Origin of the sequence: Pseudarthrobacter sp. NKDBFgelt (assembly GCF_046097905.1) — a bacterium.
GTDB lineage: Bacteria > Actinomycetota > Actinomycetes > Actinomycetales > Micrococcaceae > Arthrobacter > Arthrobacter polychromogenes.
On the sequence record NZ_JBJURL010000032.1, the window covers coordinates 1 to 46,357 of the forward strand.

General features: G+C 65.9%; 45 protein-coding genes and 2 tRNA genes. 26 read left to right on the plus strand and 21 right to left on the minus strand.

Features of this window, described 5'->3' with window-relative positions:
- Together ACKAE7_RS10370 and ACKAE7_RS10375 are read right to left on the minus strand one after the other, a co-directional pair.
- Positions 1-753: ABC transporter ATP-binding protein (locus ACKAE7_RS10370; protein WP_408979102.1), on the minus strand; the 753-nt coding region annotated here is incomplete at its 3' end.
- Positions 754-882: 129 nt separating this feature from the next.
- On the minus strand, positions 883-1,866 hold the full coding sequence (locus ACKAE7_RS10375; RefSeq protein WP_191034746.1) for a 3-methyladenine DNA glycosylase: 984 nt from the start codon (positions 1,864-1,866) through the stop codon (positions 883-885).
- Between the two features lie 239 nt (positions 1,867-2,105).
- Between ACKAE7_RS10375 and ACKAE7_RS10380 the strand changes: the two genes are divergently transcribed.
- On the plus strand, positions 2,106-2,513 hold the full coding sequence (locus ACKAE7_RS10380) for a VOC family protein (RefSeq protein WP_174176884.1): 408 nt from the start codon (positions 2,106-2,108) through the stop codon (positions 2,511-2,513).
- A 2-nt stretch (positions 2,514-2,515) separates the two neighbouring features.
- Here ACKAE7_RS10380 and ACKAE7_RS10385 read toward each other — a convergent pair whose 3' ends face one another.
- On the minus strand, positions 2,516-3,703 hold the full coding sequence (locus tag ACKAE7_RS10385; RefSeq protein ID WP_408979103.1) for an SLC13 family permease: 1,188 nt from the start codon (positions 3,701-3,703) through the stop codon (positions 2,516-2,518).
- 123 nt (positions 3,704-3,826) lie between these two features.
- Here ACKAE7_RS10385 and ACKAE7_RS10390 point away from each other — a divergent pair, with 123 nt between their 5' ends.
- A complete protein-coding gene (locus ACKAE7_RS10390; protein WP_191034745.1) occupies positions 3,827-5,212 on the plus strand; it encodes a cystathionine beta-synthase in 1,386 nt (461 codons plus the stop codon).
- A 43-nt stretch (positions 5,213-5,255) separates the two neighbouring features.
- Entirely contained in the window at positions 5,256-6,419 is a 1,164-nt protein-coding gene (locus ACKAE7_RS10395) for a cystathionine gamma-synthase (protein WP_191034744.1), read from the plus strand.
- An 87-nt stretch (positions 6,420-6,506) separates the two neighbouring features.
- On the opposite strand, the gene ACKAE7_RS10400 is transcribed toward ACKAE7_RS10395, so the two are convergent.
- The 3 genes from ACKAE7_RS10400 to ACKAE7_RS10410 are packed head-to-tail and all read right to left on the minus strand — an operon-like array spanning position 6,507 to position 9,723.
- Positions 6,507-7,424 (minus strand): carbohydrate ABC transporter permease, encoded by a 918-nt coding sequence (locus ACKAE7_RS10400; RefSeq protein ID WP_188809554.1) that lies wholly within the window; start codon positions 7,422-7,424, stop codon positions 6,507-6,509.
- Positions 7,421-8,386 (minus strand): carbohydrate ABC transporter permease, encoded by a 966-nt coding sequence (locus ACKAE7_RS10405; RefSeq protein ID WP_190609522.1) that lies wholly within the window; start codon positions 8,384-8,386, stop codon positions 7,421-7,423. Before ACKAE7_RS10405 ends, ACKAE7_RS10400 begins: the two co-directional genes overlap by 4 nt.
- A complete protein-coding gene (locus ACKAE7_RS10410; protein ID WP_190609524.1) occupies positions 8,383-9,723 on the minus strand; it encodes an extracellular solute-binding protein in 1,341 nt (446 codons plus the stop codon). The genes ACKAE7_RS10405 and ACKAE7_RS10410 overlap by 4 nt, the downstream gene beginning before the upstream one ends.
- A gap of 146 nt (positions 9,724-9,869) precedes the next feature.
- Between ACKAE7_RS10410 and ACKAE7_RS10415 the strand changes: the two genes are divergently transcribed.
- Positions 9,870-10,532: a TetR/AcrR family transcriptional regulator gene (locus tag ACKAE7_RS10415; RefSeq protein ID WP_191034743.1), complete on the plus strand. Its 663-nt coding sequence runs from the start codon at positions 9,870-9,872 to the stop codon at positions 10,530-10,532.
- 4 nt (positions 10,533-10,536) lie between these two features.
- Entirely contained in the window at positions 10,537-11,304 is a 768-nt protein-coding gene (locus ACKAE7_RS10420) for an SDR family oxidoreductase (protein ID WP_191034742.1), read from the plus strand.
- An 81-nt stretch (positions 11,305-11,385) separates the two neighbouring features.
- Here ACKAE7_RS10420 and ACKAE7_RS10425 read toward each other — a convergent pair whose 3' ends face one another.
- From ACKAE7_RS10425 to ACKAE7_RS10440, 4 genes are read right to left on the minus strand one after another with little or no spacing between them, the layout of a single operon-like run.
- A complete protein-coding gene (locus ACKAE7_RS10425) occupies positions 11,386-12,561 on the minus strand; it encodes an acyl-CoA dehydrogenase family protein (RefSeq protein ID WP_408979104.1) in 1,176 nt (391 codons plus the stop codon).
- Entirely contained in the window at positions 12,558-14,063 is a 1,506-nt protein-coding gene (locus tag ACKAE7_RS10430) for an APC family permease (protein ID WP_190609530.1), read from the minus strand. The genes ACKAE7_RS10425 and ACKAE7_RS10430 overlap by 4 nt, the downstream gene beginning before the upstream one ends.
- A gap of 13 nt (positions 14,064-14,076) precedes the next feature.
- Positions 14,077-15,288 (minus strand): glutathionylspermidine synthase family protein, encoded by a 1,212-nt coding sequence (locus ACKAE7_RS10435; protein WP_190609534.1) that lies wholly within the window; start codon positions 15,286-15,288, stop codon positions 14,077-14,079.
- A 2-nt stretch (positions 15,289-15,290) separates the two neighbouring features.
- Positions 15,291-15,908, minus strand: a complete 618-nt coding sequence (locus tag ACKAE7_RS10440; RefSeq protein ID WP_408979105.1) for a Tat pathway signal protein — start codon at positions 15,906-15,908, stop codon at positions 15,291-15,293.
- Positions 15,909-16,088: 180 nt separating this feature from the next.
- Here ACKAE7_RS10440 and ACKAE7_RS10445 point away from each other — a divergent pair, with 180 nt between their 5' ends.
- The 8 genes from ACKAE7_RS10445 to ACKAE7_RS10480 all read left to right on the plus strand — a co-directional run bounded on the left by ACKAE7_RS10445 (position 16,089) and on the right by ACKAE7_RS10480 (position 23,733).
- Positions 16,089-16,745 (plus strand): MOSC domain-containing protein, encoded by a 657-nt coding sequence (locus ACKAE7_RS10445; protein ID WP_408979106.1) that lies wholly within the window; start codon positions 16,089-16,091, stop codon positions 16,743-16,745.
- 404 nt (positions 16,746-17,149) lie between these two features.
- On the plus strand, positions 17,150-19,306 hold the full coding sequence (locus tag ACKAE7_RS10450; RefSeq protein WP_408979107.1) for a DEAD/DEAH box helicase: 2,157 nt from the start codon (positions 17,150-17,152) through the stop codon (positions 19,304-19,306).
- 428 nt (positions 19,307-19,734) lie between these two features.
- Positions 19,735-19,806, plus strand: a tRNA-Thr gene (locus ACKAE7_RS10455).
- A 61-nt stretch (positions 19,807-19,867) separates the two neighbouring features.
- A tRNA-Met gene (locus tag ACKAE7_RS10460) sits at positions 19,868-19,941 on the plus strand.
- Between the two features lie 194 nt (positions 19,942-20,135).
- On the plus strand, positions 20,136-21,458 hold the full coding sequence (locus ACKAE7_RS10465) for a YjiH family protein (RefSeq protein ID WP_408979108.1): 1,323 nt from the start codon (positions 20,136-20,138) through the stop codon (positions 21,456-21,458).
- Positions 21,459-21,586: 128 nt separating this feature from the next.
- A complete protein-coding gene (yidC, locus tag ACKAE7_RS10470) occupies positions 21,587-22,393 on the plus strand; it encodes a membrane protein insertase YidC (RefSeq protein ID WP_408979109.1) in 807 nt (268 codons plus the stop codon).
- A 62-nt stretch (positions 22,394-22,455) separates the two neighbouring features.
- Positions 22,456-23,013 (plus strand): dihydrofolate reductase family protein, encoded by a 558-nt coding sequence (locus ACKAE7_RS10475; RefSeq protein WP_408979110.1) that lies wholly within the window; start codon positions 22,456-22,458, stop codon positions 23,011-23,013.
- A gap of 63 nt (positions 23,014-23,076) precedes the next feature.
- On the plus strand, positions 23,077-23,733 hold the full coding sequence (locus tag ACKAE7_RS10480; protein WP_408979111.1) for an SDR family oxidoreductase: 657 nt from the start codon (positions 23,077-23,079) through the stop codon (positions 23,731-23,733).
- A 12-nt stretch (positions 23,734-23,745) separates the two neighbouring features.
- Here the strand turns inward: ACKAE7_RS10480 and ACKAE7_RS10485 are convergent, their stop codons facing one another.
- Positions 23,746-24,972, minus strand: a complete 1,227-nt coding sequence (locus ACKAE7_RS10485; protein WP_408979112.1) for an ROK family protein — start codon at positions 24,970-24,972, stop codon at positions 23,746-23,748.
- A 221-nt stretch (positions 24,973-25,193) separates the two neighbouring features.
- Between ACKAE7_RS10485 and ACKAE7_RS10490 the strand changes: the two genes are divergently transcribed.
- The 9 genes from ACKAE7_RS10490 (at position 25,194) to ACKAE7_RS10530 (ending at position 35,118) form a co-directional block, all read left to right on the plus strand.
- Positions 25,194-26,465, plus strand: a complete 1,272-nt coding sequence (locus ACKAE7_RS10490) for an ABC transporter substrate-binding protein (protein ID WP_408979113.1) — start codon at positions 25,194-25,196, stop codon at positions 26,463-26,465.
- Positions 26,466-26,488: 23 nt separating this feature from the next.
- On the plus strand, positions 26,489-27,400 hold the full coding sequence (locus ACKAE7_RS10495) for a carbohydrate ABC transporter permease (RefSeq protein WP_174176814.1): 912 nt from the start codon (positions 26,489-26,491) through the stop codon (positions 27,398-27,400).
- Complete coding sequence (locus tag ACKAE7_RS10500) at positions 27,400-28,311, plus strand: carbohydrate ABC transporter permease (protein ID WP_408979114.1); 912 nt, start codon at positions 27,400-27,402, stop codon at positions 28,309-28,311. Before ACKAE7_RS10495 ends, ACKAE7_RS10500 begins: the two co-directional genes overlap by 1 nt.
- 50 nt (positions 28,312-28,361) lie before the next feature.
- Positions 28,362-30,041, plus strand: a complete 1,680-nt coding sequence (locus ACKAE7_RS10505) for a glycoside hydrolase family 13 protein (RefSeq protein ID WP_408979115.1) — start codon at positions 28,362-28,364, stop codon at positions 30,039-30,041.
- A gap of 101 nt (positions 30,042-30,142) precedes the next feature.
- The gene (locus ACKAE7_RS10510; RefSeq protein WP_190609575.1) at positions 30,143-31,855 is read left to right on the plus strand and encodes an alpha-amylase family glycosyl hydrolase; all 1,713 of its coding nucleotides are present in this window, start codon (positions 30,143-30,145) and stop codon (positions 31,853-31,855) included.
- 106 nt (positions 31,856-31,961) lie between these two features.
- Positions 31,962-32,831 (plus strand): aldo/keto reductase family oxidoreductase, encoded by an 870-nt coding sequence (locus tag ACKAE7_RS10515; RefSeq protein WP_408979116.1) that lies wholly within the window; start codon positions 31,962-31,964, stop codon positions 32,829-32,831.
- A gap of 167 nt (positions 32,832-32,998) precedes the next feature.
- Positions 32,999-33,862 (plus strand): CoA ester lyase, encoded by an 864-nt coding sequence (locus ACKAE7_RS10520; protein WP_066278004.1) that lies wholly within the window; start codon positions 32,999-33,001, stop codon positions 33,860-33,862.
- Between the two features lie 28 nt (positions 33,863-33,890).
- Complete coding sequence (locus ACKAE7_RS10525) at positions 33,891-34,835, plus strand: DUF2797 domain-containing protein (protein ID WP_408979117.1); 945 nt, start codon at positions 33,891-33,893, stop codon at positions 34,833-34,835.
- Positions 34,836-34,893: 58 nt separating this feature from the next.
- Complete coding sequence (locus ACKAE7_RS10530) at positions 34,894-35,118, plus strand: DUF3188 domain-containing protein (protein ID WP_174176805.1); 225 nt, start codon at positions 34,894-34,896, stop codon at positions 35,116-35,118.
- On the opposite strand, the gene ACKAE7_RS10535 is transcribed toward ACKAE7_RS10530, so the two are convergent.
- Together ACKAE7_RS10535 and ACKAE7_RS10540 are read right to left on the minus strand one after the other, a co-directional pair.
- Positions 35,106-36,779 (minus strand): SulP family inorganic anion transporter, encoded by a 1,674-nt coding sequence (locus ACKAE7_RS10535; protein WP_408979118.1) that lies wholly within the window; start codon positions 36,777-36,779, stop codon positions 35,106-35,108. The genes ACKAE7_RS10530 and ACKAE7_RS10535 overlap by 13 nt on opposite strands.
- Entirely contained in the window at positions 36,776-37,156 is a 381-nt protein-coding gene (locus ACKAE7_RS10540) for an ArsR/SmtB family transcription factor (protein ID WP_408979119.1), read from the minus strand. The genes ACKAE7_RS10535 and ACKAE7_RS10540 overlap by 4 nt, the downstream gene beginning before the upstream one ends.
- A 125-nt stretch (positions 37,157-37,281) precedes the next feature.
- Here ACKAE7_RS10540 and ACKAE7_RS10545 point away from each other — a divergent pair, with 125 nt between their 5' ends.
- Genes ACKAE7_RS10545 through ACKAE7_RS10555 form a run of 3 tightly spaced genes read left to right on the plus strand, consistent with a single transcriptional unit; the run spans position 37,282 to position 39,290 of the window.
- Positions 37,282-37,743 (plus strand): MaoC family dehydratase N-terminal domain-containing protein, encoded by a 462-nt coding sequence (locus ACKAE7_RS10545; RefSeq protein WP_408979120.1) that lies wholly within the window; start codon positions 37,282-37,284, stop codon positions 37,741-37,743.
- A gap of 2 nt (positions 37,744-37,745) precedes the next feature.
- Positions 37,746-38,183, plus strand: coding sequence for a MaoC family dehydratase (locus ACKAE7_RS10550; RefSeq protein WP_188727387.1), 438 nt, complete (start codon positions 37,746-37,748; stop codon positions 38,181-38,183).
- Positions 38,184-38,222: 39 nt separating this feature from the next.
- Positions 38,223-39,290, plus strand: coding sequence for a UDP-N-acetylmuramate dehydrogenase (locus ACKAE7_RS10555; protein WP_188809579.1), 1,068 nt, complete (start codon positions 38,223-38,225; stop codon positions 39,288-39,290).
- On the opposite strand, the gene ACKAE7_RS10560 is transcribed toward ACKAE7_RS10555, so the two are convergent.
- The gene (locus ACKAE7_RS10560) at positions 39,271-39,768 is read right to left on the minus strand and encodes a hypothetical protein (protein ID WP_408979121.1); all 498 of its coding nucleotides are present in this window, start codon (positions 39,766-39,768) and stop codon (positions 39,271-39,273) included. The two genes, ACKAE7_RS10555 and ACKAE7_RS10560, sit on opposite strands and share 20 nt — an antisense overlap.
- 56 nt (positions 39,769-39,824) lie before the next feature.
- Between ACKAE7_RS10560 and ACKAE7_RS10565 the strand changes: the two genes are divergently transcribed.
- Positions 39,825-40,934: a winged helix DNA-binding domain-containing protein gene (locus ACKAE7_RS10565; protein WP_408979122.1), complete on the plus strand. Its 1,110-nt coding sequence runs from the start codon at positions 39,825-39,827 to the stop codon at positions 40,932-40,934.
- A gap of 198 nt (positions 40,935-41,132) precedes the next feature.
- Here ACKAE7_RS10565 and asd read toward each other — a convergent pair whose 3' ends face one another.
- The 7 genes from asd to ACKAE7_RS10600 form a co-directional block, all read right to left on the minus strand.
- A complete protein-coding gene (gene asd / locus ACKAE7_RS10570; RefSeq protein WP_188809582.1) occupies positions 41,133-42,275 on the minus strand; it encodes an aspartate-semialdehyde dehydrogenase in 1,143 nt (380 codons plus the stop codon).
- A gap of 95 nt (positions 42,276-42,370) precedes the next feature.
- Positions 42,371-42,787: a hypothetical protein gene (locus ACKAE7_RS10575; RefSeq protein WP_190609629.1), complete on the minus strand. Its 417-nt coding sequence runs from the start codon at positions 42,785-42,787 to the stop codon at positions 42,371-42,373.
- 1 nt (position 42,788) lies between these two features.
- Positions 42,789-43,430: a hypothetical protein gene (locus ACKAE7_RS10580; protein ID WP_408979123.1), complete on the minus strand. Its 642-nt coding sequence runs from the start codon at positions 43,428-43,430 to the stop codon at positions 42,789-42,791.
- A 23-nt stretch (positions 43,431-43,453) separates the two neighbouring features.
- Positions 43,454-44,443, minus strand: coding sequence for a hypothetical protein (locus ACKAE7_RS10585; RefSeq protein ID WP_321201316.1), 990 nt, complete (start codon positions 44,441-44,443; stop codon positions 43,454-43,456).
- 103 nt (positions 44,444-44,546) lie between these two features.
- Positions 44,547-44,765: an NF038396 family protein gene (locus ACKAE7_RS10590; protein WP_104184361.1), complete on the minus strand. Its 219-nt coding sequence runs from the start codon at positions 44,763-44,765 to the stop codon at positions 44,547-44,549.
- A gap of 2 nt (positions 44,766-44,767) precedes the next feature.
- A complete protein-coding gene (locus ACKAE7_RS10595) occupies positions 44,768-45,352 on the minus strand; it encodes a dihydrofolate reductase (protein WP_104184360.1) in 585 nt (194 codons plus the stop codon).
- Positions 45,349-46,152 (minus strand): thymidylate synthase, encoded by an 804-nt coding sequence (locus ACKAE7_RS10600; RefSeq protein WP_408979124.1) that lies wholly within the window; start codon positions 46,150-46,152, stop codon positions 45,349-45,351. The genes ACKAE7_RS10595 and ACKAE7_RS10600 overlap by 4 nt, the downstream gene beginning before the upstream one ends.
- Between the last annotated feature and the right edge of the window lie 205 nt (positions 46,153-46,357).

Genomic DNA, 46,357 nt, shown 5'->3' on the forward strand with positions numbered 1-46,357 from the left:
GCGCCCCAGCAGCCCCCGCACCCCGGCCGCGGAGGCCGCCGCCACTTCGACTGCCAGCAGGTCGCCCGCGAGGTTCGCCTTCAGCCGCGCGGCGGTGTCATCGGCGATGATCGTGCCGTGGTCGATGATGATGACCCGCTCGGACATGGAATCGGCCTCGTCCATGTAGTGCGTGGTCAGCACAATGGTGGTGCCGTGTTCCTCGCGCATCCGCATGATGTGCTCCCACAGGTTGGCCCGGTTTTGCGGGTCCATCCCGGTGGACGGCTCGTCCAGGAAGAGCAGCCGCGGCGAGTGCATCAGCCCCAGTGCCACGTCCATCCTTCGCCGCTGCCCGCCGGAAAGCTTGATGACCGTCCGCTTGGCGAGGTCCGCGAGGTCCAGGGATTGGAGGAGCTCCCGGGCCCGGGCAAGGGCGTCCGCGGAGTTCATGCCGTAGAAGCGGCCCTGCATCACCAGCTCATCGATCACCCGGAAACTGTGGCCGCCGCCGTTGCCCTGGCCGATGTAGCCAATCCTTGCCCGTACTCCCGCAGGATCCGCGGTGACGTCCACGCCGGCCACCCTGGCCGTCCCCGAGCTGGGCGTCAGCAGGGTGGTGAGCATCCGCAAGGTGGTGGACTTGCCTGCCCCGTTCGGGCCAAGGAAGGCCACGAGCTCGCCGGGTGCGACGTCGATGTCGACGCCCTTGACGGCTTCCACGGTTTCTTTCTTGACCGTGAACGTCTTTGCCAGTTTGTCCGTGTGGATCATGCGTGACTCCAGAGGATGCGGCGTGCCGGAGCTCTGGAACGGGCTCCCTGGCGCCACGCTATACCCATCCCCGGCACGAGTCCACGGGAAATCGTGCGCGTGCGTTGGGGGCCGTGTGCCCGGCGGGCGTCAGTGCCGGCGGTGGTCCTGGATGGTCATCCGCGGGCCGAACGTGGGTTTGCGGAAGCCGCTGCTTTGGATCATCCGCACCACCCGCTGGCGGTGTCCCGTCCAGGGTTCCAGCAGCCGGAGCATGCCGGCGTCATCAGTCCGCCGGCCGGTCAGCGCAGCACCGACGTACGCGGCCAGGTGGTAATCGCCCACCGATATCGAGTCAGGGCAGCCGTGCGTTCGCTGCACCACTTCCGCGGCCGTCCAGATGCCGATGCCGGGGATGGTCTGCATTTTTGCGGCAGCCTCCAGCGCCGGCAGCTCCGCCAACCGTTCAAGCGCGACGGCGGAACGCAGCGCCCGCATCACCGTTGCGGAGCGCTGCGGGCCCACTCCGGCCTTGTGCCACTCCCAGCTGGGAACCTGCAGCCACTGCGCCGCGGTGGGCGGCAGCACCAGGCCGGCGGGAGCCAGGGATCCAGCCATCGGTGCTGGTAAACCGTAGCGGTGCAGGAGGTACCGGTAGCCGCGGCGGGCTTCGATGACCGTGACTTTCTGTTCCAGGATAATGGGCACGAGCTGGTCCACCATGCGGCCGCTGGAGGGAAGCCGGACGGCCAGGCTGCGCCGCCGCGCTTCCCTGACCATGCGGGGGAGCGTGGCATGGAACACCGGCTCGTCGAAGGCCGACCAATCGTCGTGCGCACCCAGGAGGCGCGGCACTGCCGCTGCCGCCGCCGCGGCGCCCGGACCCCAGGCCTGGACGTCCACCCGGTGCTCCACCTCCGCGCTGCCTGCCGGGCTGAGCCGGATGGTGGCGGGACCCTCGGCTGTAGTGAAGGCGTTCCAGATGACGCCGCCGTCCACCGCGAAGGACGGATCACTGTTGCCGCGCAGGAGCGGGCGGAGGGTCCGCGCCAGGTCGTAGGGGCCGCCCGGATACCACCGGAGGGAGGCGTCCGCAGCGGCCGCCAGCCGCGCGGGAACCTCTGCGATCGTCATGGAACCATCGTCCCACGGTGCCCCGACAGTTTGCCCGCCAGCTCCGCCGTGCCGGTTCCGGGGCCGGAGTTTTTGTCCAGATATGCAGGGTTGCGCGCCCCGGAACCCTGCATAAGTGGACAAAAACTCGGCTTGTTCCCGGCCCTTATCGGGGAGCGGAAGGAAGACTAGAATCCCAGGTGTGGCGCGGGGCGTCCGTGCCCTTTCCTTCGAGATTCCAGAGATTCCAGGTGAGCGCAATGGGTGGAGTAGTGCATTTCGAAATCCCCGCGGACGATCAGGAGCGGGCCAAGAAGTTTTACCAGCAGGCCCTGGGCTGGCGGATAGAACCCGTCCCTGGAATGGACTACAACATGGTGATCACCACCCCCATGGACGAGGCCACCGGCCAGCCCACAACCGCCGGTGCGATCAACGGCGGCATGATGGCCCGGGAAGAAAAGATCGCCAACCCCGTCATTACGGTGGACGTGCCGGACATCGATGCCACGCTGAAAACCGTCGAGGAGCTGGGCGGTTCTGTTGTTATGCCCAAGAACGAGATCCCCGGGATGGGCTACTTCGCCTACTTCAAGGATCCTGAGGACAACGTCATGGGCCTGTGGGAGAACCTGCCCGCCGACCAGCAGGCCCAGTCCGCCGGGTAGCGTCAGGGCATCCCCGAGGCCAGCCACAGGGCCACCACCGCAAGCGGGACCGTCAGGGCTGCCACCACCAGCCCGGCCAGGGCAAAGCCGCTCCACTTGATCCGGACGTTCAGCGCCCGCAGCCGCTCATGCCAGAGCAGGGTGGCCAGGGACGCCCACGGAGTGACCAGCGGCCCCAGGTTGACACCGATCAGCAGGGCGGCCACCCGGGCCGGAGACCCGGCCACCGGCTCAAGGGCCAGATAGGCGGGCAGGTTGTTGGCTGCATTGGCCGCACCGGCTCCCAGCGCGGCCAGGTGCAGGAGGGCGGGCAGGCTCTCGCCCTGGCCGGCCGTGCCGGCCAGGAGCGCCGTCAACCCGTTGGCATGCAGTGCTTCAACGACCATGAACAGTCCAACCGTGAGCATCAGCGGACGCCACGGAACCATGGACCACCGCAGCACGGAGGGCCGCCGCCGGAGGAAGACCATCAGCAGGAAGGCCGCCGCCACGATGGCCGGATACTGCACGGGTACGCCGGACACCAGGGCGGGCAGCAGGACCAGCAGGGTGGCCGCTGCAATGACCAGCAGCGGGCGGTCCCGCACGGCGGGGGACCGTTGCGGCCGGTACCGTCCCCGCAGGTCCTTGCGGAACGCCAGCCACAACAGGGCCAGCGGAACAACCACCCCCACCAGGGCGGGTGCCCAGACGGTCCCTGCAAAGCCCAGGGGGCTGAGCCCCAGCGCGTCCTGGGCCAGCAGGTTTGTCAGGTTTGACACAGGCAGCAGGAGGGAGGCGGTGTTGGCGAGCCAGATGGTGGTCAAAGCGAAGGGGAGCGGCTGGATGCCGGCATGGACTGCAAGGAGGACCACCACCGGTGTCACCAGCACGGCAGTGGTGTCGAGCGACAGGAAAACAGTTGTAACCGTGGCCAGCGCCACGACAAGGAGCCACAACAGGAACACGCGGCCCCGGCCCAGTCCTGCGAGCCGGTCTGTAACAACCTTGAAGAGCCCGGCTTCGTCCAGCAGTTCAGTCAGCAGGGACATCGCGAGCACAAACGCGAGGATGGGAACGGTGCGGCCCGCCAGTGCGTCGAAAGCGGGCAGGGGCAGTGCCCCGGAGACGAGGGAGGCAACACCGGCCAGGAGCATCGCTCCGGGAAGGAGGTAGCTCCGGACTTTCGTCAACCAGGCGAACTGCTGCACTGCCCCATGATCCCACCCGTGCCTGCGTGGAACCTGTTGGAAGCGGCTGCACCCGCGTGGCGTGCCGCCGGGGGCACAGTGCAGGGAAGGTGCCTGCGGCAGGGAAGCGGTAGCTTTGTATCCATGAAGTACGCCCAGTCCATCCTGGACCTCATCGGCAATACCCCGCTCATCAAGCTCAACCACGTGACGGAGGGCATCAAAGCCACCGTCCTGGTCAAACTGGAGTACTTGAACCCGGGCGGGTCCATCAAGGACCGCATTGCGGTGAAGATGATCGAGGACGCCGAGCGGGACGGCAAACTGCAGCCCGGCGGGACCATTGTTGAGCCCACGTCCGGCAACACCGGTGTGGGGCTGGCCCTGGTGGCCCAGCAAAAAGGCTACAAGTGCGTCTTTGTGGTCCCGGACAAGGTGGGTGAGGACAAGCGCGCCGTCCTGCAGGCGTACGGCGCTGAGGTGGTGGTGACGCCCACTGCCGTGCCGCCGGACAGCCCCCAAAGCTACTACGGCGTCTCGGACAGGATTGTCCGGGAGACCCCCGGTGCGTACAAGCCGGACCAGTTCTCCAACCCCGCGGCGCCCGGAAGCCACTACCAGACCACCGGCCCGGAGATCTGGCGCGATACGGAGGGCAAGATCACCCACTGCGTCATCGGCGCTGGAACCGGCGGAACCATCACCGGCACCGGCCGCTACCTGAAGGAAGCATCGGCGCACCGGCCGGAGTCCGACGGCGGCGTGGTCCGGATCATCGGCGCGGATCCGGAAGGCTCGGTCTACTCCGGCGGCACCGGCCGCCCCTACTTCGTGGAGGGCGTGGGGGAGGACATGTGGCCCGGGAACTACGACAAGTCCATCCCGGACCAGGTAATCGCCGTGAGCGACGCAGATTCCTTCGCCATGACCAGGCGCCTGGCCCGCGAGGAGGGCCTCCTGGTGGGCGGATCCTCGGGCATGGCCGTGGTGGCTGCGCTGAAGGCGGCGCGGGACCTCCCCGAGTCCGCCGTCGTCGTCGTGATCCTGCCGGACTCCGGCCGGGGGTACCTGGCGAAGATCTTCAACGATCAGTGGATGCGCTCCTACGGTTTCCTCTCCGGCGGCGAGGAAACCTCCGTGGGGGAGGTCATCAGCTCCAAGAACGGCGAACTGCCGGACCTGGTGCACATCCATCCCAACGAGTCCGTGCGCGATGTCATCAACATCATGAACGAGTTCGGCGTCAGCCACATCCCGGTCCTGTCCCAGGAGCCGCCGGTGGTGATGGGCGAGGTGCTCGGTGCCGTGGACGAACGCACCCTGACCGCCAAACTGTTCCGCGGCGAAGCCAAACTGACGGACAAGATCTCCGAGCACATGGGCCCCAAGCTGCCCGTCATCGGATCGCTGGAAACCATTTCCGCAGCCAGGGAACTGCTCTCGGACGTGGACACCGTGATGGTCACGTTCGTCGGCGCGCCGGTGGGCATCCTCACCCGGCACGACCTCCTGGCCTACCTCAGCAACTAAAACCGCTTCACCCTGATACTGCTTCACCCAGACAAGGAGCATCATGTCCGTTCCCGGAAACCAAGGTTTCAACACCCGCGCCGTCCACGCCGGCCAGGCCTTCGAGCCCCGCACCGGCGCTGTGGTTCCGCCCCTGCACTTCAGTTCCACGTACGCCCAGGACGGCATCGGCGGGCTCCGCGACGGCTACGAGTACGGCCGCGGCGGCAACCCCACCAGGGACGCCCTGCAGGAACAGCTCGCGGCGCTGGAAGGCGGCACCCACGCCTACAGCTTCAGCTCCGGGCTGGCCGCCGAGGATTCGCTCATCCGCGCCCTGACCCGCCCCGGCGACCACATCGTGCTGGGCAACGACGCCTACGGCGGCACCTACCGCCTCATCAGCCGGGTCCTGGGCGGCTGGGGGATCGGCAACACCCCGGTGGACATGGCAGACCTCGACGCCGTCCGGGCGGCAGTCGCCGCCAACAAGACCCGGTTCGTCTGGGTGGAGACGCCGTCCAACCCGCTGATGAAGATCACCGACATCGCGGCGCTCGCAGGAATAGCGCACGACGCCGGTGCCCTCCTCGTGGTGGACAACACCTTCGCTTCACCCTACCTGCAGAACCCGCTCGCCTTGGGTGCCGACGTCGTGGTCCACTCCACGACGAAGTACATCGGTGGGCATTCGGACGTGGTGGGTGGCGCCGTGGTGGTCAAGGATGCGGAGCTCGCGGAGAAGATCGGCTTTGTGCAGTTCGCCGTGGGCGCCGTCTCCGGTCCCATGGACGCTTTCCTTACCACCCGCGGGCTGAAGACCCTGGGGGTCCGCATGGACCGGCACAGCCTCAACGGCCAGGCCGTGGCGGAGTGGCTCCTGGAACGCCCCGAGGTGGAGGCCGTCCTGTATCCGGGCCTGCCGTCCCACCCGGGCCATGAGCTCGCCAGGAAGCAGATGCGGAGCTTCGGCGGCATGGTTTCGGTGCAGTTCAAGGGCGGCGAGGCGGCTGCCCGGAAGGTGGCGGAATCGACGTCCGTGTTCACCCTGGCGGAGTCCCTGGGCGGGATCGAATCGCTGATGAACTACCCGTCCGAAATGACGCACGCCTCGGTCAAAGGCACCGAGCTGGCGGTTCCGGTGAACCTCCTCCGCCTGTCCTGCGGCATCGAGGACGTGGAGGACCTGCTGGCGGACCTGGACCAGGCGTTCGCCGCCATCCCCTAGCCCGGCCGGTTGAACCCGGACGGCACGTCGCGGCAGTCTCTGGATTGAGGGGTTGCCGCGGCGTGCCGTCCCGCGATAGGCAGTTTCCTACTTGACGGAACCCTCGGTGAGGCCGCCGCGCCAGAAGCGCTGAAGGACCACCATGGCGATGCTGAGCGGGATGATCGAGAGCAGCACGCCGCCGGTGGTCAGCTCGTAGAACTCAGGCAGCCGGTCCACCTGGCTCAGCCAGTTGTTCAGGCCGAGCGTGATCGGGTACAGCCCGGAGTCGGACAGCATCACGAGCGGCAGGAAGTAGTTGTTCCAGATTCCCACCAGCTGGAAGAGGAACACGGTGACCAGGGCGGGGGTGAGGACGCGCAGCCCGATGGTGTGGAAGATCCTCAGTTCGCCCGCGCCGTCCAGCCGGGCCGCCTCGATGAGTGAGGTGTCCACCGTGGCCTGCGAATAGATCCGGCACAGGAACAGTCCAAACGGCGAGACGAGGGACGGCAGCAGCACGCTCCAGTACGTGTTGGCCAGGCCGAGCTGGCTGAAGAGCAGGAAGAGCGGCAGGGCTGTGGCCGTGCCGGGTACCAGTACTCCGCCCAGGATGGTTCCAAAGACCAGGTTCCGCCCGCGGAACTCGTATTTCGCCAGCGCGTAGCCGCCCGCCGCCGCAAAGTAGGTGGCCAGGAGGGCGCCGATGCCGGCGTACAGCACCGAGTTCAGGAACCACCGGATGAAGATGCCGTTGTCATAGCTGAGAACCTGCGCAAGGTTGTCCCACAGCGCAACGGTGGGGGCGAACCAGAACCCGTTGGTGGAGAACAGGTCCTCCGTGGACTTGGTGGCAGCGACCACCACCCAGTACACGGGAATGAGGAAGTACAGGGCCACCACCACCAGCACCGCTGTGACGATGATGGTGGACGGACGGCCCTTGCTGCCGGAACGCCTGGTCCCTGCAGCGGAGGTGCGGGCCGGGGAAGCCGATGTCGACGTCGGGGTCACGGTAGCGGTCATGATGACTTCCTGTTCGTGAATTTGAGGAAGGCGAAGGACAGGACGAAGGCGGCCACCGCGATCAGCACGGCCTGCGCAGCGGCCACGTTGTAGTCGTTGTAGGCGAACGCGGTGGTGTAGGCGCTGAGGTTGGGCGTGTACTGGCTGTCGATGGCGGGGGCGACCGTCTTCAGGACTTGGGCTTCGGCGAAGAGCTGCAGGGTGCCGATGATGGAGAAGACAGTTGTCAGGACGAGGGCGGGCCGGATCAGCGGAAGCTGGATGCTGAGGGCCACCCGCCAGGTGGAGGCGCCGTCCACCTTCGCGGCCTCATACAGCTCCCCGGGTATGGCCTTCAGTTGGGCCACGATGATCAGCATGTTGTAGCCGGTGTAGCTCCAGGTGACGATGTTCGCAATCGACCATAGAACGGTGTTGGCACCCAGGAAATCCGGAGTCAGTCCCACCAGGGCCGCGACGTCGAACAGCGGACTCAGCCCGGGGACGTAGAGGAACGACCAGAGGATGGTGGCAATGACACCCGGCACGCCGTAGGGGAGGAAATATGCGGCCCGGAAGAAACCCGGCCACTTGGCGGACGCTGATTCGAGCATGAGGGCAAGCACCGTGCAGAGGACGATCATCACCGGGACCTGCACCACGCCGAAGAGGAGCATGCGTCCGATCGACGCCACGAAGCTGCCGTCAGCCAGGGCCTGGGCGTAGTTGCTGAACCCGGCGAACTCACTCTTGACCCCGGCCTCGCCAAAGAGCCCGCTCCGGGTCACTTTGGTAAAGCTCGAGCCAACGGCAACGAAGATCGGAAGGACGAAGGTCAGGATGAACAACGCCAGGAAGGGCGCCAGCAGGAGCCAGGGCGCGCGGGACGCAGCGCCTGTCCGGTCGCCGCGTTTGCCCGGCCGGGCGGAAGGCTGCGCGGACGCAACCTGCCCCGTCCGCGCGGTGGGTGATGTCGCTGTCATGACGCTTCCTTTCGAATGCTGAGGCCCTTGTTCCTGAAGACGGTCATGATCTGCTGTTCCGACGCCGCCACCGAATCCACCAGGCTGGTTCCTGACGCCTTCTTCCGGAAGCCGTCGCTCAGGATGTTGAAGGACTGCTGTGTGACGGGCCACCAGGACCAGTCCTTGTTCTGCTGCTGGGCCGCCGGCACGAAGATTTCCTGGTGGTAGCTTTGGCCGCCAAAGAACTCCGACGGCGCCTGCCGCGGAGTGCCGATGAAGTCCGGCGACGGCGACCAGCCAATGCCGCTGTTGGTGATTTCGGCGTCGATGCCTTCCCTGGACGTGGTCATCCAGACCGCGAACTCGAGTGCTTCGCGGGGGTGTTTGCTGTTGGCCAGGACCGCTGCGGTGGAACCGCCAAGGTAGCTTGACCCGAATCCGCTCCCGCCCCAGGTGGGCATGGGTGCCACCCGCCATTTGCCGCTGCCGCCGCTGACGCCTTCAATGAGGGCGTCTCCCCAGCTGCCGGACACCACGGAGGCAATGGTTCCCTTGGCGGCTGCAGCGAACCAGCCGGGGGAGTAGGCGCCGAACGCCGTCTGCACAAGGTCCTCATCGATGGCCTGGTCGAAGAAGCGGGCAACCTTCATGGTGGCGTCGTCGGTCATGTTAATGACCCAGCCGTCCTCCTCAGGCCGGAGCCAGCTGGCACCGGCCTGCGCCGCGAAGGCTGTGAACACGGAGGCGTCGCCCAGCGGGAAGCAGTCCAGGTAGACATCCTTTTGGCGCAGTTCGCGTGCCAGGGCTGCCCATTCGTCCCACGTGCCGGGGTTTGTGCCGCCCACCTGGTCCAGGACTGCCGGCTGGTAGAACATGGCCATGGGGCCGGAGTCCTGGGGGATGCCGTACACGCCGCCGGAGAAGCTGACCTGGCCCCACAGGGTCTGGTCGTACAGGTGCGCGTAGTCCTGGGCGCCGTACCGGGCAACATCCACCAGGCCGTTGACCAGCATGAATTCGGGGAGGGACCGCATCTCCACCTGGGCAAGGTCGGGTCCGCCGCCGGCAGCCAGGGCCGAATAGAGCTTTTGGTACCCGCCGGCGTTGCCGCCGGGAATCCACACGACCTCCACCTGGACCAGCGGATGGGAGGCGTTCCAGATATCGGCCACTTTTTGGGCGTCCTTGAGCCAGCACCAGTACGTCAGGGTGATCTTTTCCCCGCTGGCGGCCGGAGCGAGCACCGGTGCTGTGTTGACGGAGCGTATGCCTGGCGTGGCACAGCCGGACAGGAGCCCCACCGCTGCGGTGCCCAGGCCCGCACTCAGGAGTTGTCTTCGCGTGAATTGGGACATTTGCCTTCACCTCATTGTGTCGGATATGTGCCTAAAAGTGTGAAGCATGGCACTTTTTGTTCGGTTCGAGAAAGGCTAACACGAAAACTCGAGTGGTCGCTCGAGTTTTGGTTTATCGGGCGTTACGGCGGGTACACTGGCTTGCCATGAGCACCAAGGAGGGGCCTCAAACTTCCCGCCGCGGACCCTACGCGAAGTCGGCGGAGCGGCGCCGGGCCATCCTGACCGCAGCCCACGCCGTCTTCGCCGCCCACGGGTATCGCGGCAGCTCGCTGCAGGACGTGGCCAACCACGCGGGCATGAGCCAGACGAGCCTCCTCCACTACTTCCCCTCCAAAAGCGATCTGCTCCTGGCAGTACTCAACTGGCGGGATTCCATCACGGGAGACGGTACCGCGCCGCCGGACCCGGAGGAATCACTTTCTGATGCCGTCCTCCGGCAGGCGCGCTTCAATGAAGATGTCCCGGGAGTCCTGGAGCTCTACACCGTCCTGTGCGGGGAAGCGGTCACGGAGGGGCATCCCGGGCGGGACTACTTTACGCAGCGCTTTGAGCGGCTGCGGCGGAGCTACGCGCGCCAGCTTGCGCAGCTGGCCGGGGAAGGCCGGCTGCGCCCTGGTGTGGATCCGGACACTGCCGCTGCCTCATTGATCGCTCTGTGGGACGGCATCCAGACGCAGTGGCTCCTGGCGCCCGGGAGTGTGGACATGGCCGGCTGTCTCCGCGCTTACCTGGACCTGGTCCTGGTGCCTGAGGAGAACCCGGAGCGTGCTTCAGCCGGGGCACTTCCATTGGCGCCGCTAGGCTGATCCCATGGATTCTTCCCCCGCAGCCGTCCGCCCCGCCGCCCTCATCACCGGGGCGGGCCGGCTCGCGGGCATCGGCGCCGGCATCGCCCGGCACCTCGCCGCCGAAGGCTGGGACCTGGTGCTGGCCTACTGGCAGGACTACGACGCCCGGATGCCGTGGGGGACTGAACCGGACGACGTCGTGCGTTTGACTGCCGAGCTCGAAGCCATCGGCGCCCAGGTCCACGTGCTGTCCGCGGACCTCCAGGACCCCGCCGTGCCCGACCGGCTGGTGGCGGAGTCCGTGCAGCTGGCGGGCCCGCTGCAGGGCATGGTCCTGAGCCATGCCGAGTCCGTGGACTCGGGGATCCTGGACACCAGCGTGGAATCGTTTGAGCGGCATTTTGCCGTGAATACGCGGGCCAGCTGGCAGCTGATTGCCGCGTTCGCGCGGCAGGCAACGGACGACGGCGGCGCAATCGTTGCGCTGACCAGTGACCACACAGCGTTCAACATTCCCTACGGTGCCTCGAAGGGCGCGCTGGACAGGATCGTTATTGCCGCCGCGCGGGAGCTTGGACCGCAGGGCATTTCGGCGAACGTGCTGAACCCGGGCCCAGTGGATACCGGCTGGATGGACGACGAGGTCCGGGCAGCGCTGACGGCCCAGCAGCCCACGGGACGGCTGGGAACACCCGCCGACGTTGCAGGAACCGTGGGGTTCCTGCTCTCGCCCGCCGGCCGCTGGGTCTCCGGCCAGCTCATCAAGTCCGACGGCGGCTTCTCGGCCTGACCCCAACTAGGTAGCGCTAAGTGTCGTATTGGGGCTCCAAAACGACACTTAGCGCTACCTAGTTGGGAGGGGAAGTCAGGGTCAGCGGAACGCGTTGATGCCGGTGATGTGCTGGCCAAGGACCAGGGTGTGGACTTCGTCGGTGCCCTCATAGGTGCGCACCGATTCGAGGTTGGCCGCATGGCGCAGTGGGGAGTAGTCCAGCGTGATGCCGTTTCCGCCGAGGATGGACCGTGCCTCCCGGGCCACCGTGAGGGCTTCCCTGACATTGTTCAGCTTGCCCAGTGAGATTTGCTCGGGCCGCAGGACGCCGGCGTCCTTGAGTCGTCCCAGGTGCAGCGCCAGCAGGGTCCCCTTCTGGATCTCCACCAGCATGTTGACCAGCTTCTCCTGGGTCAGCTGGTAGGCGGCCAGCGGCTTGCCGAACTGCAGCCGCTCCTGCGAGTAGGCCAGTGCTGACTGGTAGGAATCCCGGGCGGCTCCCATGGCGCCCCAGGCGATGCCGTACCGTGCCTCGTTCAAACAGGTAAACGGGCCCCGCAGGCCACGCGCCGCCGGCAACAGCGCCTCCGGACCCAGCCTGACGTCGTCGAACACCACATCGCACTGGATGGACGCGCGCATCGACAGTTTCTGCGTGATGGGGACGGCGGCGACGCCGGGGGTCCCCGCCGGCACCAGGAAGCCGTGCACGCCGTCGTCGGTCATGGCCCAGACCACCATCACCCCGGCCACCGAAGCGAGGCCGATCCAGCGTTTGGCGCCGTTCAGCACCCAGCCGGCGTTGTCCCCGGCACCGTCCCGCCGGGCGAGCGTGGCCATGGAGCAAGGATCGGAGCCGGCTGAAGGCTCGGTCAGCGCAAAGCACCCGATCACTTCCCCTGCGGCCATCCGGGGGAGCCACTCCTGTTTCTGGTCCTCGGAGCCCCACTTGTGGATGGCGGTCATGGCCAATGAGCCCTGCACCGAGACAAAGGTGCGGATCCCGGAATCGCCAGCCTCAAGTTCCATTGCGGCCAGGCCGTATTCGACGGCGGAGCGGCCCGGGCAGCCATAGCCCTCCAGGTGCATTCCCAGCACCCCCAGTTCGCCCAGTTCCGGCGCGAGCTCCAGGGGAAACACGGCGTCGTCGTACCACCGGGCGATGTTTGGCCTGATCCGCTGGGCCGTGAAGTCCCGGACTTTCTGCTGGATTTCCTGCTCGCCGGGGGTCAGCAGGGCATCCTGGGCAAGGACGTCCGAGGGGTCCGGGTTCACGGCTTCGCCAGGAAGTAACCGCGGGTGGCGGGCAGTAACCGGCACGCCACAGCCAGCACCACGCCCAGGGCCAGCAGCAGCACACCGCTGACGAAGGCCCCGCCGATCCCGAAGATCTGGGTGTCGCCGTAGGCCGGGTCCCACATCTGGACAGCCGAGATGAAGAAGGCGGCCGTCAACAGGAGCGCACCGACGAGCGGCAGGATGCCCCGGAACCACAGGTTGCGTGCCGAATGCCGCAGGGTGCCGCGGAAGTACCAGAAGCACGCGAAGCCGGTGAGTGCGTAGTAGAAGGCGATGAACAGGCTGATGGCGCTGATGGAATCGGAGAGCAGGTTCTCGCTCAGGAAACTCATGGCCACGTAGTAGGCGATGGCGGCCGCCCCCATGACCTGGGTGGAGAACCCCGGAGTCTGGTTCTTCGGGTGCACCTGGCCGAACCTGGCCGGCAGGGCGCCGTGGACGCCCATGGACAGGGTGCCGCGTGCCGTGGGGAGGATGGTGGTCTGGGTGGAGGACAGGACCGAGGCAAGCACGGCGACGACGATCAGCCAGCCCCAGGGGCCCAGCACCACGTCCCGCATGGCCAGGAAGACGTCGTCCTGGTTGGCCTCGTTGCCCAGCCCAATGCCCTCCGTGCCCACCGTGGCGTACATCATCACCAGGAGCGCCACGGAGACATAGATGGCCACGAGGATGAAGGCGGAGATCACTGCGCCGCGGCCGGGGGTGGTTGAAGGGTTCTCTGTTTCCTCATTGACCGCGAGGCAGGTGTCCCAGCCCCAATAGATGAACAGCGCCAGGAGCGCACCGTGCACCACGGCACCGGGATCCGCAAAGGCACCCACCGGGTTGAACCATTCAAGGTCGAAGGCCTGGATAGAGGTGTCTCCGGCGGCGGAACCCGCAACGATCCGCACCACGATGGCCAGGGCAAAGATGCCCAGGGAGATGTATTGCACATAGGTCAGCACCCGCTGGACGTGTTCGCCCAGCCGGATGCCCCGGTAGTTGACCAGCGTCATCACGGCGATGAACAGGACGCCCGTTGCGGTCACCACTGCCGTGTTGTCAGCCAGGGAGCCGTCGCCCACCAGGAGCCACAGGTACTGGCCCGCCACCTGTGCCAGGTTGGCCAGGACCACGATGCCGGCGAGCGCCACGCCCCAGCCGCCCAGCCAGCCCGCCCAGGGTCCGAACGCCCGCCGGGACCAGGTGAAGGTGGTGCCGCAGTCCGGAATGGCGCTGTTCAGTTCGCGGAACGCATACGCGATGAAGAGCACGGGGATGAAGCCGAGCAGCAGGATCAGGGGAGTGTAGTTGCCGTTTACGGCCACGATGAGGCCCAGTGTTGCGGCCAGCGAGTAGACGGGTGCCGTGGAGGCCAGCCCCAGCATCACAGAGTCGCCGAGGTCCAGGATCCCGGCGCGGAGCCCCTTGGCCGGGACGGTGGCGCCCGGTGCGCCGCCCGGGCCGCCCGTCGTCGTGGTTCCTGTGCTCATGCTGTCACCGGGTTCATAGTGCGATACCTGCTTTGTTGGAGGAGGCCTCGGCCGAAAGCGGCGCCGGCGCGTCAATGGTGTTGGGCACAAAACGGCAGAAGTAGTCAGTGACCGGCCCATCCGATTCCCGGATGCCGCAGCCTACGGACTCGCCGTCCACCACCCACAGGCCCAGGACGGGATGGTTGCCGCCGAAGTCGGGCAGTTCCTGGTACTGCTGGTAGCACCAGCCCTCGCGGCCGTAGCCGCCGGGCTGCTCAAGGCTGATGCCCTGGGCATGGATTCTGATGTTGTCCCCTTCGCGGCCGTGCAGGGGCTTGGCCACCCATTCCTTGAGGGGACCCGGCTCGTTAAGGTAGGCCGGCAGCAGGTTGGGGTGCTGCGGGTACAGATGCCAGAGGGCGGCCAGGAGCGCCTTGTTGGAGAGGAGCATTTTCCAGGCGGGTTCAACCCAGCGGGGATTGTGGGCGCGTTCCAGGAGACGGTGCCCGAAGGGTTCCTTCATCATCAGCTCCCAGGGGTAGAGCTTGAAGATGGTGCTGATCATGAAGTTGTCCAGGTCCACGAACCGGTTCAGGTTGGGGTCCCAGCCGATGTCCGACATGTTGATGCCGATGGTGGTCCAGCCTGCCTGGCTGGCCACGTCCCGCATGTAGGCAGCCGTCATCCAGTCCTCGCCGGATTCCTCCACCTCCGAGTGGGCAACGTGCAGGGTGCTCATGCCGGTGCGGTACTGGACCTTTTTCCACTGCCGGATCAGGGCCTCGTGGATGCCGTTCCACTGGTCTTTTTCCGGGAAGACGTCCTGCAGCCAGAACCACTGCGCCACTGCCGCCTCGATGAGCCCGGTGGGGGTGTCCGCGTTGTATTCGAGCATCTTGGCGGGCCCGCCCTGGCCGTCATAGATGAAGTCGAAGCGGCCGTAGACGTCTACGTCCCCGGCCTGCAGGGACTCTGCAGCCAGTTCCAAAGCCTGCGGGCCGATGCCGATATCGCCCATGGCGCCGGTGGCCAGGAACTTGGCCGCTTCCACGCACATCCTGTGCATGTCCTCGGCCGCCAGCTCGAGGTCCTCCACCTCGTCCGTGGTGAATTCGTAGTACGCGGACTCGTTCCAGTACTCGATCCGCCGCCCGTCGTCCATGGTGGTGGTGGAAAAGACCAGGCCCTGTTCCTGGATCTTCTGCTTCCAGTCGGGCCTGGGCTCAGACAACAGCCGCTTCACACTCAGCCCCCCACTTTGCTGCTGCCGCCGCTTGTGCCGCTCTTCGCGGTGGTACCGAAACCGCCGCGGCTGACGGTGCCGCCCTGGGTGCTGTACCCGGTGGAGGCCTTTGCGCCGCTGGGAACGGTCCTGGTGTAGGTGGGGGCGGTTGAGCGGTTCTGCCCGACGGCGGGAACGAACGCGCCGCGGGAGAAGAAGTACCAGGCGTAGATGCCGCCGCTTCGGCCGGCAGAGCTGTTGCAGTTGGTGTCCTCCACGCGCTCGCCGGTTTCGTCGTTGAAACACACCTGGGCGTACTCGGGATCATCCTGGTTGCTGGCCACCACAGCCGTGATGGTGCCGGCGAGCAGCGCCGTCACGCCCAGGCCCACCACCACGGTGCGCCGCTGCGAGCGTTTCTTCTTGGCCGCCGCCTCGTTGAGCTGCCTCTCCCGGTCGCGGGCAAACGGGTCCACGGGAGTAACAGGCTCGCTGAGCAGTTCAGGGCGGAGCTCCGGTTTGGGTACCTGCCAGGGCGGAGGCTTCGCGCCGGCCCGGCCGTCGTCGTGCCCGCCGGCCCGGCTGTCGTCAGGCTGGTTGCCGCTTGCCCGCCCGTGCTCCGGGTCTTTGTTCGGGTCCATGGCGTCCCCTTCAGTAGTCCACGTGAATTGGGCACAGCGCTGCACCCCCAATTGCAATCCTGAACTCAGCGTAGTCCCTGCCGGTGCCGGCTGCGAGTAGCACAGCGGATAGCGCATGGGGGAGAAGTCCCCATGCCGGCAGCTGCCGCCTGCAGGGGTCCCGGACCCTACACTGGTGCCATGGAAACCGCCTCCGTAGTTGCCGTCTGCCGCGTCCACCAGCTCCTGCCGGACGCATCCAACGTGGGCGTGACGGCCATCGACAAGCGTCCGGCCGAGGGGCCGGTCAAGGTTCACCGGCTGGGCCTCCAGGGCGACATCCAGGCGAACCGGGTACATCACGGCGGTCCGGACCAGGCCCTGTATGCCTATTCGCAAGAGGACGCGGACTACTGGGCCGGGGAGCTGCAGCGGGAACTGCCGCCTGGAATCTTCGGCGAAAACCTCCGGGTGGCGGGCATCGACGCCACGGGAGCGGTGATTGGCGAACGGTGGAAGATCGGCCTCAGCCTCGAGGTCGAAGTCACCTCGCCGCGAACGCCCTGCGCCACCTTCCAGCGCCGGATGCGGGAGCCGCACTTCGTCAAGAGGTTCACCGAGGAGGGCCGCGTGGGCACCTACCTGCGCGTTATCAGGACCGGCACCATCCAGGCCGGGGACCATATCCACCGGCTGTATGTTCCGAAGCACGGCGTTACCGTGGGCAGGTGGTTCAGCGAACCGGACGCAGAGTCGATGGAAGCGTTGCGCGACGCCGACGCCGACGGCGAGATCCGCCTGCAGCAGCCCGAGTTCAAACAAAAGTTCGAGGCGCTGGAACGGCAGCTGGGCCGGTAGCGACAGGCTGAAGCGGCTGGAAGGGAAGCGGTGTGCGCAAGCTCACCGCCGTCGTCGTACGTTCAATTTCCGCTGCGGCAGGTGCGTACCTTACACTTGAAACATCCCCCACTCCGGAAATCCCTTATTCCTGCCCAATTTTTGAGGCAGGACTGGCAAGTGTTGGGGCCCGCACAAGCGATGCGGGCATTTTCATAGGGAGAGCCGGCTAAAGAAAACGCTGTACAGACTGCTGGGATAGCAGCCAAGAGATGCAGCGGGAAGTCCTGCCACGGGATTGCGAAAGCGCCGGACTTCTGTGACCGGCCGGTCAATGTTTGCCCGGCATCCACGGCACACGTACTGCGGCTCCGCTCACCTCGGGTAGTGCCGCCTGGCCCCCTATGGATGAGGAATACTTCCCTATGCCCGAAAATCACAACGACGCCACCGCTGAAGCAGCAGCTGCCAGCATCGAATTCACTGAGCCCGCTGCCCCCGCAGCCGAGGCCGCACCGGCACCCGCCGAAGCCCCCGAAGAAGCTCCCGCCGCCAAGGCTGACGAAGCCCCGGCCGCTCCCGCCGCCAAGGCTGAGGAAGCTCCCGCAGCTCCCGCCGCCAAGGCTGAGGAAGACGAAGAAGAAGGCATCCGTTTCGCCGACCTCGGCATCGACGGCCGAGTCCTCGCCGCACTGCAGGACGTCGGCTACGAGAAGCCGTCCCCCATCCAGGCAGCAACCATTCCGCTGCTGCTTGAAGGCCGCGACGTCGTGGGCCTGGCCCAGACCGGCACCGGTAAGACTGCAGCATTCGCAGTACCGGCACTGTCCCGCCTGGCCGAGCTCCACGACCTCAACGGCCCGTCCCGCAAGACGCAAGCCCTGGTCCTCGCTCCGACCCGCGAGCTGGCGCTCCAGGTTGCCGAGGCATTCACCTCGTACGCCAAGCACATTGACGACTTCACGGTCCTCCCGGTTTACGGCGGCTCCGCCTACGGCCCCCAGCTCGCTGGCCTGCGCCGCGGTGCCCAGGTTGTCGTCGGTACCCCCGGCCGCGTGATCGACCACATCTCGAAGGGTTCCCTGGACCTGTCCGAACTCCAGTACCTGGTGCTGGACGAGGCCGACGAGATGCTGCGCATGGGCTTCGCTGAAGACGTGGAGCAGATCTTCCAGCAGACTCCGTCTGACCGCCAGGTTGCCCTGTTCTCGGCCACCATGCCGAGCCAGATCCGCCGCATGTCCAAGCAGTACCTGAACAACCCGGCCGAGATCTCCGTCAAGTCCAAGACCACCACCGGCGCCAACACCCGCCAGCGTTACCTGCAGGTCATGGGCCCGCACAAGCTCGATGCCCTGACCCGCATCCTTGAGGTTGAAGAGTTCGACGGCGTCATCGCGTTCGTGCGCACCAAGATGGCTACCGAGGACCTGGCTGACAAGCTGAAGTCCCGCGGTTTCCAGGCCGCCGCCATCAACGGCGACATCCCGCAGCAGCAGCGCGAGCGCACTGTGGACGCACTGAAGGAAGGCCGCATCGACATCCTCGTGGCCACCGACGTCGCGGCCCGCGGCCTTGACGTGGAGCGCATCAGCCACGTCATCAACTACGACATCCCGCACGACACCGAGTCCTACGTGCACCGCATCGGCCGCACCGGCCGTGCAGGCCGTTCGGGTGACGCCATCCTGTTCATGACGCCGCGCGAGAAGTACCTGTTGCGTTCCATCGAGAAGGCCACCCGCCAGCCGGTGGAGCAGATGCACCTGCCCACGGCCGAGAGCGTGAACACGCTGCGCCTGGGCAAGTTCGCCGAGCGCATCACGGAAACCCTCGCGTCCGAGGACGTTGCTCCTTTCCGCGACCTGATCGCCTCCTACGAGGAAGAGCACAACGTTCCCGCTGCGGAGATCGCTGCAGCCCTTGCCGTCATGGCACAGGGCGGCCAGCCGCTGCTGGTGAAGGAACTGCCCGCAGCTCCCGAGTTCCAGAAGCGCGAGCGCTCCAAGGACGGTTTCGGCTCGCGTGGACCGACCCGTACGCTCACCGAGGGCAACGCCACCTACCGGATCGCCGTGGGACGCCGCCAGCGCGTCATGCCGGGCTCCATCGTGGGCGCCATTGCCAACGAGGGCGGCATCTCCTCGGCCCAGATCGGCGGCATCGACATCCGCTCGGACCACTCCCTCGTGGAGCTCCCGGCGGACCTGAGCCCCGAGCAGCTGCGCGCCCTGTCCCGCACCCGGATCGGCGGCGAGCTGATCCACCTTGAGCTGGACAACGGCCGCAAGCCCTCCGGCGACCGCGGCTCCTACCAGGGCAACCGCGGCGGTGACCGTGGAGGCAACTTCAAGGGCAACGGCGGGTTCAAGAAGGAATTCCGGAAGTCCGACGGCGAGCGTTCCTCCGCTGACCGCGGCGGCCGCTCCTACAGCGAGCGTTCCTCCTTTGGTGCTGACAGCGGCGCCAGCCGCGGCCAGGCCAGCGACTCCCGTTTTGGCGGCCACGGCGACGGCTCCCGCAAGCCGCGCCACGGCAATGAAGGCGGCCAGCGCGACTTCAACCGCAAGGGCAAGTGGTAAATCCGTCAGCTAGCTGACAAGGCGCCTGTGGGCCGGCTTTCGAGCCGGCCCACAGGCGTTTAAGGCGTGCAGTAGTGAATGTCTGACGGCGGACCGCGGCGGGGAGTGTGAACCTCCGGCCGCCCCTTCTTCACCTGCCCCCTCCCGTGAGTTTTTGTCCAGATATGCAGACTCCGAGTGCGCCAAAGTCTGCATATCTGGACAAAAACTCGAGGGGGAGTGTGGGGATCGACACATTCTTGTTGCGGGCCCCCAGGAAAAGGCTCCGGCCCGGGCAGCCCGCGCTGGTTGCAGGGTTCCCGTTCCCCTGATTTTCCGGCATTTTTCGGCTGATAGGGCGCTCGTCAGACACCTGTTCCAGCCCCTTTCCGCCTGCCCGGACGCCGATTTGTTGGTGGGTAAATCTTCCGGTAGAGTATTTACTCGTTGCCCCCCTAGCTCAGTGGTAGAGCGCGTTCTTGGTAAGAACGAGGTCACCGGATCGATTCCGGTGGGGGGCTCTGGATGAGGGCCTGTGTCAAGGCGGTTTTGACCGGCTTGGCGCAGGTTTTTCTCATTCGTGGCGGTGTAGCTCAGTTGGTTAGAGCGCACGACTCATAATCGTGAGGTCGGGAGATCGAGCCTCCCCACCGCTACAGGCTAGGCCCCCCGGATTCGTTGGGAATCCAGGGGGCCTTTTTGGTTTAACCAAGGCCTCCTTGAGCCGAGTCTCCTATCCAAGACTGCTATGCCGTGCATTCCATTGTTCCTGCCCGGGATCTACGGTGCCATGGTTCTATACACAAAAATGCCGGCTCGGGGGGCCGCCACGTAGTCAGGAGATACACCGTTGGCCATCACCTCGGAAGCCCCGCGCACAGCGTCGCGGCACATGTGGAAGTTGTTTGTTTACAGCGGCATCGGCGCATTCATGTTTTTCGTGCCGGTGACGATAGCGGGCAAGAACACCATCATGCTGGACCACATCGTCTCGTTCCTCCAAGCGGGCATCGCCCCGGTCCTGCCCTTCTATGCGCTGGCCGTGATTATCGCCGGCGCCGCATACCCCTTCATCGCCGGAACCTGGAAAAGGTCCGCGGTTGAGGTGGTCTTCTCCCTGCTGAAAGTGGTGGGGATGGTGGTGGGCTTCATGATGGTCTTCAAGGTAGGGCCGGCGTGGCTGTTTGAACCGGGCATGGGACCGTTCCTGTTTGAAAAGCTCGTCATTCCCGTGGGGCTGCTTGTCCCCATCGGCGCGGTGTTCCTGGCGCTCCTGGTCAGCTATGGCCTGCTGGAATTCATCGGTGTCATGGTCCAGCGCGTGATGCGCCCCATCTGGCGAACCCCTGGTCGGTCCGCCATCGACGCCGTCGCCTCCTTTGTGGGCAGCTACTCCCTGGGCCTGCTCATCACCAACAGGGTCTACAAGGAAGGCAAATACACCGCCCGCGAGTCTGCCATCATTGCCACAGGGTTCTCGACCGTGTCCGCCACGTTCATGGTGATAGTGGCCAAGACGCTTGACCTGATGGGCCAGTGGGCCGCTTACTTCTGGGTCACGTTCCTGGTCACGTTCGTTGTCACCGCCATCACCGTCAGGATCTGGCCGTTGAACAGCATCCCCGACGAGTATCACCCGGAGGCCGTGCCGCAGCCGGAGGAGGACGTTACCGGGCGCCGGCTGTCGGTCGCCTGGCGTGAGGCCCGGCAGACAGTGGAAGCAGCGCCCTCGCTCGCAGTGAACGTGTGGACCAACGTCCGGGACGGCGTGCTGATGGCCATGGCCATTCTCCCCTCAATCCTTTCCATCGGCCTGCTGGGACTGGTCCTTGCCACCTACACTCCCGTGTTCGACTGGCTGGGCTTCCTCTTCTATCCCTTCACCTGGGCGCTGCAGCTGCCGGAACCCATGCTGGTGGCCAAAGCCAGCGCCGTGGGTGTTGCAGAGATGTTCCTTCCCGCGCTCCTCGCCGCCGAAGCGGTCCCGGTGGTCAAGTTTGTTGTGGGTGTTGTTTCCGTATCAGGGATCATCTTCTTCTCCGCGCTGGTCCCGTGCATCATGGCCACGGACATCCCGATTCCGGTCTGGAAGCTGGTGGTCATCTGGTTCCAGCGGGTTGTCTTGACGCTGATCCTTGTGACCCCCATAGCGTTCCTATTGTTTCCGTCCTAGAGCTCGGGGCTGGATTCAGCTGAAGGTCCTGGGCGGGGCCGGCGGCCTTGGCCGGCCCCGCCCTCACGTGCGTGACAACTTCCCCGTTTCGCCGTAGCTTTGCGGCGACTGAGGTTGGGGGAAAGTGCGTGGACATTCTTGACGAAATCATGGTTCCGTTCAGATGGCTCGTGTCCGTGGTTATGGTTGGCTTCCACGATGCCCTGGGTGCCATCGGAATGCCCCCAGAAGACGGCTGGACCTGGACGTTGTCCATTATTGGGCTGGTGCTGGTGATCCGGGCGGCACTGATCCCGGTGTTCCTGAAACAGCTCGATGCCCAGCGCCGGATGCGGCTACTGCAGCCGGACCTGAAGGAGCTTCAGGAAAAGTACAAGGGTAAAACCAACGCGTTATCCCGCCAGGCCATGGCCGAGGAGCAGATGGCGTTGTACGGGAAGCACGGCACCAACCCGTTCTCGGCCTGCCTTCCAATGCTGGTCCAGGTGCCGTTCTTCCTGGCCCTGTTCCAGGTCCTCTCCGGCATCAGCACGAGGGCCCGGCAGGAGCAGGGGATCGGCGCGATGTCCCATGCCCAGGTGCTGCAGTTCGATCAGTCCAGGATCTTCGACGCACCGCTGTCCGCGTCGGTGCTGCACGGAGGCGATGGCAACCAGACTGCCGTGGCTGTCCTGACCCTCCTGATGATCCTGGTGATGATCGCGGCCCAGTTCATCGCGCAAAAGCGGACCATGGCAAGAAGCGACGCCGCCGGCGCCCCGGAAAGCCCGTATATGAGGCAGCAAAAGCTGATCCTGTACATCCTGCCGGTTGTGTTTGGCCTGGGCGGCATCCTCTTTCCAATCGGGGTGCTCGTCTATTGGACGGTCACCAACCTCTGGACAATGGCCCAGCAGCTCCTCGTCCGTGACCGGCGGACATCCGGCACTGCCTAGCGCCGCCCGGAACCAGCGTGGCAGCTCTTACGCAATGCCGCAGGCGCAGGCAGAATGGGCCAATGGCTGACCTGATCTACACCGGAATCGCATCCCTGGACGGCTACCTGGCGGACAGCGACGGCAACTTCGACTGGAGCGCGCCCGATGAGGAAGTCCACGCCTTTGTCAACGATCTGGAGCGCGACGCCGGGACCTACCTTCTGGGGCGGCGCATGTACGGCGTCATGTCCGTGTGGGAAACGCTGGGAGGGCCGGACGACCCGCCTGTGATCCAGGACTACGGACGGATCTGGCGGGCGGCGGACAAGATTGTCTTCTCGAAAACCCTGGAGGAACCACCCGCTCCGCGGACGACAGTCCGGCGCTCCTTCGATCCCGCCATGGTCAGGGATTTGAAAGCGGATGCCAGCGGCAGTATCGGCGTGGGTGGCGCGACCCTTGCCGCCGCTGCGCTCCGGGCCGGGCTGGTGGACGAATGCCGGATCTTCCTCAACCCGGTGGCCGTAGGTGGCGGCCTGCGTTTCCTTCCGGACGGCCTAAACCTCCGGCTCGAACTCCTGGACGAGCGGCGGTTCGGGAACGGCGTCATGTACCTGCGCTACCGCATCGCGGGCTGACGCCGGCCGCCGCCGACGCGCCGGTGGCGTGGCATCGGCGGGCCGGGGGAGCAGAATAGGGCCATGACCCGAATCGCAATCATCGGCGGCCATGGCAAAGTGGCCCTGCACCTGTCCAGCCTCCTCACGGACGAGGGGCACAGTGTCACCTCGTTCATCCGCAACCCGGACCATGCCGGCGACGTTGCGCAAACCGGCGCAACGCCGTCGGTCCTTGACGTGGAAAATGCGACGACGGCGGAGATCGCCGTTGCGCTGAAAGGCCACGACGCCGTGGTCTGGTCCGCAGGCGCGGGTGGCGGGGACCCGGCGCGGACGTACGCGGTGGACCGTGACGCCGCGATCCGGTCGATGGATGCCGCAGCGGAGGCCGGGGTGGGGCGCTACGTGATGGTTTCCTACCTCGGAGCCGGCAGGAACCATGGCGTGCCGGAAAGCAACAGCTTCTATGCCTACGCCGAGGCCAAGGCCGCTGCCGACGATTACCTGCGCACCACGGGCCTGGCGTGGACCATCCTGGGCCCCGGAGCCTTGACGGACAAGCCGGGGAGCGGCCTGATCGACGTCGACCCGTCACCGGAGGGCAGCCGCGAAACCTCCCGCAGCAACACCGCAAGCGTCGCCGCGGCAGTCCTGGAAATGCCGGAGACCGCGGGCAGGACCATCGAGTTCTGTGACGGCAGCCTGCCTATCGCCGCCGCACTGCAGCCGCCCGCGTAAGGTGAGGCTCTTCTAGGAAACGGGCTGGGCGGGCTTCGGGAACGAAGCGGGATACAGGTCCAGTGCGTGCTCTTCGACGTAATCCAGGGCTAGGCGGATAGCTCCGATTGAAACGATGCCGTCTCCAAGGGAGGAGGCCTCCACCCGGGGCGGAGTGAAGGTAAACTTCGGCAGCTGCTCCTCGATGAAGGGAATGAGCGCGCGCGCAGAGGCTGCGACGCCTCCCGCGAGGACGACGAGCTCCGGGTTTGCCAGGGTGCTCACGGAACCGATGACACGGGCCATGCGCTGTGCCATCCGGTTGAGGACGTCCTGTGCGACGTGGTCGCCGTTCTTGGCTGCGGCAAAGACCATCTCGGCCGTGAGGCGGTCCGGGCCGTTGCCACACAGCTCACGCAGCTGCGTGTCGGCGCTTGAGGCGAGCGCTTCCTGGCCCCAAAGCGCTACATAGTGCGCGATGCCGAGGGTGTCGCCGACACCTTCGACATTGTCCAGGTATCCCAGCTCGCCAAAGCCGCCAAGCTGCCCGTGCAGCAGACGGCCTGATTCCAGGATGCCGGCGCCTAGACGGCCCCCGGTGAGCATAACGACGAGGTTGTCGACGCCCTGGGCCGTGCCCCGCCAGCGTTCAGCCAGTGCCGCCAGATTGGCATCGTTTTCCAGGAGCACGTGCCAGCCGTGCCTCTCGGAGACATGCCGGCGGACATCGAACGACTTCCAGAATTCCTGAACCGTGAGGACTTCGCCGTCGCGACTTACCGGGGCGGCGACTCCAACCGTTACAGCCAGGACAGAGTCCGCGGACACTGCCGCCTTCTCCAGGGCCTCCGCGGCAATCCGGTCCAGGACATCGGCGCGCTCGTCAGCGCTTACGTTGAAGGCCCGGAAGGGCGTGGTTACCCTGGCGAGGGCGTTTCCCCCCATGTCGGCGACGATGGTGGTGATCTTGTTGGCCCCAATATCGATGCCCAGGACGCTGGCCGCGCGGTCGTCGAAAACGAACCTGCGCGCCGGCCTGCCTTTGATATATCCCTCCGCGCCCCGTTGGGTTTCCATTTCCCGGAGCCAACCGAGCCGGACCAGCTCATCACAAATCGAGATCACCGTGGCCCGGGAAAGCCCGGTGGCCGCCATGAGGTCCGTGCCCGTCATGATGCCGGCCCCGCGCATTGCCTTGAGCATCGCACTGGCGTTGACCCTACGCACCAACTGCGTTGACGGTGCAGTCTCAGTCCTCATTGGGCGCTCCCATTCTGGCCTGCTCACAGGACGTGAAGGCGATTCTAAATTTAGGTCATAAATATAGCCGAGGAAACATTCGCCCCAGTGCTTGACGGTGTGGCCTACACCCGCGCATACTAACGATAGGAGCTAAATTTACGCCCTATATAAACTCTGCGGCGAAGTATCAGCCGTCCCCGCCGCCATGCGGCGTTCTGCCGCACCACGAAAGGACGAGGGTGTCTTTGAAATTGACGCGCACACTACGTACCGCAGTGCTGGGCCTATGCCTGGCACTGCTCGCCGGCCTCCTCTCAGGCTGCACGGGAGACTCCGGCAAGGAGACCATCCGGTTCACGTTCAGCAAGCGGGAAGCAATAGGCTTCATGACCAAGCTGGTGGCCGATTACAACGCCTCGCAGGACAGCACCGAGGTCATTCTGGACACTTCCGGGGTCGACGTCGTTTCAGCGAGCTTCGTCCGGGGCAACCCGCCGGACATCGCACTCGCGAACTACAACATGGAAACGGCCAGGTTCGTGCAGCGCGGTGCGCTGAGTGACCTGTCCGGAACCCAGGCTGCCACCCGGGTCCGGAAGGACCTGCAGCCACTGATGGACCAGTACGGTTCGTACCCGGACCGGACCAGCGCCCTGCCGTACTCGGTCATGGCGTCCTCCGTGATTTACAACAAGGAGATCTTCGCCGCCCACGGAATTGAGGTGCCAGAGACCTGGAGTGAGCTGCTCGCAGCGTGTGACGCGCTGAAAGCCGCGGGTGTGACGCCGTTCTACGCCACGTGGAAGGACGACTGGACGGTGGCCCAGGGATGGTTTGACTACTCTGTGGGCGGCCAGCTGGACACCCTCGACTTCTTTGACAAGCTTGCCGAAGCCGGCACGGACGTCGGACCCGACTCGCCGGCGTCATTTCAAAAAGACTTTGAACAGCCTGTCGAGAAGATGCTGAAACTGGCGGGCACCTACGTCAATAAGGACGCCGCGAGCCGCGGCTACGGCGACGGGAACCTCGCGTTTTCCCAGGGCAAAGCAGCCATGTACCTGCAGGGCCCGTGGGCGTTCAGCGAGATCGCGAAGACTGCGCCCGATCTCCAGCTCGGAACCTTTCCACTGCCGATGACGGAGAACCCCGAGGACCTGCGCGTGCGGGTCAACGTCGATCTCGCGGCGTGGATTCCGGAGGAATCCAAGCACAAGGAGGCTGCGCGCGCCTTCCTGGAGTATCTCTACCAGCCGGAAATCATCGAGGCGTACAACAAGTCGCAGCTGGGCTTCACGCCCACCACCGATGCGGACGCAGCCCCGGACCCGCGTATCGAGGGGATGGTGGAGTACTACGACAAGGGCTCTGTCTATCAGGGACCGTCGGTGCTGGTACCGCGCACCATCCCCATCATGAACTACACCCAGGCGCTCGTGTTGGGCGCAGATCCTGCAGCCACCTTCCGAACACTCGACGCAGACTGGGCGCGCCTGGCGTTTCGCCAGTAGCCCAGAACAAGGGAGCCAGACACATGTCCACCACCACAGCAACCAGACGCGGGCAGGGACGCCCCGAAAGCCGCAGCAGGCGGAGGGTCGAACCGATCTTCTACTTTTTCCTCCTGCCAAGCCTCGTTCTCTTTACGCTGGCGATCACGGTTCCAGGCCTCGTTGGCATCTTCTTCAGCTTCACGGATTCCATCGGAATCGGCGACTGGGAGTTCGCAGGCCTGACCAACTACATTGCAATTTTCAGCGATCCAGCCATTCTGCAGAGCTATCTGTTCACCTTCGGCTTCTCTATCGTCACCGTGCTTGTGGTGAACGTCATCGCCTTCCTCCTCGCCGTGGGGCTCACTTCGCAGATCCGCATGAAGACAGCCCTGCGAACCATCTTTGTTATCCCCATGGTGGTCTCCGGCATCATCATCGCCTACGTTTTCAATTTCCTGTTCTCAAATTCGCTGCCCTCTGCAGGTGCGGCGGCAGGAATCTCCTGGCTGGAGACGAGCCTCCTGGCAAACCCCGACCTTGCATGGATCGCCATTGTTGTGGTCACCGCCTGGCAGGCCGTGCCCGGGGCGCTGCTGATCTATATCGCCGGCCTCGTCTCAATCCCGGGGGACGTGTATGAGGCTGCGGAGATCGACGGCGCCAGCAAGTTCCAGCAGCTCCTGAAGATCACCGCTCCGCTCGTGGCCGGCTATGTGGTCATCAACATCATCCTCGGCTTCAAGGGCTTCCTCAACGCGTACGACATCATCGTCGGACTCACGAACGGCGGCCCGGGAACCTCAACAAGAAGCATCGCGATGACCGTCATCGCCGGCTTCAACGGCGGCGACTACGCCTACCAGATGGCCAACGCCACGATCTTCTTCGTCGTCGCTGTCCTCATCTCTCTCCTGCAGCTTTCGCTGACTCGCGGACGGAACACACTCTAATGACCACACCATCCACCCTCACCGCCGAGGAACTCCACCGCACCGAACCAGTCCCCGCCGGGAGCGGACGACGACGCCCAGGTATAAAGGTCGAGCGGGTGAACTGGCCGGGGACCATCATCCTGGTCCTTTGTGCCGTCACGGTTCTGCTCCCGCTCTACGTGACCGTGTCCATGGCTTTGAAAACCCAGGGGCAGGCTGTGGACGGCAACGCCTTCTCCTTCCCTGCACCGTTCAGCATCGACGGCTTTGTCCAGGCGTGGACTTTGACGAACTTCCCCGTCGGCGCCGCAATGTCGCTGCTGGTCACGGCCGGGACCGTCGCAGCGACGATCGTGCTGGCCGCATTCGCCTCGTATGCGATAGTGCGCAACTGGGAACGCAGGCTCTTCCGGTACTCCTTCTACTACCTGCTCGCAGCGATGTTCATCCCGTTTCCGGTCGTAGCCCTGCCGCAAATCCAGATGACCGGCCGCCTGGGCCTGGACAACCCGCTGGGCGTCATCCTGCTCGCCACTATGTTCCAGTTGAGCTTCAGCGTGTTGCTGTTCACGGCGTTCCTGCGGTCCATCCCCATGGAACTGGAAGAGAGCGCCCGCATTGACGGCGCCACCACCTGGCAGACCTTCTGGCAACTGATCTTCCCCCTGCTGGCGCCGATGAGCGCCACGGTCGGAATTTTTGCCTTCCTTTACGCCTGGAACGACTTCATGATGCCTTCCCTGATCATCTCCGACCCGGCACTGCAAACCCTTCCAGTCCGGCAGAACCTGTTCCAGACCCAGTTCAGCAACAACTACCACGTGTCCTTTGCGTCCTATCTGATGGCCATGGCACCGGCCATCGTGGCTTACCTCTTTACCCAGCGGTGGGTCATGGCCGGCGTCACACAGGGTGCCGTCAAGGGCTAATCGCAGCCAGACTGTAAGCCATCACTAAACCCCCGGAAAGGGGAAACCGCTTGTCCATCCTCGCCAGCCAGACGCACCATGCCGACAACGGACCCGCGGACGCCACCAACTGGTGGCGCCAGGCCGCGGTTTACCAGATCTATCCACGCAGCTTCGCCGACTCAAACGGAGACGGGATTGGGGACCTCAAGGGCATCACTGCGAAGGTGCCGTACTTGAAGGACCTGGGGATCGACGCCGTCTGGCTGAGCCCGTTTTATCCCTCGGCCCTGGCTGACGGCGGCTACGACGTTGATGACTACCGCGACGTCGATCCCAAGATCGGCAGCCTGGCAGATTTCGATGCAATGGCCGCGGCCCTGCACGCCGCCGGTATCAAAGTGATCGTGGACATTGTTCCGAACCACTCCTCCAACCGGCACGCCTGGTTCCTGGAAGCCCTGGCCGCGCCCAAGGGGTCACCGGCCCGGCAGCGGTACCACTTCAGGGACGGGAAGGGCGAGCACGGCGAACTGCCGCCGTCGGACTGGACAGCCGCTTTCGGCGGCCCGGCCTGGTCCCGGGTGGACGACGGCCAGTGGTACCTGCACACCTTCACTCCCGAGCAGCCGGACTGGAACTGGGACAACCCCGAGGTCCGTGCGGACTTCCTCACGACGTTGCGTTTCTGGGCTGACCGCGGCGTTGACGGCTTCCGCGTGGACGTGGCCAACCTTCTGGTCAAGGACCTCCCCGCCGAGCTTCCCAGCAAGCAGGAACTGGACGCGATGGACCGCGCCTCCGGGACGCACCCGCTCATGGACCGCGATGAAGTCCATGAGATCTACGCAGAATGGCGCAAGGTATTCAACGAGTATGACCCGCCGCGGTTTGCCGTGGCGGAGGCGTGGGTGGAAACCGCCGAGCGGCGCGCCAAGTACGCCTCCCCTGAAGGACTGGGCCAGGCTTTCAGCTTCGATCTGCTCCTGGCTGACTTCAACGCCGCCCAGTTCCGCACCATCATCACGGACAACCTCGACCAGGCACGTCTCACCGGGTCCACCACCACCTGGGTCTTTTCGAACCACGACGTCACCCGCCACGCCACCCGTTACGGTCTAGAACCGCTCAACGGGCGGCCGGGGAAGCCGGGGGTGGACTGGGTCAAAGCGGGTGGTCCCCGCGAAAAACTGGACGTGGAAGGGGGCCTCCGCCGCGCCAAGGCCGCCACGTTGCTGATGCTCGCCCTTCCCGGCTCCGCGTACCTCTACCAGGGGGAGGAACTGGGCCTGCACGAGGTGGCTGACATTCCCGCTGGCCGGCGCCAGGACCCGTCATTCTTCCGCGGCGCGGAGTACGACGGCCTGGGCCGGGACGGCTGCCGCGTGCCTTTGCCCTGGGAACCCTCGGGACCATCCTTCGGCTTCGGTGCCAACGGTGCCCACCTGCCCCAGCCGGACTGGTTCGCCGAATATGCAGCCAGCAGCCAGGAAGCCAGCGACACCTCAACCCTGAACTTCTACCGCCAGGCCTTGGCCCTGCGCCACGAACTCCAGGGTGCCGAGACCCTGGAATGGAGCGGCAGCGGAGATGAACAGGTGCTGCACTTCGTTCGCCCGGGCGGCTGGCACGTCGTGGCGAACTTCGGTACGGCCGCCGTCGAACTTCCTGACGGCAAGGTCCTGATCTCCAGCGGAGGGTTCCAAGGCGGCAAGCTCCCGGGAGAATCAACAGCCTGGCTCAGGGCCTGATGCGGCGTCCGGTTGGGGCAGCTAGCGGACTGTTGACCTTCCCCGCCCGGCCGGAACATACTGGTCACTAGAAAATTTAGATACTAAATAAAAGGAGTGTTGTGAGCACCACCGCCACCCTGGCAACCCTGTCCGATTCCGGCCACCTGTCCGATCCGAACTGGTGGCGGCAGGCAGCTGTCTACCAGATCTACCCGCGCAGTTTTGCCGATTCCAACGGAGACGGCATCGGCGACCTCAAGGGCATTACGTCCAAGGTGCCGTACCTGAAGTCCCTGGGTATCGACGCCGTGTGGCTGAGCCCGTTCTACCCCTCGGCGCTCGCAGACGGCGGCTACGACGTGGATGACTACCGCGACGTCGATCCCAAGCTGGGCACCCTGGATGACTTCGACGAGATGGCCAAAGCGCTGCACGGGGCCGGCATCAAGCTCATCGCGGACATCGTCCCCAACCACTCCTCAAACCGCCACGAGTGGTTCAAGGAAGCGCTGGCCTCGCCCAAGGGCTCGCCCGCCCGGGACCGATACATCTTCCGTGACGGCAAGGGCCCCAACGGCGAATTCCCGCCGTCGGACTGGGACTCCGTCTTCGGCGGCCCCGCCTGGGAGCGCATCACCGAACCCGACGGCAGCCCCGGCCAGTGGTACATGCACATCTTCGCCAAGGAGCAGCCGGACCTGAACTGGTCCAACCGCGAGGTCCGCGACGACTTCCTCAAGACCCTGCGCTTCTGGTCCGACCGCGGCGTGGACGGCTTCCGGGTGGACGTGGCGCACGCCCTCACCAAGGACCTCACCGAGCCGCTGCTGTCCAAGCTGGAACTGAGCGCCGCCAACACCGGTGTGGACGGTTTCCACGACGGGACGCACCCGTTCTGGGACCGCGACGAGGTCCACGAGGTGTACGCCGAGTGGCGTGAGGTCTTCAACGAGTACAACCCGCCGCGCACCGCCGTGGCCGAAGCCTGGGTGCATGCCACCCGCCGCGCCCGCTACGCCAGCCCGGAGGGGCTCGGCCAGGCCTTCAATTTCGACCTCCTGCAGGCCGATTTCGACGCCGACGAGTTCCGCGAGATCATCACCCGCAACCTGGCCGAGGCCGCCGCCACCGGCGCCTCCTCCACCTGGGTGTTCTCCAACCACGACGTTGTCCGGCACGCCACCCGCTACGGCCTGCCGCAGGTTTCCAAGAGCAAGGCGGGGGCCAAGGGCCAGGACGGCAAGGAGTGGCTGCTTGCCGGCGGCCCCAAGGAACAGCTGGACGTGGAGCTCGGTGAACGCCGGGCGCGCGCCGCAACGCTCCTGATGCTGGCGGTTCCGGGCTCCGCCTACCTGTATCAGGGTGAGGAACTGGGCCTGCAGGAAGTGGCGGAGATCCCCGAATCCGAACGCCAGGACCCCTCCTTCTTCCGGAACAGGGGAGTGGAGATTGGCCGGGACGGCTGCCGCGTGCCCCTGCCCTGGAAGGTGGAAGGCACCTCCTTCGGTTTTGGCGACGGCGGCGCGCACCTGCCGCAGCCGGACTGGTTCAGCAAGTACGCCGTGGAGGCGCAGGACGGCACCGAAGGCTCCACGTTGGAGCTGTACCGCACCGCCCTGAGGCTGCGCCACGAGCTCCAGGCGGATGAGGACCTGGAATGGGTGGAGAACGCCAACCCTGAGGTCCTGCACTTCCGCCGCCCGGGCGGCTGGCAGTCCGTGACCAACTTCGGGGACACCGCCGTCGACCTTCCCGAAGGGACCGTGCTTGTCAGCAGCGCACCGCTGGAAGACGGCAGGCTGCCCGGGAACACCACCGCATGGCTGCGCTGATGCCTGTACCCGTCCCGGAAGGGCGGCCTGCCTGATGCAGGAACTCATTTATGGCTGCATGGGCCTGGGCGGCAGCTAGTCCGACGAGCCGCATGGCACTGAACATGTGGACCAGGCTGCGGCCGCCGTCGGGGCCGCGCTTGATGCCGGGATCACCTTGTTCGACCATGCGGACATCTACCGCAGCGGCAAGTCGGAGGCCGTGTTTGGCGAGGTCCTGGCCGCTGAGCCGGGGCTGCGCGGCCGCATCAGGCTGCAGACCAAATGCGGCATCCGGCTGAACGAGCGCGGGCTGCAGACGCATTATGACCTCAGCCGGGATGCCATCCTGGAGCGGGTCAACGGAAGCCTGCATCGGCTGCGGACCGACTATGTGGACATCCTCCTGCTCCACCGGCCGGACCCGTTGACGGACCCGGCGGAGGTGGCCGCCGCCGTCGGGCAGCTGATGGCGGAGGGCAAGGTCCGGCAACTGGGCGTGTCCAACATGTCCGGGTCGCAGATCGAGGCGCTGCAGGACCGGCTGGAAACCCCGGTGGTGGCGAACCAGCTGGAGATGAGCCTGCTCAAGCGTGCCTGGCTGGAAAGCCAGGTGCTGGTCAACCACGCCGAGCACCTGGACTACAGCTTCCCGCACGGCACCCTTGAGTACTGCGTGCGCAACTCCATCACGCTGCAGGCCTACGGTTCGCTGGCGCGCGGCCTGTACACGGGGGCGGAACCGGAAAGCCCGGCATCGGCCGATGCCGCCACCGCCGAGCTCGTGGCACGGCTGGCGGGGGAGTACGGCAGCTCCGGGGAGTCCGTCCTGCTGGGATGGCTGATGAAGCATCCGGCGGGCATCGCGCCGGTGATCGGGACCGTCAATCCGGAACGGATCCGTGCGTGTGCTGACGCTGCCCGCGTGGCCCGGGAGATGACCCGGGTTGACTGGTACCGGCTCTGGGTGACGGCACGGGGCAGCAACATCCCCTGACCCATCCCAACTAAGTCGCAGCAGGTGTCGTTTTGAGCGCTCAAAACGACACCTGCTGCTACCTACTTTCCGGCAAGGTCCGGTCATATGGGGTTTAGTTCGTATTGATCCCCACAAGCAGGCCATTTTCTTCGGCGTCGGGGTTGCGGGGCGGATACGGTAGATACATGACGTCTACCATCGCCACCGAGACCGTAAGGCCGGAACGCAATATCCCAGCAGAAATCGCCCGTTCCTGGCTTCTGGTCAATGCCATGAAGACAGAGCTGTTCGATCAGTCCGCGGTGTCGCGTGCTGACTCGATCATCCTGGATATTGAAGATGCCGTGGACCCGTCGCAGAAGGACCACGCACGGAACAACGTGGTTGACTGGCTGACCGCCGGCGGCAAGGCCTGGGTCCGGATCAATGACGCCACCAGCCGTTTCTGGGCTGATGACCTGGCAGGCCTCCGCGGCACGCCGGGGCTCCTGGGTGTCATGCTGGCCAAGACCGAGTCCGCCGACCAGGTGACGGAGAGCTTCCACCGGATGGACGGCAAGACGCCGGTCATCCCGCTGGTGGAGTCTGCGCTGGGCATCGAGGAAGCAAACAACATCGCCAAGGCACAGGGCGCCTTCCGCCTGGCGTTCGGTTCCGGCGACTTCCGCCGCGACACGGGCATGGCAGCCACGCCCGAGGCCATGGCCTACCCCCGCGCCAAGCTCGTCGTCGCCAGCCGCGTGGGCAACCTTCCCGGCCCCATCGACGGGCCCACCGTGGGCACCAACCACCCCATCCTGCGCGAGCAGACGGGCATCACCGTGATGATGGGCATGACCGGCAAGCTCTGCCTGGCCATCGACCAGACCCCCGTCATCAACGAGGTCATCAGCCCCACGCCCTCGGACGTCGCCTGGGCCACGGACTTCATGGCGGACTTCGAGGCCAACGGCCGCGTTATCCGTGACGGCTCCGACCTGCCCCGCCTGGGCCGCGCCGAAAAGATCATGAAGCTCGCGGTAGCCTTTGGGGTGCAGCCGGCGCTGTAGTCCACACGCTTTCACTTCAGGAGACCCCGTGACCGATACCCGTTATCTGGTCCACGGGGTCTCTTGGCCTGCGCCTCCTGAGGCGGCAGCGGGCGGAAGTGCCGGTCCGAGCCCGTACCTCCGCCTCCAGGCGCCGGACGGCACCTTCCGCGAGGTAACGCTCGACGCCGGGACGCGACTGGGCTTCCGGCTCGCCGGCGAGGGGAAGCACTGCCTCGGCCACCATGTGGTGCACGGCCCCGCCCACCGGGACCACGTCCTCTGCGCCAGGCGGGCCTCCGCAGTCCGCGGACACCAGTGCGAGCGGTGTTTCGTGGTGGACGACTCCCGGCTCATCCACGACTTCCACCGGGGCGGCCGGGTCCCGCCCGGGCTGCGCAGCTACCTGATGCAGCCCCACTGGCTCTACGTTGCCACCTTCGCCAAGGGCGCCAGCAAGGTGGGCACTGCGGCGGAGCTCCGCAAATGGCAACGCCTCGCGGAGCAGGGAGCCGTGGCGGCGGGCTATGTTGCCCACGCCGCAGACGGCCGCGTGGTGCGGATCCTCGAGGACCTGGTCACGCGCGAGGCGGGGCTTCCGCAGCAGGTCCGGTCCGCAGCCAAGGCTGCGGCGCTGGCTTCCCCGGCCCCGGCAGGCTGGCTCAGAGGCCATAACGCGGCCCTCGCCGCTTCCGCCCGCGGAGTAGTCTCGCGGTCCGGCGCTGAAGGATTCCACGTGGTGGAGGAGGCCTGGAGCAGGCCGGACCTGGCCGGCCCGCTTTGTTCCGCGAGCCGCCGGCACCTGTATCCGCACGCCCTCGCGGCCGGCTCCCACGGCTTCACCATTACTTCACTGTGCGGCAGCTTCGCCCTGGCGACCATCGATGGCACCGGGCTGGAGTTCGTGGTGGATCTCGGCCAGCTCAAGGGCCGGAGCATCGAACTGGGCCAGTTCACTTCCGAGGTGCCTGCCGTCCAGGAGGCGCTGTTCTGAGCCTGCGTCCCGGCGACCAGCCTGCAGCTGCCCGTGCGGCCCCCGGTAGACTGGCAGGGTGCTGAACGAATTCTGGGCCACCGCGCCAACCCGCTACAAAGTCCTGGTTTTCAGTGCGATGGGCCTGATCGCCGTCGGAATTATCCTCAACCTGGTAGGCAACACCAGCGGCAACTCAGGACTCGCGACGGCGTCCCTTCCGGTAATCGGCCTGGGCCTGGTCCTGCACATCGCCGGGATTGTGGTCCGCGGCCAGGCGATCAGGAAAGGCTACAAGCGGTAGGCGGCGTTCCGGCGGACGTGGCTGCGGGCGTGTTCCACCGCGTCCCCGAGGTGCTCGAAGAGGTGCTTGTGGTGCCGCAGGGACCGGATCACTCCCACGTTCGTCACCAGCTGCAGGTGGTCCGGCCGGACACCCTTGAGTAGTACGGTGATGCCCCGGAGCTCGAGCGCGGAGACCACCTCCACCAGTGCATGCGCGCCCGTGGCGTCGAGCATCCGCAGCTGGGAAAGCCTGATGATGGCCACCTGGACGTCCTTAACCTGGCTGATCTCCTGCAGGATCCGTTCGGCGGCGCCGAAGAACATGGCCCCGTCCAGCCGGAGGACGGCTATGTGCTCGTCACCCTCGGCGCGCGGTCCGGGGATCTCCTCCCGCTGCACGCTGCTCAGCGAGGCGAACGTGCGCAGGGCAAAGAGGGCCGCCGCCGCGAGCCCTATCTGGATGGCAATGATCAGGTCGAACGCCACCGTGATGGCCGCCGTCAGGATGAAGACGGCGGCGTCGGACCTGGTGGAGCGGAGGATCGCCGCGACGGTCCGCCGGGACACCATCCGCACCGCAGTGACCATCAGGACCCCGCCGAGGGCTGCCAGCGGAATCCGGCTGACCATTCCTGAGGCGAGGTAGACAATCGCCAGCAGCACCACGGCGTGGACAGCGGCAGCCAGGCGGGTTTTTGCACCGGACCTGACGTTCACGGCTGTCCGTGCGATGGCCCCCGTGGCGGGCATGCCGCCGAAGAGGCCCGCAGCGATTGACGCCAGGCCCTGGCCTGTCAGCTCCCGGTCCGGGCTGTACGGTCCACTCGGTCTGCCGTCCGGCCCGGTCATTCCTGCCGCAACCCGGGCAGACAGCAACGACTCGATGGCCGCAAGGCAGGCGATCGCCACCGCGGGCATGGCCAGGCTGCCCAGCAGATCCGGGTCAAAGGCGGGAACCGCCGGAGCGGGCAGGGAATGCGGCAGGGGGCCGATCCTGGGGATGTCCAGCCGGAACAGCTCGGCGGCCGCCGTGGCGAGGAGCACCGCGATCAGGCTGGCCGGCAGGGCCCTGAGCAGCTTCTGCACCAGGACCATTACGACGGCGACTCCCGCCACCACCGCGAGTGTCAGCAGGGCGGTCGGAAGAGTTGCGGCTGACGCCGCTTCAACGGCGGCGACAAGGGTGTTGTGTCCCGGGACGCCGGACGTTCCGGTGGCGAGCGGAACCTGTTGCAGGAAGATAATGGCGGCGATCCCCAGGGTGAAGCCTTCCACCACGGGCCATGGGATGAAGGCGACCGCCCGGCCCAGGCCGCTGAATCCCAGGACACAGACCAGCAGCCCCGCCATCAGTGACAACGGGGCCACGCTGCCGGCGCCGTGGACTGCCACCACGGGCGCCAGCACCACAACCATGGCACCGGTGGGGCCGGAGACCTGGACGGGTGATCCGCCCATCACGGCTGCCACCAGGCCGGCGACGATCGCAGTGATGAGCCCGGCCTCCGCACCCACTCCCGAGCTGACGCCGAACGCGAGGGCCAGCGGCAGGGCCACAATGCCCACCGTGATGCCGGCCAGCAGGTCGGTCCGCCACGATGTTCCAAGTCCCGCGTAATCCAGTTTCGAGGGCAGAAACCGGTTGGGGTGCCGCCTGGCGGTGCTGACGCCCGGGTTCACGAGGCGGCCCCGCCGGCCAGGTGTTCTGCAGGCAGCTGCTGCGCCAGCCGGAGCTGTTCGTTTGAATCGGCAAGGGTGTCCAGGAGGAACGTCCGCGCGATGGCAAGGAGTTGGGAAATCCCGGGGTGCGCCAGCCGGTAGGTGACGGCGTTGGCGGTACGCACGGAGGTCACCACCTTGTGCTTGCGCAACGTGGCCAGGTGCTGGGAGAGGTGCGAGGCTTCCAGCCTGGTCTCCGCCAGGAGGTAGCTCACTGCTGCGGTTTCCTGTGGCGCCGCCGCCAGCAGCTCAAGGATGCGGATCCTTGCAGGATGCGCCAGCCCCTTGAAGAGGTTGGCCTTGATCTCGTACAGCGGAGCCTGGGCGGAAGGCAGCATGGGAAGCTCCTCAACGTGACAGTGAAGACCAATAGACTGGCGCCAGTGAATTGATGGATTGATAAATTCATCATATCAGTGCTAAGCAAGCCCCCTGCCGGGTGCGCAACGATAGGCTTGAGGCCATGACTATCAATCCGGACCTGCAGGGCCGAAGCTACCCTGCCGCAGAGGTGTACGACGTTGGCCGTGAGAAGATCCGCGAGTTCGCCCGCGCCGTGAAAGCCACCCACCCCGCACACTTCGACGTCGACGCCGCCAAGGCCCTGGGCCACGGCGACCTGGTGGCTCCGCCCACCTTCGCCATCATCATGGCCCAGCGTGCCGACGCCCAGCTCATCGAGGATCCGGAAGCCGGCATCGACTTCTCCCGCGTGGTCCACGCAGACCAGCGCTTCATCCACCACCGGCCGATTTTCGCCGGAGACCGCCTCGTCGCGGAGCTCCACGTGGACGGCGTCCGGGCCATGGGCGGTGGTGCGATGATCACCACCCGGTCGGAAATCTTCGCCCTCGGCGCGGATGACTCCCGCGAACCCGTCACCACCACGTCGTCGTCCATCCTGGTCCGCGGAGAGGGACAGTAACCATGAGCCTCAGCATCCACGAACTCAGCGCCGGCCAGGAGATCGGCAGCCGCACCATCGAGGTCACGCGCACCGACCTGGTCAAGTACGCCGGCGCCTCCGGCGACTTCAACCCCATCCACTGGAACGAGGCCTTTGCCACCAGTGTGGAACTGCCGGGCGTCATCGCCCACGGCATGTTCACCATGGGCTCCGCCGTCCAGCTGGTGACCGACTGGGCAGGCGACCCGGCCGCCGTCGTCGACTTCCAGACCAGGTTCACCAAGCCCGTCCTGGTCACCGACACCACGGGCACGTCCGACGCCGGCGCCACCATCGAGGTCAGCGGCATCATTGGAAAGCTCGACGCCGAGGCGAACACCGCTCGGGTGGACCTCACCGTCATGGCCGCCGGCCAGAAGGTCCTGATGAAGGCCCAGGCGGTCGTCAAACTGGCATAGCCCGGGGAGCCGGGAACACTTTCCCGATAGGGTGGACAGGTGACTTCCACCCTGCTCTCCCAGCTGACCACGGCCGCCGTCGGGGGCCCTGCCCACAAGTTCATCAAGGCCGGTACCGAAGCTGAGATCATCGACGCCGTCCGTGCGGCGGATGCCGCGGGGGAGCAGCTGCTGATCATCGCCGGCGGCTCCAACCTGCTGATTTCCGACGACGGGTTCCCCGGAACCGTGGTCCAGGTCGCCTCGCAGGGGTTCACCGTCAACGCGGAGGACTCCTGCGGCGGCGTGGCCGTGGTGGTGCAGGCCGGGCACAACTGGGACAAGCTGGTGGAGCACGCGGTCCGCCACGCTTGGTCCGGGGTGGAGGCCCTGGCCGGCATTCCCGGATCAACGGGTGCGACGCCGGTGCAGAACGTGGGTGCCTACGGTGCCGACGTTTCCCAGACCATCGCGGCAGTGCGCACGTGGGACCGGGAGCGGAACGCAGTAAAAACCTTCACGAACTCGGAGCTGAAGTTCGGCTACCGGGACTCCATCCTCAAGCAGACCACCGTCAACGGCTCACCCCGGTACGTGGTGCTGACCGTGGAGTTCCAGCTGCCCCTGGGCCGGATGAGTGCGCCGATCCGTTACGCGGAACTCGCCCGTGCCCTTGGCGTCGAGGTGGGCAAGCGCGCGTACTCGAACGATGTGCGCCGCGAGGTGCTCCGGCTGCGCGCCTCCAAGGGCATGGTGTGGGACCCGCAGGACCGGGACACGTACTCCACGGGATCCTTCTTCACCAACCCCATCGTTCCGGCCGAGGTGGCTGCGGCCCTGCCGGAGGGCGCACCCCGGTACCCTGCCGGCCAGGACGGGCTGGTGAAGCTGTCCGCCGCCTGGCTGATCGACCAGGCCGGCTTTGCCAAGGGTTTCGGGCTGGAACTAGGCAGCGTCAGCGGCGGGCGGGCCTCCCTGTCCACCAAGCACACACTCGCCATCACCAACCGCGGCTCAGCCACCGCCCAGGACGTGGTGGCCGTGGCACGCGAGGTGCGTGCCGGCGTCGAACAGCGCTTTGGCATCCAACTGCACCCGGAACCGCTGCTTATCGGCCTGGAGCTGTAGCACCGGCAGGATCGCCCGCCATGCTTGGGGCCTTGGCGCGGACCACAGCCGCCTGGCCCAGCAGGGCGGACGACCAGCCGGCGAGCACCAGGTAGATCCCCGTGAAAAGCCATACCAGCTGGCCCGGCAACAGCGGGTTTGCGAGGCCTGACAGGATGCAGGCCGCCAGTCCGCCGATAGCGACGGCGAGGGACAGGACCCAGAGGACCTTTGCCGCGGGAGGGTGGTGCCGCCAGTCCCGGTACAGCTTCACTCCCTGGCGGCTGACGCTGATGCCCGGGAAAAGCACCGCATAGCCGCCGCCGAGGCTCAGGACGAGCGAGGGGAGCAGCAGCAGGGGATCGGACCGGCCATCTCCGAGGAAGGTGGAGAACTGGAGCAGCCCCAGGCCGGATCCTGCCAGGACGCAGACCGTGCCGCCGGCCATCCACCACCTCGTTTTAAGCGCGAGCAACTGCCACAAACTCCCCAAAGTCATGGTTCTACCCTAGCGGTCTATGACCGGCGGGCAGTGGCGCGCCCTAAGATAGGGCCATGGCTGCTGGCATGGGCCGTCCCGACGGCAGGATCGTAGGCAGGCTGAGGCTTGCCTCCCAAAGGCTTGCGGGTGGAACGGACGGCGTCGGATCGGTTGCGGAAACTGTGCGCTGGATGACGGCGATGCAGGCCCAGGACCTGCAGGCCGCCATGTGGGCCGTGGGCGTGCGGGTGCCGGGATGCGGCCTCAGCGACGTCCGGTCCGCCCTGGACACCGGTGCCGTGGTCCGGTCGTGGCCCATGCGCGGCACGCTGCATCTCGTAGCCCCCGAGGACCTGCGCTGGATGCTGGACCTCACGGCTGAACGGCTCACCAAAAGCATCGCGGCCCGCCACCGGGAGCTGGGCATCACGTGGGCAGACGTTGAGAAGTGCCGGGATATTGCGCTGGAGCACATTGCCGCCGGCGGTCCCGTGAGCCGTGCCGGACTGTTCCAGGTGTTCGACGCCGCCGGGCAGCCGACGCAGGGACAGCGGGGCATCCACCTCCTGGGGACGCTGTGCCGGCACGCGTGGCTGGTGCAGGGGCCGCTGGCCAAAAACCAACAGCTGCTGGTGGCCTTCGATGACTGGATCCCGGTGTCGCGGAATATGGGGCGCCAGGAGGCCTTGGCCGAGTTCGCGCTGCGGTACTTCCGCAGCCACGGACCGGCAACCCTGGCGGATTTCGCGTGGTGGACCCAGCTCCCGCTGACGGAGGTGCGGGCCGCGTTCGAACCAGTCCGCGGGCTTCTTGTGGAACGCAGGTTCGGGGACGCCGTGCACTGGATGTCACCCGGGACCGCCGCCCTGCTGGATGCCGGGGTTCCGGGAGCCCGGTCAGTCCTGCTGCTGCCCGGGTTTGATGAGTTCCTGCTGGGATACAAGGACCGGACAGCCGTCCTGCCCCCGGAGCACTTTGACAGGATCGTGCCCGGCGGGAACGGCGTTTTCAAAAAGACCCTGGTGGCCGGGGGAGAGGTAATTGGCACCTGGGCCCGCGAAGGTACCAGCCGGGGTGCCGCCGTCGTGCCTGAAGTCTTTGACGACACCCGCCCCCTCGGCCCCGCCACGCAGGCCGCCTTCGCCCGGGCAGCCAAGCGCTACCTCAGCTTCCTGGACCGCTGACAGGGACGCTCTCTCACCTAATGCCGGTTTTTCACGATCGCTCTTTCACTTTCACTGCTCAAGTGAAAGAGCGTCTCGGTTTAATCCGCATTAAATGAGAGAGCGTCCGGGCCAACAGGAACGGCCCTGCCCCGCACGAACGGTGCTGGGCAGGACCGTTCATGCGGGGCAGGACCGCGGAAGCGCTGCCGAAACGGGTTACAGGTTCCCGGTGGCGATGTTGAGCATGCGGCGCAGCGGCTCGGCAGCGCCCCAAAGGAGCTGGTCGCCCACGGTGAAGGCGCTGATGTACTCCGGACCCATCTCCATCTTGCGGATGCGGCCCACGGGGATGTCCAGCGTGCCGGAGGCCGCCACCGGGGTCAGGTCCGCCATGGAGGCTTCCTTGGTGTTGGGAACCACCTTGGCCCACTGGTTGTCCTCGGCCAGGAGCTTCTCGATCTCGGCGACCGGGAGGTCCTCGCGCAGCTTGAGCGTCAGCGCCTGGGAGTGGGACCGCATGGCACCGATGCGCACGCACAAACCGTCCATGACCACGTGGTTCTCCTCGGAGGTGCCCAGGATCTTGTTGGTTTCGACGCCGGCCTTCCATTCCTCCTTCGACTGCCCGTTGCCCAGGTCCGCGTCGATCCAGGGGATCAGCGATCCGGCCAGCGGCACGCCGAACTGGGTGGCGTCGATGCCGGTGCGCTGGTGGGCCAGGACCTTGCGGTCGATGTCCAGGATGGCCGACGCCGGATCGTCCAGTTCCGTGCTGACCTCGGCGTTGAGCGTGCCGAACTGGCTGAGCAGCTCGCGCATGTGCCGTGCCCCGCCGCCGGAGGCCGCCTGGTAGGTCATGGAGGTGCCCCACTCCACGAGGTTGTTCTTGAACAGGCCGCCGAGGCCCATGAGCATGCATGAGACGGTGCAGTTGCCGCCGATGAAGTCCTTGGTCCCGTTGACCAGGCCCTTGTCAATGACGTCCCTGTTGATGGGGTCCAGCACGATGATGGAATCGTCGTTCATGCGCAGGGTGGAGGCGGCATCGATCCAGAGGCCGTCCCAGCCGCGGCTGCGGAGCCCGGTGTGCACGCGCTTGGTGTAGTCCCCGCCCTGGGCGGTGACGATAATGGGCAGCTTCGCCAGGGTATCGACGTCGAATGCGTCCTCGAGCTTGCCGGCGCTGCCTCCTGCTGTTCCAGCGAAAGACGGCGCGGCACCTCCAGCGTTGGAAGTGGAGAAAAACACCGGGTTGATGTTGGCGAAGTCGCCCTCATCCTGCATGCGCTGCATGAGGACGGAACCGACCATGCCGCGCCATCCGACCAGGCCGACGGAAGGGGTAGCTGCTGTAGTCATTCGTCCAGTTTAGACTTCCGTTCCGGCAGCGCGCAGTCGGTTACGTCACTGCCGGCTGGAGTACCTTCTCCGCACCCTTGGCCACAGACCCGTGGTCATTGGGACACATGGCCTGCACCCGGTTCCGGGGCGCCCCGCTGTTGACGCACCTGGGCGGCACGGTGCTCGTCACGGGCCAGCCCAAAGGTGTACCAGCCGCCCAGCCCCGCCAAGGCAGCAAGGATAAGTGCCGCCCAAAACGGCGGCTCACCCTGCGCCAAGGGCATGAGCAGGATCACCCAGGAGGCAAGGAACAAAAGCCCCAGAACGGCTGTAAGGATTCCCATGCCCCACCAGGACCTCACCTGGACCTGTCCGCGGCCGGGTGAAAAGCCTATTTCGTCGCTGGAGTAGCTGTGCAGCTCACCGGTATCCGTTTTTCTTAGGACGCGTTTTTCGCCCCGGGCGATGGCTGCCTTGTGTTCGGCATACACGTCGTCGTTGCGGCGTTCGCGGTCACGGTCGAATGTCATGTCAGTCCTGACGGATGGTGCGGATCTGGGCAAGGAGCGCGGCGTCATCGAGCCCCGTGGTTTCGGAGATGTCTTCCTGCCCGCGGCTGGAGGTGCCGACGGTCCACGATCCCTCACCCTTCTTTACATAGAGGGTTTGGCCGGTGGCGTCCTCGCGGCGGCGCAACGTGGCGCCGCCCTCGGGGTTCTCGCGCAGGTGCTGCTTGATGACCATCAGGTTGGCTTCGGCGGCGCTAACATCAGGGCGTTGGGCCATGGCCCACCATGTGAAATAAGCGCGGGGCTGGAAGAGCAGCTGGATGTCCGGGCTTTCGACTCCGATGACGCTGTCACCACCCTCCGCGGTGAGCAACGAAATTTCCATCCGGCGGGTGGCGGACGAGAGCGCCGTGGCAACGGCAGCAGTGGGACCTGCAACGGCGAGCTTCCCGTCGGGCTCGGCTGTTGCCAGGCCACGGGCCACGAGGGATGAGGCCCCGGCGCTGATCATGTCGGTGTTGTCCAGGTAGCTGTCCACACGCAGTGCCTCGGCGCTCAATGCGGAGGCATCCCCGCCCCGGAGGCTGGCAAGGGTGGCAATTTCAGCAAAGCCAAAACCAAGCGCGTCCGGTACGGCTGTTGTTTCCGTTGGGGTTTCAGTCATCGTCAATGCCTCTCGTTGTGTACTCAGAACCCAAAGAAGTCACCGACCTTGTCGGCCGCGTCGCTGGCGCCTTCCCAGGCTGCCTCGGCGCCGTCGGCGATGGATCCTCCGATGGCGTTCACTGTTTCCTTGACGACCGGAACATTGTCGTAAATGGCGAGGGCGCCCGAGGCCACCATGGCTGCCGTCCCCACCGGAGGCGGAGCGAAACTTGCCACGCCCAGTCCTGCCTTAATGCCGGAGTAAACGGCACCTCCGGCGTCCCCTTCGCTGATGTTGTTGACCGTGTCCAGCAGGTCAAGGCCAACGCCAACTCCTCCGAGGACTTTGCCACCCACCTCAAAGAACGTGGCGGCCTTGCCGCCGTCGACAAGGTTCAGGGCTGTATCCCACCTGCCGTCAAACAATTCCGAGGACGTGTTGAAGTACTGGCTCAGGAGGTTCGAATCCTGGAATGCCCTGGCGACCTCGCGGAAGTCCTTGGAGAAGAATTCGGCGACAGAGTCCGCTTTGCCGATGAAAGCGCCAAGATCGAACAGGCCAGCCCGGAGGTTGGGGAAGGCCTTGGTCAGGTTGTAGATGTCCCAGCCGTCGCGGAACGGGGAGTCCGGGTCCGCGAGCCAGTCCGGTCCCCACGGATTAGCTGCTCCCGGGCGGCCTGTGCCCTGGCCGCCGACGCTGCCCGGCACACCCGTGCCGGGTCCGCCCGGTCCCGGCACGCCGGTCCCGCCAGGCCCGGCGGTGCTGCTCGCCTTGTCCTGTTCCTCGGCGTTGGTGAGCAGGAGCTTTGATTCCTGCTTCAGGCGCGCCGCAGTCTTCTGCAGGAGTGCCCGGTGGCTGCCGTTCCAGTCCGAACGGAAGTGCTCGGCGTCCTGGCCCTTCCAGGCCGGGGTGTTGTTGATCTGGCCGCTCAGCTGCGTGGACTGCTGCAGCAGCAGGTCAGCCGTCTTGCTGAACTGCCGTGCCAGCGTGCGCAGTTGGTCAACATCGGCGCCCCACAAATTTCCTGCCACCAGGCATCCCCCAATCTTTTTGACAGCGGTCCCTGACGCTGCAGGCCCAGCCTAGTAACAAACCCGGGACGGGCGCGATGGGGTGGTCTCCCCATCGCAGGCGCTACCTGCGGTCGGAGTCCTCCAGCACGGCGGCCTTGCGCGCACGCAGCGCGAAGAAGGCGCCGAACGCGAACACCTGCGTGACCACCACCAGCACGATGGCTCCTGCGATCTTGTTGCCGCCCAGGATCATGGTGAGCCCAACAATTGCGGAAAGGAGGGCCAGGAGCGGGAGCAGCATGTAGCCCAGCACAAAGAGGGTTTCCGGTTTCTTCAACATTCCTAGCCCTCAGTCCTTGACCATTTGGTGAATCTGTAGCGCGTGCCGTTCCCTGCCGTCAGCCAGCCGTCCGGAGGGACGGAGGCGGCCGCCTCCCAACTGGTGCCAAGCTCGGGGGCGAACGTGTCGCCGTCGGCCTCCACATCGATGGTGGTGACCACCGCGACGTTTGCCAGCTCCGTTGACTGGCGGAAAATCTCGCCGCCGCCGAGGATCCAGACAGTGTCGCCGCCGTCCACGAACTGCGATTCCAGCAGGGCGTCGTCCAGGGAAGGAACCACGACGGCGCCCTCCGCCTCAGGCGTATCGGCCCAGCTTTTCTGGCGGGTAATGACGATATTGGTGCGCCCGGGGAGCGGACGGTACTTGTCGGGGAAGGACAGCCAGGTCTTCCGGCCCATGATGACCGGGTGCCCGGTGGTCAGCCGGGTGAAGTGCCTGAGGTCTTCGGGAAGGTGCCAGGGCATGTCCCCGTCCTTGCCGATGACGCCGTCCGGGGTCTGCGCCCAAATGAGGCCCACCCCGGTGATCGAGGCGGCAAGCTCTTCGGTGAAGGACTGTGGATCCGTGGAGTTTTCGGTGCTCATACTGCGATCGGCGCCTTGATGGTGGGGTGGTGCTTGTAATCCACCACGTCGAAGTCTTCCAGCGTGTAGTCGAAGATTGACTCGGGTTTCCGGATGATCTTCAGCTGCGGGTACTCGTAGGGCTCGCGCTCCAGCTGCTTGAGGACCTGGTCCATGTGGTTTTCGTAGATGTGGACGTCTCCGCCGGTCCAGATGAACTCACCGGGCTCCAGGCCCACCTGCTGGGCCACCATGGAGGTGAGCAGTGCGTAGGAGGCAATGTTGAAGGGGACGCCCAGGAACATGTCCGCGGAGCGCTGGTACAGCTGGCAGGACAGCTTGCCGTCCGCCACGTAGAACTGGAAGAAGGCGTGGCACGGGGGCAGTGCCATGTCCTGCAGTTCGGAGACATTCCAGGCGGACACCACGTGCCGGCGTGAGTCCGGGTTGGACTTGAGGTTCTCGATCAGCTCCGCGATCTGGTCAATGTGGCCGCCATCCGGGGTGGGCCAGCTGCGCCACTGGACGCCGTAGACCGGCCCAAGGTCGCCGTCGGCATCGGCCCATTCGTTCCAGATAGTGACGCCCTGGTCCTGCATCCACTTCACGTTGGTCTCACCGCGCAGGAACCACAGGAGCTCCACGGCCACGGACTTGAAGTGGACCCGCTTGGTGGTGATCAGCGGGAATCCCTTGGCCAGATCAAAGCGGATCTGGCGTCCGAAAACGCTGGTGGTTCCGGTGCCCGTGCGGTCCGATTTGTGCGTGCCGGAGGCCAGGACATCGCGCAGGAGGTCTTCATAAGGCGTTGGGATGCTCACGGTTCAAGTCTACTGGGACAACACCGGGAGGCTGGGTGTCCGTGTCACCTTGCGTCCCTCCCCAGCTTGCCGCGCAACACATCCAGCAGGACTTCGTCGCTCAGGTGGGCTGCCCGGCCGGCTGCGATGTAATGGTCGACGGCGGCCTGCACCGGGGCAGGGACGGGCACCGTCCCCCGGCCGCCCGGCCTGCCGGTGGCCGGAG

Excerpts from the sequence above, each read along its gene's own strand:
- ACKAE7_RS10375 (WP_191034746.1), bottom strand. The coding sequence starts at position 1,866 with ATGACGATCGCAGAGGTTCCCGCGCGGCTGGCGGCCGCTGCGGACGCC.
- ACKAE7_RS10380 (WP_174176884.1), top strand. The coding sequence starts at position 2,106 with ATGGGTGGAGTAGTGCATTTCGAAATCCCCGCGGACGATCAGGAGCGG.
- ACKAE7_RS10390 (WP_191034745.1), top strand. The coding sequence starts at position 3,827 with ATGAAGTACGCCCAGTCCATCCTGGACCTCATCGGCAATACCCCGCTC.
- ACKAE7_RS10395 (WP_191034744.1), top strand. The coding sequence starts at position 5,256 with ATGTCCGTTCCCGGAAACCAAGGTTTCAACACCCGCGCCGTCCACGCC.
- ACKAE7_RS10400 (WP_188809554.1), bottom strand. The coding sequence starts at position 7,424 with ATGACCGCTACCGTGACCCCGACGTCGACATCGGCTTCCCCGGCCCGC.
- ACKAE7_RS10405 (WP_190609522.1), bottom strand. The coding sequence starts at position 8,386 with ATGACAGCGACATCACCCACCGCGCGGACGGGGCAGGTTGCGTCCGCG.
- ACKAE7_RS10410 (WP_190609524.1), bottom strand. The coding sequence starts at position 9,723 with ATGTCCCAATTCACGCGAAGACAACTCCTGAGTGCGGGCCTGGGCACC.
- ACKAE7_RS10415 (WP_191034743.1), top strand. The coding sequence starts at position 9,870 with ATGAGCACCAAGGAGGGGCCTCAAACTTCCCGCCGCGGACCCTACGCG.
- ACKAE7_RS10420 (WP_191034742.1), top strand. The coding sequence starts at position 10,537 with ATGGATTCTTCCCCCGCAGCCGTCCGCCCCGCCGCCCTCATCACCGGG.
- ACKAE7_RS10430 (WP_190609530.1), bottom strand. The coding sequence starts at position 14,063 with ATGAGCACAGGAACCACGACGACGGGCGGCCCGGGCGGCGCACCGGGC.
- ACKAE7_RS10440 (WP_408979105.1), bottom strand. The coding sequence starts at position 15,908 with ATGGACCCGAACAAAGACCCGGAGCACGGGCGGGCAAGCGGCAACCAG.
- ACKAE7_RS10445 (WP_408979106.1), top strand. The coding sequence starts at position 16,089 with ATGGAAACCGCCTCCGTAGTTGCCGTCTGCCGCGTCCACCAGCTCCTG.
- ACKAE7_RS10450 (WP_408979107.1), top strand. The coding sequence starts at position 17,150 with ATGCCCGAAAATCACAACGACGCCACCGCTGAAGCAGCAGCTGCCAGC.
- ACKAE7_RS10475 (WP_408979110.1), top strand. The coding sequence starts at position 22,456 with ATGGCTGACCTGATCTACACCGGAATCGCATCCCTGGACGGCTACCTG.
- ACKAE7_RS10480 (WP_408979111.1), top strand. The coding sequence starts at position 23,077 with ATGACCCGAATCGCAATCATCGGCGGCCATGGCAAAGTGGCCCTGCAC.
- ACKAE7_RS10485 (WP_408979112.1), bottom strand. The coding sequence starts at position 24,972 with ATGAGGACTGAGACTGCACCGTCAACGCAGTTGGTGCGTAGGGTCAAC.
- ACKAE7_RS10495 (WP_174176814.1), top strand. The coding sequence starts at position 26,489 with ATGTCCACCACCACAGCAACCAGACGCGGGCAGGGACGCCCCGAAAGC.
- ACKAE7_RS10500 (WP_408979114.1), top strand. The coding sequence starts at position 27,400 with ATGACCACACCATCCACCCTCACCGCCGAGGAACTCCACCGCACCGAA.
- ACKAE7_RS10520 (WP_066278004.1), top strand. The coding sequence starts at position 32,999 with ATGACGTCTACCATCGCCACCGAGACCGTAAGGCCGGAACGCAATATC.
- ACKAE7_RS10540 (WP_408979119.1), bottom strand. The coding sequence starts at position 37,156 with ATGCTGCCTTCCGCCCAGGCTCCGCTGTACGAGATCAAGGCCAACCTC.
- ACKAE7_RS10545 (WP_408979120.1), top strand. The coding sequence starts at position 37,282 with ATGACTATCAATCCGGACCTGCAGGGCCGAAGCTACCCTGCCGCAGAG.
- ACKAE7_RS10550 (WP_188727387.1), top strand. The coding sequence starts at position 37,746 with ATGAGCCTCAGCATCCACGAACTCAGCGCCGGCCAGGAGATCGGCAGC.
- ACKAE7_RS10560 (WP_408979121.1), bottom strand. The coding sequence starts at position 39,768 with ATGACTTTGGGGAGTTTGTGGCAGTTGCTCGCGCTTAAAACGAGGTGG.
- ACKAE7_RS10565 (WP_408979122.1), top strand. The coding sequence starts at position 39,825 with ATGGCTGCTGGCATGGGCCGTCCCGACGGCAGGATCGTAGGCAGGCTG.
- asd (WP_188809582.1), bottom strand. The coding sequence starts at position 42,275 with ATGACTACAGCAGCTACCCCTTCCGTCGGCCTGGTCGGATGGCGCGGC.
- ACKAE7_RS10575 (WP_190609629.1), bottom strand. The coding sequence starts at position 42,787 with ATGACATTCGACCGTGACCGCGAACGCCGCAACGACGACGTGTATGCC.
- ACKAE7_RS10580 (WP_408979123.1), bottom strand. The coding sequence starts at position 43,430 with ATGACTGAAACCCCAACGGAAACAACAGCCGTACCGGACGCGCTTGGT.
- ACKAE7_RS10590 (WP_104184361.1), bottom strand. The coding sequence starts at position 44,765 with ATGTTGAAGAAACCGGAAACCCTCTTTGTGCTGGGCTACATGCTGCTC.
- ACKAE7_RS10595 (WP_104184360.1), bottom strand. The coding sequence starts at position 45,352 with ATGAGCACCGAAAACTCCACGGATCCACAGTCCTTCACCGAAGAGCTT.